The organism is Clostridium sp. MCC344 (genome assembly GCF_018785365.1).
Classification (GTDB): Bacteria; Bacillota; Clostridia; order Lachnospirales; family Lachnospiraceae; genus Pilosibacter.
On the sequence record NZ_WQPQ01000058.1, the window covers coordinates 378 to 42,595 of the forward strand.

30 protein-coding genes and 1 pseudogene are annotated in these 42,218 nt (G+C 46.7%); 19 read left to right on the plus strand and 12 right to left on the minus strand.

The features are described 5' to 3' along the window. Nucleotides 1-122: 122 nt before the first annotated feature. The 4 genes from GPK90_RS13470 to GPK90_RS13485 all read right to left on the minus strand — a co-directional run bounded on the left by GPK90_RS13470 (nt 123) and on the right by GPK90_RS13485 (nt 5,765). Complete coding sequence (locus GPK90_RS13470) at nt 123-749, minus strand: hypothetical protein (protein WP_215703208.1); 627 nt, start codon at nt 747-749, stop codon at nt 123-125. 331 nt (nt 750-1,080) lie between these two features. After that, entirely contained in the window at nt 1,081-2,466 is a 1,386-nt protein-coding gene (locus GPK90_RS13475; RefSeq protein WP_215703209.1) for a PspC-like choline-binding domain-containing protein, read from the minus strand. 237 nt (nt 2,467-2,703) lie between these two features. Beyond that, on the minus strand, nt 2,704-4,230 hold the full coding sequence (locus GPK90_RS13480) for a BCCT family transporter (protein ID WP_215703210.1): 1,527 nt from the start codon (nt 4,228-4,230) through the stop codon (nt 2,704-2,706). 179 nt (nt 4,231-4,409) lie between these two features. Further along, entirely contained in the window at nt 4,410-5,765 is a 1,356-nt protein-coding gene (locus GPK90_RS13485) for an MATE family efflux transporter (protein WP_215703211.1), read from the minus strand. Nucleotides 5,766-6,008: 243 nt separating this feature from the next. Here GPK90_RS13485 and GPK90_RS13490 point away from each other — a divergent pair, with 243 nt between their 5' ends. Next, a complete protein-coding gene (locus GPK90_RS13490) occupies nt 6,009-6,899 on the plus strand; it encodes a LysR family transcriptional regulator (RefSeq protein ID WP_215703212.1) in 891 nt (296 codons plus the stop codon). A gap of 136 nt (nt 6,900-7,035) precedes the next feature. On the opposite strand, the gene gltS is transcribed toward GPK90_RS13490, so the two are convergent. From gltS to GPK90_RS13505, 3 genes are all read right to left on the minus strand, one after another. Continuing rightward, a complete protein-coding gene (gene gltS, locus GPK90_RS13495; protein WP_215703213.1) occupies nt 7,036-8,226 on the minus strand; it encodes a sodium/glutamate symporter in 1,191 nt (396 codons plus the stop codon). A gap of 289 nt (nt 8,227-8,515) precedes the next feature. Next, nucleotides 8,516-9,358: a response regulator gene (locus tag GPK90_RS13500; RefSeq protein ID WP_142412291.1), complete on the minus strand. Its 843-nt coding sequence runs from the start codon at nt 9,356-9,358 to the stop codon at nt 8,516-8,518. Beyond that, a complete protein-coding gene (locus GPK90_RS13505) occupies nt 9,355-10,650 on the minus strand; it encodes an ATP-binding protein (RefSeq protein WP_215703214.1) in 1,296 nt (431 codons plus the stop codon). Before GPK90_RS13505 ends, GPK90_RS13500 begins: the two co-directional genes overlap by 4 nt. A gap of 331 nt (nt 10,651-10,981) precedes the next feature. Between GPK90_RS13505 and GPK90_RS13510 the strand changes: the two genes are divergently transcribed. The 4 genes from GPK90_RS13510 to argH all read left to right on the plus strand — a co-directional run bounded on the left by GPK90_RS13510 (nt 10,982) and on the right by argH (nt 17,284). Then, the gene (locus GPK90_RS13510; RefSeq protein ID WP_118650879.1) at nt 10,982-12,262 is read left to right on the plus strand and encodes an aspartate aminotransferase type Ic; all 1,281 of its coding nucleotides are present in this window, start codon (nt 10,982-10,984) and stop codon (nt 12,260-12,262) included. Between the two features lie 411 nt (nt 12,263-12,673). Then, nucleotides 12,674-13,129: a GtrA family protein gene (locus GPK90_RS13515; RefSeq protein ID WP_215703215.1), complete on the plus strand. Its 456-nt coding sequence runs from the start codon at nt 12,674-12,676 to the stop codon at nt 13,127-13,129. 85 nt (nt 13,130-13,214) lie between these two features. Beyond that, nucleotides 13,215-15,908, plus strand: coding sequence for a YfhO family protein (locus GPK90_RS13520; protein WP_215703216.1), 2,694 nt, complete (start codon nt 13,215-13,217; stop codon nt 15,906-15,908). Then, nucleotides 15,905-17,284 (plus strand): argininosuccinate lyase, encoded by a 1,380-nt coding sequence (argH, locus tag GPK90_RS13525; protein WP_118298767.1) that lies wholly within the window; start codon nt 15,905-15,907, stop codon nt 17,282-17,284. Before GPK90_RS13520 ends, argH begins: the two co-directional genes overlap by 4 nt. 711 nt (nt 17,285-17,995) lie before the next feature. Here argH and GPK90_RS13530 read toward each other — a convergent pair. Continuing rightward, a complete protein-coding gene (locus GPK90_RS13530) occupies nt 17,996-19,189 on the minus strand; it encodes a pyridoxal phosphate-dependent aminotransferase (RefSeq protein ID WP_215703217.1) in 1,194 nt (397 codons plus the stop codon). Between the two features lie 361 nt (nt 19,190-19,550). On the opposite strand from GPK90_RS13530, the gene GPK90_RS13535 reads away from it, so the two are divergent. Then, the gene (locus tag GPK90_RS13535) at nt 19,551-20,456 is read left to right on the plus strand and encodes a LysR family transcriptional regulator (RefSeq protein WP_118530426.1); all 906 of its coding nucleotides are present in this window, start codon (nt 19,551-19,553) and stop codon (nt 20,454-20,456) included. A gap of 318 nt (nt 20,457-20,774) precedes the next feature. Next, on the plus strand, nt 20,775-20,918 hold the full coding sequence (locus tag GPK90_RS19150) for a sodium/glutamate symporter (protein WP_346011267.1): 144 nt from the start codon (nt 20,775-20,777) through the stop codon (nt 20,916-20,918). A 32-nt stretch (nt 20,919-20,950) separates the two neighbouring features. On the opposite strand, the gene GPK90_RS13545 is transcribed toward GPK90_RS19150, so the two are convergent. After that, nucleotides 20,951-22,294 (minus strand): butyryl-CoA:acetate CoA-transferase, encoded by a 1,344-nt coding sequence (locus GPK90_RS13545; RefSeq protein ID WP_118530428.1) that lies wholly within the window; start codon nt 22,292-22,294, stop codon nt 20,951-20,953. 382 nt (nt 22,295-22,676) lie between these two features. Here GPK90_RS13545 and GPK90_RS13550 point away from each other — a divergent pair, with 382 nt between their 5' ends. The 11 genes and pseudogenes from GPK90_RS13550 (at nt 22,677) to GPK90_RS13600 (ending at nt 37,168) form a co-directional block, all read left to right on the plus strand. Further along, nucleotides 22,677-23,861, plus strand: a complete 1,185-nt coding sequence (locus GPK90_RS13550; protein WP_118298763.1) for an acetyl-CoA C-acetyltransferase — start codon at nt 22,677-22,679, stop codon at nt 23,859-23,861. Nucleotides 23,862-23,896: 35 nt separating this feature from the next. Beyond that, complete coding sequence (locus GPK90_RS13555) at nt 23,897-24,673, plus strand: enoyl-CoA hydratase-related protein (RefSeq protein ID WP_118530430.1); 777 nt, start codon at nt 23,897-23,899, stop codon at nt 24,671-24,673. Between the two features lie 69 nt (nt 24,674-24,742). After that, nucleotides 24,743-25,582 carry a 3-hydroxyacyl-CoA dehydrogenase NAD-binding domain-containing protein gene (locus GPK90_RS13560; protein WP_215703218.1) on the plus strand — a complete coding sequence of 280 codons (840 nt, stop codon included), beginning with the start codon at nt 24,743-24,745 and terminating at the stop codon, nt 25,580-25,582. 218 nt (nt 25,583-25,800) lie between these two features. After that, complete coding sequence (locus GPK90_RS13565) at nt 25,801-26,952, plus strand: acyl-CoA dehydrogenase (RefSeq protein ID WP_117470188.1); 1,152 nt, start codon at nt 25,801-25,803, stop codon at nt 26,950-26,952. A gap of 54 nt (nt 26,953-27,006) precedes the next feature. Next, nucleotides 27,007-27,792, plus strand: a complete 786-nt coding sequence (locus tag GPK90_RS13570; protein ID WP_117470189.1) for an electron transfer flavoprotein subunit beta/FixA family protein — start codon at nt 27,007-27,009, stop codon at nt 27,790-27,792. 30 nt (nt 27,793-27,822) lie between these two features. Beyond that, nucleotides 27,823-28,872 (plus strand): electron transfer flavoprotein subunit alpha/FixB family protein, encoded by a 1,050-nt coding sequence (locus GPK90_RS13575; protein WP_118530434.1) that lies wholly within the window; start codon nt 27,823-27,825, stop codon nt 28,870-28,872. A 175-nt stretch (nt 28,873-29,047) separates the two neighbouring features. Then, on the plus strand, nt 29,048-29,908 hold the full coding sequence (locus GPK90_RS13580) for a tyrosine-type recombinase/integrase (protein WP_215703219.1): 861 nt from the start codon (nt 29,048-29,050) through the stop codon (nt 29,906-29,908). A 317-nt stretch (nt 29,909-30,225) separates the two neighbouring features. Next, nucleotides 30,226-31,020, plus strand: a complete 795-nt coding sequence (locus tag GPK90_RS13585) for an AP2/ERF family transcription factor (protein WP_118530438.1) — start codon at nt 30,226-30,228, stop codon at nt 31,018-31,020. Continuing rightward, nucleotides 31,017-34,496 carry a leucine-rich repeat protein gene (locus GPK90_RS13590; protein ID WP_215703220.1) on the plus strand — a complete coding sequence of 1,160 codons (3,480 nt, stop codon included), beginning with the start codon at nt 31,017-31,019 and terminating at the stop codon, nt 34,494-34,496. The genes GPK90_RS13585 and GPK90_RS13590 overlap by 4 nt, the downstream gene beginning before the upstream one ends. A 330-nt stretch (nt 34,497-34,826) precedes the next feature. Then, nucleotides 34,827-35,945 (plus strand): annotated as a pseudogene (locus GPK90_RS13595) (AAA family ATPase). Between the two features lie 305 nt (nt 35,946-36,250). After that, on the plus strand, nt 36,251-37,168 hold the full coding sequence (locus GPK90_RS13600; protein WP_215703221.1) for an AEC family transporter: 918 nt from the start codon (nt 36,251-36,253) through the stop codon (nt 37,166-37,168). Between the two features lie 98 nt (nt 37,169-37,266). Here the strand turns inward: GPK90_RS13600 and GPK90_RS13605 are convergent, their stop codons facing one another. Then, nucleotides 37,267-38,331: a LysR family transcriptional regulator gene (locus tag GPK90_RS13605; RefSeq protein ID WP_215703222.1), complete on the minus strand. Its 1,065-nt coding sequence runs from the start codon at nt 38,329-38,331 to the stop codon at nt 37,267-37,269. A 441-nt stretch (nt 38,332-38,772) separates the two neighbouring features. Between GPK90_RS13605 and GPK90_RS13610 the strand changes: the two genes are divergently transcribed. Then, nucleotides 38,773-40,080 (plus strand): Na+/H+ antiporter NhaC family protein, encoded by a 1,308-nt coding sequence (locus GPK90_RS13610; RefSeq protein ID WP_215703223.1) that lies wholly within the window; start codon nt 38,773-38,775, stop codon nt 40,078-40,080. 142 nt (nt 40,081-40,222) lie between these two features. Here GPK90_RS13610 and GPK90_RS13615 read toward each other — a convergent pair whose 3' ends face one another. Both GPK90_RS13615 and GPK90_RS13620 read right to left on the minus strand, forming a co-directional pair. Then, nucleotides 40,223-40,699 (minus strand): hypothetical protein, encoded by a 477-nt coding sequence (locus tag GPK90_RS13615; RefSeq protein WP_215703224.1) that lies wholly within the window; start codon nt 40,697-40,699, stop codon nt 40,223-40,225. A gap of 500 nt (nt 40,700-41,199) precedes the next feature. Then, complete coding sequence (locus GPK90_RS13620; protein WP_118530450.1) at nt 41,200-41,898, minus strand: GntR family transcriptional regulator; 699 nt, start codon at nt 41,896-41,898, stop codon at nt 41,200-41,202. Between the last annotated feature and the right edge of the window lie 320 nt (nt 41,899-42,218).

Below are 42,218 nucleotides of genomic sequence, written 5' to 3' on the forward strand. Positions count from 1 at the left end.
TTGATTATTGTTAAAAAAGGCACTTATAGGAGAAACATAAAACGTAAAAATCCGGCTCAGGATCTGAACCGGATTTTTGGGAGTATGAAATTTTTATGAAGGTATCACAAATAGTGGTAGGATTATTCTCTGATGTAGGTCTTATCGTTTACAATAATAGTATCGTAGTCCACAATCGTCATATTGCGGGAATTGGAGGAGTCACGATATTTTGTATCACTGGATTTCGCAAAATTGTAGATATGGGTGTCACCGTCGTTGTCATAGTAGAAAGCTGCGATGGAATCTCCTGCACCGACCATGAGCTCGAAGTAATCTTCTCTGTTCTCGTCATTTGTCATGAAGGTTCCGACCATATCCTCGTTTGTGTAGACGGTGGAATCGTCGGAGGAAGTGCTCTGGTTGTTATCAGAAGCGTTGCCGGAGTTATTCTGGCTGTCCATATCTTTCTGGTACTTTAACTGTACAGAGTTGCCGATCATCCAGGCACCGTCCGCATTGACGGTGTAGCCATCCGGAGTTGTTGTATTTGTATAGATATATCCGTTGGAATCGAAGGCATAGCACTCGTAGATCCCGTCCTTATTTCCGTCAAGCCATTTCCACTGGGATACCGGGTAGGAACCATTGTCTTCCTGCCACCACCAGCCGGTCGTGTTCTGAACCCACTGTCCTGCAAAAGCGGTCATTCCCATGGAAGCAGCCATAGCTGCGGTAAGTGCGAGAGTCATAAATTTCTTTTTCATCATGAAACCTCCTGTATTTGATGATTTTGATCCGGTAGAACTGCGGTACCCGTGAATATTACGGACAGTTACAAAATGTGAATGTGAGTATTTTAAAGAGTGCCGGTCAGTTTTCCGTTGGTTTTTATTTCCTTTTGACATATTAAGTATATCAGGGAAATGTGATTAACATGTGAAGACTTTGCGGTGAAACGTGAGGAAAGTGTGGCAGAGGTGAGTCAAAAGAATGGTTTATTTTATGAAAATATAATCAAAAACAGGTGATGCAATTACCGGATCGTAATCGCATCACCTGTGCTTTTTTTGTTATGAAGGACTAGGAAAAATCAGAAGATCATGATTTCTTATCTGCTTCCGGTCCGTAGGTTACGATACCGGATTTATCGGTGCAGTAGTAGTTGTCATCTGCGTCTTTGATGTTTTTCTTGTTCTTCTGGATCGTACCTTTTTCATTGACGAGGTACTGGGCATCTTTGTAAGTTACAACTCCATATTTAGAATCTTCATCAGCAGTCAGACGGAGACCATTTACATAAATGTATCCATCGGAAATACCTGTTTCGCCGACGCCTCTCGGAGAACCGTTGGATCTGAAGCTGAAGGTGTAGGAAGTACCATCAAGGGAGATCGTGGTTGTTCCTGTCTTTGCAGCACCACTGGATTCGAAGTAAACAAGCTTCTGAGTGTTGGAATTCATATTCTTAATAGTATCAACAGAATCTACTTCACCGGAGTAGGAAGTATATTTACCATCTTCATAGTATAAGATCCTGAGACCGGTTACCATCTCACCTTCATTATTGAAGAGGTAGGATTTTCCGTCGATCGTCTTGCACTCTTTTCTTGTAATCTCGCCTTTGGAGTTTGCATAGTACCAATGTGTGGTGTCGCTTTCATGATCACTACTGTTTAAATCCTTCGGCGGAACTGCTTCGAACCAACCAGTATGAAGCTTCGGTTCGTCTTCGTTGCCGTAGTATTTCCAGGTGTCTTTATTGCTGTCATGTACCCAGGAATCCTGTGCAACGCCTCTGTCGTCAAAGGTGTACTTCACGTTGCCGATCGTTTTCTCTGTGCTTACCGTCTTTTTACCGTTGGAAGCAAAGTAGAAGTGGTAAGTCGGCTCTTCATCGTCTTCATTGTCGTCATCTTTTACGCTGATGTATACCCATGCGTTTGTAACGAGGCTTCCGTCGCCTTCTGCGTCACCGTAGTATGTAGCCGTTGCCCAGTCGGAATCATCGGAAATATTCTCACCTGCAGCTGTGATCCAGCCTGTGAGCATTCTTCCATACATATCAAACGCATACTTCTTTCCGCCGATATCAGCGATCTTTACGCTGTCACCGGTCGTGCGGAGCGCACGTCCATTGTTATCGAAGTAGTACCAGCTTGCGTCGCCGACTTTATCGTCGCCCTGCCAGCTCGGGTTCTCAAGGAAGCGCCAGCCGTTCTTTAACATCTGGCCGCCGTTTCTTAAGTAGTAGTAGTTTCCGTTGTCCTCAAGAAGAGTGTTGCGGATCATATAGCCGTCCTCACCGAGGTAATAGGATTCGCCGTTGTCGGTTCTCCATGCGCTTGTCACGTTGTTGCCGTTATTGTCAGTATAGACCCATTCACTGTTTATGGACTTCCAGGCAGCAAAAGAACTGAATGAAGCACCCAGAGCGAGAATTGCGGATGCGGAAAGTACTGCCAGGCAGAAATTTTTCTTTCTCATTTAATTTTCCTCCTCATAGAAATTGTAACAGCAGCCAGATCGTTGTTTTCACGGCTGCTGAAAATTCTCAAATTGTTTACATATTCTATTATACCAGAATTCCGATTTATGACAATGGTATTTTCCCTTCAACTTGTGGTAAATGTGTGGCAGGGGAATTACAAATTGTTTAAGAAAAAAGTACGGATCAAACTTTATGATGAAAGTGATCGATCCGTACGTTTCGTAGTTCCTATTTTATGATTTCAGGTAATCCGACGCGTCCTTTAAGAAGCTTGCGATGATCAGCAGGATCACAAACGCTACCGGAAACGCTGCAATGATGGAGACACTCTGCAGGTTTGCCATGGAGCTGTCGGAAAATACAAGTGCCATGGGCAGCAGGATCAACAGGATCGCCCAGAAGGCTTTTACTGCATTGTGCGGCTCCTCGTCACCGGTGATCTGGCGGTATGTGTAGGAGGAGGCTACAAGGGCGATGGAGTCAAAGCTGGTAGCATAGAAGGCCACCATGGCAACGATTAAAAGCACAAGGACAAACGGTGCAAGCGGCAGTGTCTGGATGATGGCGATGATCGTTGTGTAGAGATCGCTGCCGGCGGCATAGATCGCCATAACGTCTAACTTTCCGCTTACCTGAAGTCCGAGACTGTAGTTTCCTAAAATGATAAAGCTTAAGAATGTAGCGCTGACGCTGCAGGCATATCCGCCGAGGATCGTCTGCCGCACCGTTCTTCCGCGGGAGATGGATCCGATAAAGAACGGAGATGCCACGCACCACACCATCCAGTAGGCCCAGTAGAAGATCGTCCATGTCTGCGGAAAGGAAGTGGTCCGCTGCGGGTCTGTGAAGGTTGCGAGGCCGAGGAAATTCTGAGCAAGATTTCCGACAGCCGCAAAGCCTGTCTCCAGAATATACCGTGTCTCTCCGCCGAGGAACAGCACATATGCGAGCAGGGCAAAGAACAGATACATGCAGGACTTTGCAAGCAGGGAGATCCCCTTCATGCCGTGCAGCAGGGCGTATGTATAAAAGACGCAGGTGACGGCCAGGATCGCGATCGTGATCCATTTCGAGGACGGAAGATGGAACAGGGTCGTGAGGACCTGGGACATTAACGGAGTTGCCAGTGCGAAGGTCGTCGTTGTCCCCGCGAGCAGGGCGAAGAGGGCGAGGAGATCGATCAGTTTTCCCGGGAGTCCATCGACTTTGTTTCCGAGAAGTGCGCGGCATGCCTCAGAGTATTTCTGCTTATGGCATCCGCGGACATGAAGCATGAAGCCGAAGCACACGGCGAGCACCAGGTAGAACGCCCACGGGATCGGACCCCAGTGGAAGAGCGGGTAGGTGCTGGACCAGGTCTGCATAGAGCCCATCTCGGAGATATGCGGGTCGTTGGCGTAGAGGATCCACTCACAGAAGGAGTAGAACAGGATGTCAGCGGCGAGGCCGGAGGTGAACATCATGCTGGCCCACACGAAGAGCGGGTATTTCGGCTTCTCATCCGGCTTTCCGAGGCGGATATTTCCAAACCTGGAGAAAGCCAGAAACAGGGAGAGCAGGAAGACGAAGAGGCCGACTGCCAGGTAGAACAGGCCGAAGGTGTCGCCTAGGATAAAGCGGATCGTGTCGAGAACGCTCTTTGACGCGTCCGGCATCATGATAAAGCAGACGCAGAGCGCCAGGATCGCAAGAAACGGTACGATCACAGTGATCCAGTCGATCCGATCTTTTAATGGTGTTTCGGAATTTTTGGAACTCATAATTTGAAACCTCCTATGATGTTCAAAAATTAAATATTTATCAAGATATTGAACATTATAGCACTGCAGGAGAGAGAATGCAAGGGGGAAATGATATGATTCTGCCACGGCCACTGTATTATACAACATTTTCAGTTCAGAACTTGCCTGCCTCCCTGCACGGGAACAAGGACTCAGCGTCAGTTCGGATCATGGGAGGATGGAATGTTTGAGTTTTGCCCTGCGATCCGGATAAAATTGACCGTCAGGAATGTCACACAGAGTATCCAGCCGAGACCGGAAAAGAGAGCAACCGCGGTGAGCCCCATCTTTCCGATCATGATGGCGGAACAGATCGCACGGAAAATAATGTGTAGGGTTGTTCCGCAGAAGGCGATGACCATGTAACCCTGTCCTTTAAAGTATCCCATGTAAGCACTTCCTGTAAAGCAGAATATATAGAAAACAGAGATCAGCCTTATATAACTATTTCCGTAATAGAGAGCCAGTTTGTCTGAAGAACTCAAAAACAGCCGGAGTGCAGGATCGGAACCAAAGAACATGAAAAGGGAGATCACCACGCAGACCGCCCAGTTTAACATCAGCCCCCAGAATAGACTTTTTTTCACCCGGTCATGATTTCCGGCCCCAAGATTCTGGGAGACCATGACGGAGACCGCATTTCCTCCGCTGTCACCGAAGGAATTCGCGAATCCCTCAATGCGGGTCGCTGCCGTATAGGCGGCGATTCCCGGTGTTCCGAGTGTATTGACACTGCCCTGAACGAGAATCTTTCCGATATACAGGCTGGAGGCCTGAAGCGCCGAGATGAGACCGTAGCGCAGAGTGTGGATCATAAGATCCTTATGAGCTCCAATATCTTCTCTGCGGCAGAGCAGTCCCGGATAAGTATCCCGCAGATACAGAAAACAGCAGATTGCGGAGAAAAACTGTGACAGGATCGTGGCCGCGGCAGCACCGCCGGTTCCAAGTCTCAGAATGCCGATAAGGAGAAAGTCCAGAGCAATGTTCATTGTGATGGCGGCAGCGAGAAAAGACAGGGCAACTCTGGTGTTGCCGATAGACCGCAGGATTCCGGATAAAAGGTTATAAAGACAGGTAAAAGGAAGCCCTGCGAGGATAATGAAAAGGTAGGATTCAGCGTAAGGAATGAGTTCGTCCGGGGTGTGGATCAGGTTTAAGATCGGATTCAGAAAGACGGTACACACACCGCTGATGATAAGGGCGATGATCATGCCGAGAAGAAGGGCGGTGAAGACTTCCTCGCGGTATTTTTTTCTGTCACCGCTTCCGTAGAACTGACCGAGGATTACCGTGATCCCGGCGCAGAAGCCGTCGAGAATGAAGATAAAAAGGTTCATAAGACTGCCGGATATTCCCACAGAGGCAAAGGCGTTGGTGCCGAGAAATCTGCCCACGATCAGTGAGTCGGCAGTGTTGTAAAGCTGTTGTAAAATGTTTCCAAGCAGCAGTGGAACGGCGAGGGTTAAGATCTGCTGTCGGATATTGCCGGAAAGTAAAGAGGTCTGGTTCATGGTTATGTACTCCTGAAATATAATCTTCTGATACCGGATATTCCGCACTGCGTACTCCAAATTCTATGCGCTGCTCCGGCTGGTGCCAAATCTGATGGTTCAGTACCTTCACAGAAATCAGTGTATCACAGAAAATATTAATTGAAAAATGAATAATTAAAAAGTAAAATATAATCAAAATGATATATTTTGAACAGGATAAAATATTTGCAGTAAAGAAAATCGGAGAAAACGGAGATCATTATGACAAAAACGGAGTTGGAGGCATTCCTGGCAGTTCTCCAGTATGGCAGTATCTCAGCAGCGGCAGAACGGCTTTTTATCACACAGCCGGCTATGAGCCGCAGAATGAAATCGATGGAAGAGGAACTGGGATACAGCCTTTTTGAGCGTGGACGCGGTCAGAGAAGCGTGGAACTTACAGAGAATGGAAAAGAATTCGTTCCGGTCGCGGAACGCCTGTTGACACTTTACAGGGAGGCGGAGGAGATACCGAGAAGAAAGAAAAGTCCGCTTCTGCGGGTCAGCACAGTGAACAGCATTGCTTTTTATCTGATGCCGGCTGTATTAAAAAAAATGATGTCCGATCGGGACACCTGCAGCATTGAATTTAAGACGGGGCGTTCTTCTGACATTTATGGGTATGTGGAAAATGGAAGTGTTGATGTGGCTCTGGTCTCGGATTTTTTAAATTCCAGAAGAACAGTTCCGTTCCCTGTGTTCAGGGAGCCGTTTGTGTTTGCCGGTGGTGAGAGCTGGAGAGAAACGGGGCGAGTGACTCCGGATATGCTGGATCCGGAAGAACAGATCCGGCTGCCGTGGAATCCGGAATATGATATCTGGCACAGCCGATGGTTTCCGCCGGATGCAAATCCGAGTCTCACAGCGGATAAGATGGAATTTCTGGAATATTTTCTGAATGGAAAAAAATGGGCGGTGATCCCGCTTCTTGTTGCAAGGCGATTCAAGAGACAAGACGTGTGGATCTGTCCGATGGAAGGCGGACCGGAGGACATGACGATCTATGGACTCACAAAAGAGAACCGGATGGATGATCAGATTCGAAGATTTTTTCAGTGTGTGAGAGAAGAACTGCAGATGATCGATGGGATAGAGTTGTTTTCAGGAAGATAAGAAGAGATCCTGGTCTCTCAGAAAAATTTATAATTAAATTTCAGACAGGAAAAAGGGCCCAGCCATCGGAACATACCCCAGGATTCCGGTGCGGGCCCTTTTTCAAGAGTTACAATTTATAATCCAAAATTGGATCTTACAGGAAGTTCATAAATGTCGTAATAATAAGTGCATTGAAGAAATCGATGAACAGACTTCCTACTAACGGCACTACGAAGTATGCGGTCGGAGCCGGACCATACTTTGCGGTGATCGCCTGCATGTTTGCCATAGCGTTCGGTGTAGCACCCATACCAAATCCACAGAAGCCGGATGTCATAACGGCTGCGTCGTAGCTCTTTCCGAGAAGGTTGAATACTACGAAGTAAGCGAAGAATGCCATGAGAACTGTCTGTGCCGCAAGCATTACGATCATCGGAAGTGCAAGCTCTGCAAGCTGCCATAACTTTAATCCCATCATTGCGAGACCAAGGAATAAGGAAAGAGAGAAGCTTCCGATCGTGCTGATCTCTTCCATCGGCATATCTTTGTGGGTTGCGTCAACAACGTTACGGATGATAGCAGCAACAACCATTGCTCCGATGTAGCTCGGGAATGTCATTAACTTGTTAAGGAATAAAGAAACGATCGTGCCGGCACCGATTGCGATTGCAAGGTATAATGCGCCGTCCAGGAATCTTCTGGAATCGATCGCGCCGGTAACTTCGTTCTTATCAACTTTAACCTCATCACTGCCGGTAGCAGTCTCTGTGGACTTTAAGTTCAGGGAATGGATACGACGGTAAGCGAGCGGTCCGCCGATCACACAGCCGGCAACAAGACCGAAGGTTGCGGATGCGATCGCAACCGCGTTAGCGCCTACGACACCGGCTTCCTCAAGAACCGGTCCGAATGCGCCTGCGGTACCATGTCCGCCGACCATCGGGATGGAACCAACCGCAAGACCAAGTCTCGGGTCGAGATGGAAAGCACCGGCAAGTACAGCGCCAAGACCATTCTGAAGAGCAACCATGATAATGGAAACTAACAGGAATAAGAGTACCTGAACGCCGCCCTTCTTTAAGAGACGGAAACATGCGGTGTAACCAACGCTACAGAAGAATACAGTCATGAAGAAGGACTGTAATGTGTTGTCGAAAGAGATTTCGAGGATCCCTGCGGATCTTAAAATCAGGTGAACAACAGCGTAAACAACGCCGCCGACAACCGGTTCAGGAATACAGTATTTTGTTAAGAATGGGATCTTGCTTACAAGGAAACGTCCAAGAAGCAGAACCAGTGCAGCAACTGCAACTGCTTGATACATGTTGAGCTCGATTTGTAACATAGTTTTTATACCTCCATACCTTTTATGTACAGAGTATAAGCATGTCCCTTCAAAAAACTTCACAAAGTTACAAAAAGTTACAAAAATTACTTAACAAAATTTGTAATTCCTTAACAATATTTTTATACACAACAAGGTAAAATATGTGAAAAATTCCAATATAAGGAATGTGAAGATGGAAAGGGAATTGTTCCGGATGTGGATTTCCGAGGAATGAAGAGACGCATCAGAAATAGAAAAAACCAGGTACGATCCGTTTTTGCGGAAGATGTACCTGGATCATGAAAAACTATCGTTCGGCTTCCAGCATCAGCCCGTCGATGAACTTTTTGATGCTGACCTTGCCGCCGGATGTGCGTTTTCCCCGGAGATAGTCCATCTCCGCTTTTACGTCCTCGAAGGAGAATAAAGTTCCGGAGTAGAGAGTGTAGGTCTCGTTCATGAAATCCTCGATCCCCATGTGGGCAATGTTGGACATTCCGGCCGCGATCGTCCTGCGGACGCGCTGCTCCATGTTTTTCGGCGAGTCGCTGACAGCCTCACACATCTGGGCAACGCTCAGGTTGGAGACTGGAATGTGGTTGTCGTGGAGATATTCGCAGATCTTTATGATATCCGGGCATCCTTTTTCGCCGGACATGCCGATGCGGTTTAAGATGTACTTTAATTTCCGGCCGTAGTTGTCGGCTTTCGGCTTGTCATCTTTGGCAGGATGTTCGATCTCGTTCATGAACATGCGGCGGATGTTTGCGAGTGTACGTTCGTTGGTGATCTGCTGTTCTACATTTTTTAAGACGGAACGGACTTCAATGAGATTGATCGGTTTGCTGATAAAGAAGTCGACTCCCGCGCTGTAGGCTTTGCTGATCAGCTCTTTGGCAGATACCTGGGAGATCATGATGCACTTGATCGAGGTGTTGACGGCGCGCAGTTCCTTTACGAATTCTACACCGTCCTTAACGGGCATGAAAAAGTCAACGAGGATGACATCCGGCTTGGCGCGCAGCACGTCTGCGAGATTTGCCGGTTCCCCGCCGCAGTCTCCGCAGATTTCCCCGAGATCCTGTGTCTCGATGATGTCCTCTAAAATATTGATGACGGACAGATCATCCTCTACAATATAGATTCTCATAATGTTTCCTCCACAAGGGAAGTGGCCGGAATCGTGATGGTGAAGGTGGTTCCGATCCCCTGCTCCGATTCAACGTCGATGCTTCCTTTAAATTGTTCTTCCACAGTCATTTTTACGCCATAGAGGCCGACACCGCGGAAAATGTTTCCTGTTTTCTGGTCAAATTTTGTCGAGTAGCCCATCTTGAAGATGTTCGGAAGATGACGGGGGGAGATTCCCGGACCATCATCGGTGACGCGGAAAACATAATTTCCGTCGGTCAGATGTTCCTCAATGTAGATCATTCCGAATTTCCGGTCAGATTCGATCGCCTCGATGGCGTTATTCACGAGATTTTTGAGAACGGCCATCAGCTCATAGTGTTCTTCGGTCATAAAATTATCGGAACACTGGAATTCCAGCTGAATATGGACATTCTTATTTTCCAGAATATGGTAAGTTGTGTCTTCCAGGATCTTTAAGATATCCTGAAAGCTCATCTGCTTTTCGTCATATTCTTCGGAAATTTCTTCCTCGATGCCCTGGATGATGCGGATATAATCCTTTTTGATCTCGTGGACATCGCGGGCGATAGCAAGAGACATATGTTTCATGTCTTCTGGCACATCCATTTCATTTAATTTCTCATACAATTTATATGCGTTTGCCATAACGGATTCGATCTCTTCAGAATTTTTCCGCATGAAGTAGATCTCATTTTTCAGTCCTGTTGTCATAAGGAAAAGACGGCGGTAACGGTTCTCGTGCTCTTCGTTTTTTAAGAGTGTCCGGTAGTGACCTTCCGCCATCAGGATCAGACCGGCAAGAAAGGTACGGAACAGTGCGATCAGGAAGAGATATCCTGCCTTGTCCGGAGTCATGGAGTGTGACATACTCTCGGAAATGCACAGTTCTACCAGGTTGGAACCGAAATCAGCAAAAAAAACGGCCGGAAACAGGCGGCTGTAGGAGACGGTATGTTTTCCCGGGACCATGGCTACGAAAATAATACCGTAGCAGAAATAGAAGATCGCATTCGGAAAAACACTTTTCGCTGAGACGAGGAGACTGGTCCCGCTGTGGAGCGCCGGAAACAGGCGGAAGAAGAACACGATGACTGCGGTCACAGCGCAGGTGAGCGGTGTGGAAAGACTTTTTCCAAGTGTCATCAGGAGAACGGGCAGTATGATCACGGAAGAAGAGATCCGGAAATTATTTATAAAGATATTCCAGTAAAGCTGGGACACGAGAGCAACGATCAGTCCGATCAGGATCATTCGCCGGATATCGCGCGTCCGCATATTATTTGTCATAAAGCCATTCTCCTTTTCAGAATTCGAAGCAGATGGAATCATCATCCTATATCTTATTATAATACGTTATTGTTAAAGAAAAGTCAATGAGACGGTCAGGAGTTGCTTCGCGGAGCGCGGACCGAAGCACGGAAAGAGCTGAAAACGGGGGACAGGGAGCTGCTGCAGGCGGCAATGACTAAGATTTTTATGGGGTCAGGTTCAAAAAAATAAAAAAACAGAAGCAAAACTTTATTTTATAAGTTGAAATATTGGTTTTAATGAATTATAATAAGTGCTCAGGGAAAAGATAATCTGAAATATATCGTTGAATCATGAGGAGGAAACTGACATGAAACCATATCGCGAAATGTCAAAACAGGAACTTGCGTCTTTAAAGGAGCAGCTGGAAGCGCTGTATAAGGAGTATCAGGGAAAAAATCTCAGCCTGAATATGGCGCGGGGAAAGCCATGCAAAGAGCAGCTGGACCTTTCTCTTCCTATGATGGACGTTTTAAACAGCAGCAGTGATTATATGACATCGGACGGTGATGTGAGAAACTACGGAGTCCTGACCGGGATCCAGGAGGCGAAAGAGCTCATGGGTGCGATGATGGACTCGCCGGCCGAGAATATCGTGATGTACGGAAACGCGAGTCTGACACTGATGTTCGATACCGTGAGCCGTTCCTGGACGCACGGGGTATGCGGAAGTACGCCGTGGTGCAGACTTGACAAGGTGAAATTCCTCTGCCCGGTCCCGGGATATGACAGACATTTCGCGATCACGGAATACTTCGGGATCGAGATGATCAACATTCCGATGACAGGTGAAGGTCCGGATATGGATCTTGTTGAAAAATATGTAAATAATGACGAGAGTGTGAAGGGAATCTGGTGCGTTCCGCTTTATGCGAACCCGAGCGGTGAGTCTTACTCAGATGAGACTGTGAGAAGATTTGCAAACCTGAAACCGGCTGCGAAAGATTTCCGTATCTACTGGGACAACGCATACTGTGTTCATCATCTGCACCCGGATCACCCGGATCATGTCCTCGACATTCTTTCTGAGTGTGAAAAAGCAGGAAATCCGGACATGGTATATAAATTCGGTTCGACTTCAAAGATCAGCTTCCCAGGCTCCGGAATCTCCGCGATCGCTACTTCAAAGGCAAATATCGATGCGCTGAAGAAGCAGATGAATGTCCAGATGATCAGCCATGACAAGATCAACCAGCTCCGTCATGTCCGCTTCTTTAAAAATATCGATGGTTTAAAAGCGCAGATGGCTAAGCACGCTGAGATCCTCAGACCAAAATTTGAGGCAGTCGATGAGATCTTAAATAAGGAACTTGGCGGTCTGGAGATCGGGAAGTGGACAAAACCGAACGGCGGATATTTTGTCTCCTTCGACTCTCTTGACGGATGCGCGAAAGCGATCGTTGCGAAGTGCAAAGAGGCCGGTGTTGTGATGACCGGTGCCGGAGCGACTTACCCATACGGAAAAGATCCGCACGACTCCAATATCAGGATCGCGCCGTCCTTCCCATCCCTGGATGACCTCAGACAGGCGGCAGAGATCTTCTGCGTGTGCGTAAAACTTGTGAGTGTTGAGAAGCTGCTCGCAGAATAAAACGTCGTAACTGTTCAGCAGCCGGATACCTACAGGAACCTCCCACGGAGCTTCCATTCGGATGCATGGCAAGTTACGAGCAAAATCCATTCCAAATCGCTTTAAAAGAAGGTTACAGTACACGGGCACTCCATGCCCGCGCCCTGTAACAGGATTTTGCCGATGCTTCGCATTCCGAATCGGCAAAATCCGCAACCATAACGGTATCATACGGAATTTTCAGTTCAGAAAATTCCTACCCGTGAAAAGTAACAAAAGAAGGACTGACAGCTAGAAATTCGGCTGTCAGTCCTTTACTTTTTTGCGTTGGTATACTAAAATGAAAAAGACTATCGAATATGATAGGGAAATCCTGAAAAAATCGGAGGAACGTTTTGAAAACGATGATTCCGGAAAAGGACGGAAATATTTATGAATGAAAAAAATGAGAAGCCGGAGAGCGGACAGAAAACGGGGACAAAAAAGTCCGGTCTCGCCAGGGAAGGGATCGCTTATCTGATCTTCGGAGTCCTGACGACGGTGATCGACTACGCGATCTCGAATCTTCTATATTATATGTGGAAGATGGATCCGGTCCCGGCCCAGACGATCGCCTGGGTGGCAGCCGTATTGTTCGCATTTGTGACGAACAAATGGTGGGTGTTTGAAAGCCACACCTTAAACCCGGCGAAGGTATGGAAGGAATTTGTCTCGTTCATTTTATGCCGGATCGCGACATTTTTATTTAACCTGGCAGCGCTGTTTATCATGGTGGATCTCATGAAGATGGAGTTTTTCATCTGCAAGCTGCTGATCTCCGTGGTGGTCGTTGTTCTGAATTATGTGTTCAGCAAGATCCTGATCTTTACAGGAGATAAAAAGAAATGATCTACGATGTCTGCCCGGCGGATGTTGGGAGTATGAAAAAGCAAAAATGATTACAGGCTGATGAAGCCGGAGGAGTTTTTACTTTATGACAGAAATAAAAGAAATCGATACGATCCCGGATGAGCCAACTGCGGATCGTCCGGAAAATCGAAGGAAAAAGCGGCAGACAACGCCGTTTTTAAAGCCGAGGGATGGTCTTCTGATCGCCTTCTTTGTCCCGGTGCTCGTCATGATCTGCATTTTCGTTCAGAGGGGGATCTTTCCATTCGGGGAGAGGTGCTTTCTGAGAACAGATATGTATCACCAGTACGCTCCGTTCTTTTCGGAGTTCCAGTATAAGCTGCGGACCGGCGGAAGTCTCCTTTACAGCTGGGATGTGGGAATGGGCGTCAATTTCGCGGCGCTGTATGCCTACTACCTGGCCAGCCCGTTAAACTGGCTGATCCTGCTCTGCCCGAAGAAGTTTATCATCGAATTTATGACGATCATGATTGTTCTGAAGATCGGACTTTCGGGGCTGAGCTTTGCCTGGTATTTAAAGAAACACAGCCAGAACTGTATCCTGGGGGTTGGGTTCTTCGGGATCTTTTATGCCCTGTCCGGATACATGGCGGCGTACAGCTGGAACATCATGTGGCTGGACTGCATTCTTCTGTTCCCACTGATCGTATACGGCCTTGAGAGACTCGTGAAAGAGCAGAAAGGCATGCTTTACTGTGTGACGCTCGGACTTTCGATCCTCTCAAACTATTATATCTCGATCATGACCTGCCTGTTCCTGGTACTTTATTTTATCGCACTGCTGATCATGGAAAAGCCGGGGCCGGTGAGAAAATACGTGGACAGCTGCGTCCGGTTTGGAATTTACTCGCTGCTCTCAGGCGGACTGGCAGCAGGAATCCTGCTTCCGGAGATCTATGCGCTGCAGAGCACGGCGTCCGGTGATTTTGACTTCCCGAAGGCGTGGAGCTCGTATTTCCCGATCTTTGACATGATCGCCCGTCACATCGGAAATGTGGAGACGGAGATCGGTCTTGACCACTGGCCGAATATCTACTGCGGTGTCGCGGTATTCCTCTTCTTTTTGATGTATCTCGCATGTAAGAAGATCGCAGTGAAGGAGAAAACCGTCTACTGCGGACTGCTCCTGATCTTTTTTGCGAGCTTTTCCATCAATGCGCTGAACTTTATCTGGCATGGATTCCACTATCCGAACAGCCTTCCATGCAGACAGTCCTTCATCTACATCTTCCTGATGCTGTTCATCTGCTTCCGGGCGTATATGTATCTGGATGAGACGCCGAAAAAGCATATCGCGATCGCCTTCTGGGGGAGTGCGTGCTTTGTCCTGCTGGCGGAAAAGCTGGTGACACAGGAACATTTCCACTTTATCGTCTACTATGTGGCGATCATCTTCCTGGCGGCTTATGCCGGACTGATGTATCTCTATAAGGATGGAAAGCGGACGGTGTGCGGATTCCTGGCATTGACGCTGGTCGCAGTTGAGGCTTCGATCAACATGTCGGTGACGAGTGTGACGACAACGAGCCGTGAGTCCTACACCAGCGACAATGAGGAGGTACGGATCTTAAAGGATTCCCTGCAGCCGGCATCGGATTTCTACCGGGTGGAGAAAAAGACGAGAAAGACGAAGAATGACGGGGCATGGATGAACTTTCCGTCAGTATCCCTGTTTTCCTCAACGGCGAACGCGGATCTCTCGAAGTTCTTTAAGAAGCTTGGATGTGAATCGTCCACAAATGCTTACAGCATCACTGGAAGCACGCCGCTTGTCGACAGCATTTTTTCTGTGAAATATGCACTCTGTTCCGAGGCAGTCTCCAACACGGAGCTCATGATGTATCTGAGGGAGAGCGGCGGAACATATCTCTATGAAAATCTCTACACACTGCCGCTCGGCTTTGTCCTTCCTTCAGATATCGAGGAAAACTGGCAGTATGAGATGGATAATCCTGCGGAGGTCCAGAATGATCTCTGCCTGGTTTCCGGGGCGGATGAAGTTCTGGTGGATGCCGGCGGAACGGTGAATAAAAACACCTTCACATTCACACCGGATGAGACGGGCGAATATTATGTGTTCGTCATGAACAAGAAGGTAAAGACTGTGAAGGCGGAACTGCCGACCGGACAGAAATCCTTCAGCAACGTGGACCGCGGATATCTTCTGGAGCTTGGAACTCTGGCTCCGGGCGCAGAAGTGAAGCTCACGGCGGATGAGGCCGGCGAACAGTTAAATGCGATCGCCTACCGGTTCTCAGAGGACGCGATGATCCAGGTCTATGACCGGCTGAACCAGTCCCCGATGCATCTGACGAGCTGGAAAGATACGAAACTTTCCGGAACCGTGAGTGCGGCGAAAGCGGGAATGCTTTTCACCTCGATCCCGTTTGATAAGGGATGGACCGTAAAAGTGGATGGTGAGAAGGTGGAGACGAGAAAGGCGTTCGGTGCATTCCTGGCTATCGATGTGAGCGCCGGCGATCATGTGATCGACTTCTCCTATTTCCCGGAGGGCTTAAAGACCGGCGGTCTGATCTCAGGCGGATCCATCGTGATCCTGATCCTTCTGTGGTTTTTGCGCAGGGAGATGGATCGCCGGGAAGCGAGAAAGAGAATGAAACAGATCCGGAACATGCAGCAGGAAGAGGAAGAAGATCCTGATGAAGAACCGGAATTTGAAGAGATTCCGGATCTCGATGATGAAGATCTGACAGACACTATAAATAATAGAAAAGAGACAACGGAGGAACAGCTATGAAACTTTGGGGCGGAAGATTTACGAAGGAAGAAAACCAGTTAGTACATAACTTTAATGAGTCCATCTCCTTCGATCAGAAATTTTACAGACAGGATATCGCGGGCAGCATCGCGCATGTGACGATGCTCGCAAAACAGGGGATCCTCACAGAAGAGGACCGTGACGCGATCATCGCAGGCTTAAAGAGTATCCGCGAGGACATCGACAACGGAACCTTAAAGATCACAACGGAGTCCGAGGATATCCACTCTTTCGTTGAGGCGAACCTGATCGAGCGGATCGGGGATGCAGGAAAGAGACTCCACACCGGCCGCAGCAGAAACGACCAGGTTGCTCTCGATATGAAGCTCTACACGCGAGACGAGATCGACGAGATGGACGGACTTTTAAAGGGACTTCTTGAGGTCCTCTTAAAGCTCATGGAGGACAATCTTCATACTTACATGCCGGGCTTTACCCACCTTCAGAAGGCACAGCCGGTAACACTGGCGCACCATGTCGGCGCATATTATGAGATGTTCCGCCGTGACAGAGGACGCCTCGCTGATATCAGAAAGCGCATGAATTACTGCCCGCTGGGATCCGGCGCTCTTGCAGGGACAACTTATCCGCTGGACCGTGAGTACACTGCAGAGCTTCTCGGCTTTGACGGACCGACCTTAAACAGCATGGATTCCGTATCCGACCGTGATTACCTGATCGAGCTCCTGGCTGCGCTCTCCACGATCGCAATGCATCTGAGCCGTTTCTCCGAGGAGATCATCATCTGGAACAGCAATGAGTACCGCTTCGTGGAGATGGATGATTCCTACAGCACCGGAAGCAGCATCATGCCGCAGAAGAAGAATCCGGATATCGCTGAGCTGATCCGCGGAAAGGCCGGGCGTGTCTACGGCGCTCTGATGTCCATGCTGACGGTCATGAAGGGAATCCCGCTGGCTTACGATAAAGACCTCCAGGAGGACAAGGAGCTGACCTTCGACGCGATCGATACCGTAAAGGGTTGCCTCTTACTCTTCACAGGAATGGTATCCACGATGACCTTCCGCAAGGATGTGATGGAGGCGAGCGCAAAGAACGGCTTCACAAACGCGACAGACGCTGCGGACTACCTTGTAAACCACGGTGTTCCGTTCCGCGATGCACATGGAATTATCGGACAGCTGGTCCTTCTCTGCATCGATGAGAACAAGGCGCTTGACGATCTGACTTTAGAGCAGTTCAAGTCGATCAGCCCGGTATTTGAGGAAGATATCTACGATGCGATCTCCATGAAGACCTGCGTGGAGAAACGTGTGACAATCGGAGCTCCGGGTGCGGATGCGATGAAGAAAGTCATTGAGGTCTATAAGAAAGAACTGAACGGAGAGAAATAAAAAAAGAAAGGCCCTGGCTGTTCCTGCAAAATGGGATCATTCAGGGTCTTTGTATACATAGAAAATGTCGGCTATATCTTTATACGAACACAGCCGCCACGGACGATACCCCAATTATCGTTCCGGGCGGCTGTGTTTCTTTTATATCGCGTTGTAAAATATAATGAGAAGAAAGTTTTTGGGAGAAGTTGGTGCGGCTTCTCCGTTCATTTGATTATTATAGCATGAATCATGCGGAATGTAAAATGATTGTTGTCGAATGAAAAATAACAAATTTTACCATTAAATGTTAATAATACATTATATTTATTCTGTTACAGCGCATGGGCGAGGCTCATATACTGTCGTGAAAAATGTGAAAATTTGTATAGCGGCAGGGAGACCGGCGCTCATAGACAAGTGAAAACATGCTTCGTGAGTGTCCTCTTGTTATCGCGGCAGTCGCCAAGGTCTCGCGTAAGCGCAGACTTTGGCCTGTTGTTCGCGTAAATGAAAAAAGCCTGCATTCACAGGCTTTTTTCAGGGATTTTTCATCACATATATTGTTTCAATCCACAGTCGGTAATTTCACGGAGACTGACTGTGCTTTGCTTCGTGTCAGTAGGAGAATCCTTGCTGTTGTTCGTTGAATATATGGGAAGAAAGCTAAGTTTGATCTGTCCTTATCACCGCCGGAGCGGGAGAGTTTTACGAATATGGAAGGTTGTCAGATCAGCCAAGTTTCTTTAAAGCTGCTTCCATACGGTTCATACCTTCGATCAGGCTTTCCATGGAGTTGGAGTAAGCGATACGGATGTTGTCCGGAGACTCGAATGCACCGCCCGGAACAACCGCGATCTTTGCCTCGGCAAGGAGGTAATCTGCCATTCCGAAGGAATCAGCGATCTTCTTTCCGTTCCACTCTTTATCATAGAAAGCAGTCATATTCGGCATTAAGTAGAAAGCGCCGTCTGCGTTGTTGCAGGTGATGCCATCCATGGAATTTAAGCGCTCTACCAGGAATTTACGGCGTTTGTCGAATTCAACTCTCATGGATTCCACGCTGTCCTGCGGTCCGCTGATCGCTTCGAGAGCTGCGTACTGGGCGATCGAGCAGGTGTTGGATGTTGTATGACCCTGAAGAGAAGTCATTCCTTTGATGAGAGCTGCATTTCCGGCTGCGTAACCAACTCTCCATCCGGTCATGGAGTAAGCTTTGGAAACACCATTGATGACAACGGTACGATCCTTTACTTCCTCGGAGATCGAAGCAACGCAGAAGTGTTTCTTTCCTTCATAGATCAGCTTCTCGTAAACTTCATCGGAAATAATATAGAAGTCATGTTTGCAGGCAAGTTCTGCGAGCTCTGTGAGCTGTTCTTTTGTATATACAGCACCGGTCGGGTTGTTCGGTGTGTTGATCATGATCGCTTTTGTTTTCGGTGTGATGGCTTTCTTGATACCTTCCACGTTGAGGGCGAAACCGTCTTCCTCACGGTTCTGTACGAGGACCGGAGTAGCACCGGAAAGTTTTACCATCTCGATGTAGCTGACCCAGCACGGAGTCGGGATGATAACCTCGTCACCTTCTTCACAGAGGGCAAGAACTGCATTGACGAGCGGCTGTTTTGCGCCGGTTCCGATACAGATCTCGTTCGGTTTGTAAACGACATTGTTGTCTTTTAAGAATTTTGCACAGATCGCTTCTTTTAAGTCCATGATACCGGAGACAACCGTGTATTTTGTTTTCTGGGCATCGATCGCTGCCTTTGCCGCATCACAGATATTCTGCGGAGTACCGAAATCCGGTTCGCCGAGGTTGAAGGCGATCACATCGATTCCCTGTTTCCTTAATTCAGCGACCTTTCCGGTCAGTGCAAGTGTAGCGGCCGGTTTAATGTTCTGGATCCTCTTTGTAAGCATCATAATGATTTCCTCCCTGTATGTTTTGATATTCCCCTGAGATTCGAACAATTCGTTCTTGTTTATGCTTAAATGATACCATAAGTGAATATAATTGTAAAATGTTTCTTTTTTTGATATAATATTCATAAATATTAACATTTAAATGAAAAGAATGTTACTATAAATATAGAAGAAACAGAAATGGAAAATGGTAGCTGTCAAACTTTTAGTTTTCAGAATTGAACTATTTTCAAATAATATTTCTGGACAAAAATGAAATCCTGTGGTAAAAAAGCAGAAGAGAGATGAGCGTTATAAAAAAACATGTGTGAAAGCAGGAGCGAAATAGAAAACTGCCGGTCCCGGCAGAAAGGAGAACGTGATGACATTTCTGGAAATTGAAGCATTTTTAAAGATCGCTCAGTGCGGAAGTTTTTCCGCGGCGGCAGAAAAATTATATATCACACAGCCGGCTCTTGGACGAAGGATCCGGGCGCTGGAGGAAGAACTTGGATATTCCCTGTTTATCCGGAATAAAGGAGTCCGCCATGTGGAACTCACGAGACAGGGACGTGCCTTTGTCGGGATCGCTCATCGCTGGCAGGCTCTCTGGAACGAGACACAGGAAGAATCGCTCCTCGGAAATGAGAAGAGTTTCTATGTTGCGAGTGTAGGAAGTCTCCTGGCATTCATGCTTCCGACCGTGTTTCAGGAGTTCATGAAAGATACGCCGGAGTGCAGCCTGCATGTGACGACACTCCATTCCAGTGATGCCTATGGGTATGTGAACAATAAGACGGTGGATATCGCATTTATCACGGATCCGATGTACTCTTCCCAGGTAAAGACGGAGATCCTGTTTAAAGAAAAGCTCTGCCTGGTCGTCGGGACGGAGCTGAAACTTCCGAAGCGGATCAGCATTTCGGACCTCGATCCTCGCAAGGAGATCCGGACGCAGTGGGATCAGAATTTTGACAGCTGGCACAACTACTATTTCAGTAGTGCGGCCGTCCCGAGTGTCTATCTCGATGAAATGGGCTTTTTACAGTACTTTACGCAGAATGGTGACAACTGGGCGTTTCTACCTGTGTCGGTTGCAAAGAGCATCTTAAAAAGCACCCCGGTTTCCATCCATGAACTGGATGTGGAGCTCCCGAACCGGACCCTGTACTATCTGTACCGGGCAGGGGATGAATCTCCATATCAGGAACATCTTCTCGAGATCTGCAGGCAGAAATTAGCCGGGGAGAGCGGGATCACGCTGATGGAGCCGATCCTGAATCTGTGAGTGGAGAAAAAATTCAGATTTAGCGGATCGTTTAGAGAAAGAGATCATTTGCAGAAATAAAAAGCAGCAGCATTTTCTGGAGAGAATGTCAGAAAATGCTGCTGCTTTTTTGCGGACAACGAGCCAAAGTCCGCGCTTGCGCGAGACCTTGGCGACTGTCGCGATAACAAGGGGAAACTCGCGAAGCGTGTTTTCACTTTTTTACAGGAAATTCCGATGGAACTTTCTGTAAAAAAATGGACACAAGTGATACGCAAAATACATATCTGAAAATAGTGTAGCAGGAGATTGGCTTATGATACAAAAATGTGAAGCTTTGTGATCGCATCTGCAACCTTCGGACTTGTTGCCGGATGTGCGATCGGCGGTCCGATCGCGACACGCCGGATCAAACAGTTTAATCTTCATTCAACGGAAAAAGCAGAGGGCGAGACAAAGAAAGAAGAAGGAGAGCCTTCCTAAAATGAAAGCTCTCCTGAAAAAACGGGAAAATACTATCTCTTGTTGCTTGCTCTCCAGATATGCATCTTCTCAGCCTCTGCGATCAGCTGGTCGCGGAACTGCGGATGTGCTACGGAGATGATAGCCTCAGTCTTCTGCCATGTGGAGAGACCTTTTAAGTTTACTTTACCGTACTCAGTAACGAGATAGTGGATATTCGCACGGGTATCGGTAACGATGGAGCCAGGAGCCAGAGTCGGAACGATCCTGGACTCTAAGGTGCCGTCTTTCTTCTTGAAGGTAGAAGAGCAGCAGATGAAGCTCTTTCCGCCCTTGGAAAGATAAGCGCCCAGAACGAAGTCGAGCTGTCCGCCGGCTCCGCTGATGTGCTTGATTCCTGCGGACTCAGCATTTACCTGGCCAAAGAGGTCAAGGTCAACTGCGTTGTTGATGGACATGAAGTTGTCGAGAGACGCAATCGTGCGGACATCGTTTGTGTAGTCGACCGGTGCGGACATGCACTCCGGATTCTTATTTAAGTAGTCGTATAATTTCTTTGTACCTGCGCCGAATGCATAAACCTGACGGCCTTTGTCGATATTCTTTCTCGCGCCGGTGATCTTTCCTGCGTTTGCGATATCAACGAAAGCGTCAACGTACATCTCTGTGTGCACACCGAGATCCTTTAAGTCGGATTTTGCGATCAGAGCACCGACTGCGTTCGGCATTCCGCCGATACCGAGCTGTAAGCATGCTCCGTCCGGGATCTCCTCAAGGATCAGCTTTGCAACTGCTTCATCGACATCGCTTGCAGCTGCAGCGCCGCCCATCTCAGCGATCGCCGGGTTGTCACCTTCTACGATCATGTCAACGTGGGAGATATGAACACCTTCCTCAGTACCGCCGAAGCATACCGGCATATTTTCATTTACTTCCACGATAACGACCTTGGAGGTCTCGCAGACAGCAGCCATATGGGATGCGTTCGGTCCGAAGTTGAAGAAACCGTGCTCGTCCATCGGGGAAACCTGGAAGACAGCGACATCCGGCTTGTTCTGGGATTCTCTGTAATATCTCGGAAGCTCGGAGTAACGGAGCGGAGCGTAGTAGCAGAAGCCCTGTGCGATCGCTTTTCTCTCGATCCCGCTCATATGCCAGGAGTTCCATGTCATATGTTCAGCCGGGTTCTCGATCTTGAAGATCTCCGGTACCCACATTAAGATACCGCCGCGGAAGTTTACGTCAGTTAATTCCGGAAGTCTTTTTGCGATTTCCTTATCGACTGCGATCGGAGTTGCTGTTGTCCAGCCGTAATCGACCCAGTCACCGGATTTGATAACGGAAGCTGCTTTCTCAGCGGAAACCAGCTTTTCCTGATACATCTGTTTGAAATCCATTTTAATACCCTCTCTTTGTAACCATAAAAATATTACTGCATCTCAGAACTTTGCCGGGATCATAGGATCCGGGGCTAAACTCTGACATTATTTTATCATTATCTGCCGGCAAGGTCAAGAAATCCGGTGAAAAAGGAATAGAAAGAAATGGTAAAACATGACAAAAACAGAAAGTGACGCGTCAGAGCATAAAAGTAACTTTTGTACGAAATGAAGAGTAAAGTTCCTAATTTGTTTAGAAAAAATATATAAAAAGCTTTTGATAATGATTTGACAGCAAAACGGTTTGGTGATATGATTAGTTATACATAATATACTGCCTTGCTTATGGAAAAATATATGGTGTAGAGCTTGGCAGCGGTATGATGAGGAGGAAAAGAAAATGGCAAAGAAAGTTGTACTTGCAGGTGCATGCCGTACGGCAATCGGAACAATGGGTGGCGAATTAAGCACAGTACCGGCTCCGGAACTTGGCGCAATCGTAATCAAAGAGGCTTTAAAGAGAGCAGGAGTTGCTCCGGAAGCTGTTGACCAGGTTTACATGGGCTGCGTAATCCAGGCTGGTCAGGGACAGAACGTAGCACGTCAGGCTACATTAAAAGCTGGTCTCCCGATCGAGGTTCCGGCTGTTACGATCAATGTTGTATGCGGTTCCGGTCTTGAGGCTGTCAACATGGCTGCTGAGATGATCCTTTCCGGTGACGCTGATATCGTTGTTGCAGGTGGTATGGAGAACATGTCCATGGCTCCGTATGCAATGATGAAAGGCCGTTACGGATACCGTATGGGCAATGCTACTTTAGTTGATACAATGGTAAATGATGCTCTCTGGGATGCATTCAACAACTACCACATGGGTATCACAGCTGAGAACATCTGCGATCAGTGGGGCCTTACAAGAGAACAGCTTGATGTATTCGCTGAGGCAAGCCAGAAGAAGGCTGAGGCTGCTCAGAAGGCAGGCGCATTCAAAGATGAGATCGTTCCGGTAGAAGTTAAGAAGAAAAAAGAGACAGTTATCGTAGATACAGACGAAGGTCCGCGTCACGGAACAACTGTTGAGACTCTTGCTAAATTAAAACCGGCATTCAAGAAAGACGGCGGAAAAGTTACAGCTGGTAACTCTTCAGGAATCAACGACGGTGCAGCAGCAGTTGTTGTTATGAGCGAAGAGAAAGCAAAAGAGCTCGGTGTTAAGCCGATGGCTACATGGGTTGCTGGTGCTCTTGGCGGCGTAGATCCGAAGATCATGGGTATCGGACCGGTTGCAGCTACAAAGAAAGTTCTTAAGAGAACTGGCTTAGAGATCAAAGACTTCGACATCATCGAGGCTAACGAGGCATTCGCTGCACAGTCTGTTGCAGTTGGACAGGAACTCGGCTTTGACCTTTCCAAGTTAAACCCGAACGGCGGCGCTATTGCTCTTGGTCACCCGGTTGGAGCTTCCGGATGCCGTATCCTTGTTACACTTCTTCATGAGATGGAGAAAGCAGATGCTAAGAAGGGTCTTGCAACTCTTTGCATCGGCGGCGGAATGGGCTGCGCTACAATCGTAGAGAGAGACTAATCTGGGACTTTGGCAAAATCTAAGGAGAACTACATATGGGTTTTGTAAAATATGAGCAGGACGGTTTTGTTGGTGTTATCACCATCAACCGTCCGGAGGCATTAAACGCTTTAAATACAGAGGTTATTCAGGATTTAGACGCTGTTCTTGACAGCATCGATCTTGGTACAACAAGAGTGCTGGTTGTGACCGGCGCGGGTGAGAAATCCTTTGTTGCCGGCGCAGATATCGCTGCAATGAGCACAATGACTGTACAGGAGGCACGTGAGTTCAGTAAAGCTGGAAACGATGTTTTCCGTAAGCTGGAGACACTTCCGATCCCGTCGATCGCAGCTGTCAACGGTTTCGCGCTTGGCGGTGGAAATGAACTTGCAATGAGCTGTGATATCCGTTACTGCTCCGAAAACGCTATGTTCGGACAGCCGGAGGTTGGTCTTGGCATCACTCCGGGATTCGGTGGAACGCAGCGTCTCGCAAGACTGATTGGAACCGGAAAAGCAAAGGAAATGGTATATGCTGCTGTCAATATCAAAGCAGACGAAGCATACCGGATCGGTCTTGTAAACGGTGTGTGCACGAAGGAAGAACTTATGCCGACAGTTATGAAACTGGCAAAGAAGATCGCCTCCAACGCACCGATCGCTGTCAGAAATTCCAAGGAGTCCCTGACAGATGGTTATCTTTCCGACCTTGACCACGCAATCTCCATCGAAGAGAAATATTTCTCCGAGTGCTTCGAGACCGAGGACCAGAAGGAAGGAATGAAGGCGTTCCTCGAAAAGAGAAAAGTGGACGGCTTCAAAAACAAATAAATGGAACTGTTTAGTCTGAACAGCGATCAGTAAGTCTACATCATATGTTTGCATAAAGGAGATAAAATCATGAAAGTTGGTATTATCGGCGCTGGAACCATGGGTTCCGGTATTGCACAGGCATTCGCACAGACAGAGGGCTATGAGGTAATGCTCTGCGACATCAATGAGACATTTGCAGCGAACGGAAAGAAGAAAATTGCCGCTGGATTCGAGAAGAGAATCGCAAAAGGCAAAATGACTCAGGAAGAGGCTGACAAGATCCTTAACAAGATCACAACTGGTGTGAAAGATATCTGCGGTGACTGCGACCTCGTTGTAGAGGCTGCAATCGAGAACATGGAGATCAAAAAGCAGACATTTAAAGAGCTCGACGCGATCTGCAAACCGAGCTGTATCTTTGCAACAAACACTTCCTCTCTTTCCATTACAGAGATCGGCAGCGCTGTTGAGAGACATGTAATCGGTATGCATTTCTTCAACCCGGCTCCGGTTATGAAGCTGGTTGAGGTTATTGCTGGTTTAAACACAAAACCGGAAGATGTTGAAGCTGTTAAGAAGATCTCTGAAGAGATCGGCAAGACTCCGGTACAGGTAGAAGAGGCTGCTGGTTTCGTTGTAAACAGAATTCTTATTCCGATGGTCAACGAAGCAGTCGGCATTTACGCTGATGGCGTTGCTTCCGTAGAGGGTATCGATACTGCCATGAAGCTTGGCGCTAACCATCCGATGGGACCGTTAGCTCTCGGTGATCTGATCGGTCTTGATGTTGTTCTTGCAATCATGAACGTTCTTGAGACAGAGACAGGCGATCCGAAGTATCGTCCGCATCCGCTTCTTAAGAAGATGGTTCGCGGCGGCCTTCTTGGAAGAAAGACCGGCAAGGGCTTCTACGATTACAGCAAATAATAATGTAAGGGTTGCCTGACGGTGATCTTATCCCGTCAGGCAATATGCCTTTTATAACAGAAGAGTAAATTTCGAATTATTTTTTTATTACGATTGTTTATTTTTTCACAATATGTTATAATGAAAAGGCATGTACTAAATTAGGTACATCGGGGGAGTGAAGCATCCACATTCCCCCATGTTATACATGATACAATTCACAAGGAGGAACTAAAAACATGGATTTTACATTAGGTAAAGAGCATGAGATGGCGAGAACACTGTTCCATGATTTCGCCGAGAAGGAAGTCAAACCCCTTGCTCAGGAGGTTGATGAGGAAGAGAGATTCCCGGTTGAAACCGTAGAGAAGATGGCTAAAAACGGTTTCCTCGGTATTCCGGTACCGAAGGAGTATGGTGGACAGGGCTGTGATCCGCTTACATACGCTATGTGCGTTGAGGAGCTTTCCAAAGTTTGCGGTACTACAGGCGTTATCGTTTCCGCACATACATCCCTTTGCATGGATCCGATCATGACATTCGGAACAGAAGAGCAGAAGCAGAAATTCCTCGTTCCGCTTGCAAAAGGCGAGAAGTTAGGCGCATTCGGTTTAACTGAGCCGGGCGCTGGTACAGACGCTCAGGGTCAGCAGACAAAAGCTGTTTTAGACGGCGACGAGTGGGTATTAAACGGTTCCAAGTGCTTCATCACTAACGGTAAGTATGCTGATACATACATCGTTATCGCTGTAACAGGCACTGTTGAGAAACGTGGCAAAATGCAGAAAGAGATTTCCGCATTTATCGTAGAGAAAGGTACACCGGGCTTCACTTTTGGTACAAAAGAGAAGAAGATGGGTATCCGCGGATCTGCAACATATGAACTTATTTTCACAGACTGCCGCATCCCGAAGGACAACCTCTTAGGTAAGAAGGGTGAGGGCTTCAAGATCGCTATGCATACTCTTGACGGCGGACGTATCGGTATCGCTGCTCAGGCTCTTGGTCTTGCAGAGGGCGCTCTTGACAGAACAGTTGCTTACGTAAAAGAGAGAAAGCAGTTCGGCCGCACAATCGGTCAGTTCCAGAACACACAGTTCCAGCTTGCTGATATGGCAACAAAGGTAAAAGCTGCTCAGATGATGGTTTACCGTGCAGCAATGGCTAAGGCTACTCAGAAGTCCTACGGCGTAGAGGCAGCAATGGCTAAACTGTATGCAGCAGAGGTTGCTATGGAAGTAACAACAAAGGCTGTACAGCTCCATGGTGGTTATGGTTACATCAGAGAGTACGACGTAGAGCGTATGATGCGTGATGCTAAGATCACCGAGATCTACGAAGGAACAAGTGAAGTTCAGAGAATGGTTATCTCCGGCGCACTGTTAAAATAATAATTTAACAGCTGGAAGATCATAACTATAAATGAAAATAAGGAGTGAAATACAGTGAAAATCGTTGTTTGTGTAAAACAGGTGCCGGATACTAAGGGCGGCGTAAAGTTCAAACCGGATGGAACACTTGACAGAGCAGCTATGCTCACAATCATGAACCCGGATGATAAAGCTGGTCTGGAGGCAGCTCTTCGCTTAAAAGATCAGTATGGTGCAGAAGTTACAGTAGTTACAATGGGTCTTCCGAAGGCTGAGGAAGTTCTTCGTGAGGCTATGGCTATGGGCGCTGATAACGGTATCCTTGTTACAGACCGTGTTCTCGGCGGTGCTGATACATGGGCTACATCCCAGACAATCGCTGGTGCTTTAAGAAACCTTGACTATGACCTCATCATCACAGGCCGTCAGGCTATCGATGGTGATACAGCTCAGGTAGGTCCGCAGATCTCTGAGCATCTTGGTCTTCCGGTAATCAGCTATGCTGAGGGCATCGAGATCGATGGCGATTCCGTAATCGTTAAGCGTCAGTTCGATGATAGATACATGATGTTAAAGGCTAAAATGCCGTGCTTAATTACAGCACTTTCTGAATTAAATGAGCCGCGTTACATGACTCCGGGCGGAATCTTCGATGCATACAAGAAAGAGATCACCGTTTGGGGCAGAAAAGATCTGAAAGATGTCCTTGATTCCAACCTTGGTCTTAAGGGATCCCCGACTCAGATCGCTAAGGCTTCCGACAAAGTAAGAAAGGGTGCAGGCGTTAAGGAGACAAACCTTGATCCGTCCGCAGCTGCAAATTACATTGTTGAGAAACTTACTGAGAAACATGTACTTTAATTCAAAAAAAGAAAAGTGTGGTGAAAAGTGATGAATTTAGCAGAATATAAGGGTGTATATGTCTTTGCACAGCAGGTAGACAATCAGATCAGCAGCATCGCTCTGGAGCTGATCGGTAAAGGTAAAGACCTGGCAAAAGATTTAGGAACAACTGTAACAGCAGTTTTAGTTGGTTCCAACGTAAAAGGTCTTGCAGACGAACTCGGTGAGTACGGTGCAGACAAAGTTATCGTTGTTGACGATCCAGAATTAAAAGATTACAGAACTGAGCCGTATACTCATGCGATCACATCTGTTATCAACGAGTTCAAGCCGGACATCTTCTTAATCGGTGCTACAGCAATCGGTCGTGACCTTGGCCCGCGTGTTTGCGCACGTATCCATACAGGTCTTACAGCAGACTGCACACAGCTCGATATCGGAGATTTCCCGCTCGTAGCTATGCCGGGTAAAGAGCAGAAACATGGTCAGCTCCTTATGACCCGTCCGGCATTCGGCGGCAACACGATCGCTACAATCGCTTGCCCGGAATTCCGTCCGCAGATGGCTACAGTACGTCCAGGCGTTATGCAGAAGCTTGACCGTGAGGCTGGCAGAAAAGCTGAAATTGTCGAATTCAACCCGGGCTTCACTCCGGACAACAAGTACGTTGAGATTCTCGAGATCGTTAAGGCAGTATCCGACGTAGCTGATATCATGGATGCAAAGATCCTTGTTTCCGGTGGCCGTGGAGTTGGCAGCGCAGAGAACTTCAAACTGCTTGATGACCTCGCTGAGGCTATTGGCGGTACAGTAAGCTGCTCTCGTGCAGTTGTAGATTCCGGCTGGAAGCCGAAAGATCTTCAGGTAGGACAGACTGGTAAGACTGTTCGTCCGCACGTATACTTCGCAATCGGTATTTCCGGTGCTATCCAGCACGTAGCTGGTATGGAAGAGTCTGACATCATCATTGCGATCAACAAAGATGAGTCCGCTCCGATCTTCGATGTAGCTGACTACGGTATCGTAGGCGACTTAAACAAGATCGTTCCGATGCTGACAGAGAAGATCAAAGAAGCAAAGGCTGCAGCAGCTAAATAATTTACGTGAATTGTAAATGTATATAAAGTAGGCAGAGTGATTCTGCCGGTAGTGTCACAACAGGTGATGATCCCCGTCCGGGTTTCCGGGCGGGGATTTTTGCATTATGGTGTCCTTGGTTTATCCTTCGTTTGTTGATTATAATGATAGAAGACTGATAAATGGAGGATTTTTTATGTTGTATATGAGTGAACTTAGAGAGTACGGGGAATATCTGAGGGACAGGGAGATGAGTGAGAATACGGTAGGAAAATATCTGCGGGATGCGGAGAATTTTCTACAGTTTTCGAACGGAAGAGAGATCAGCAGGGAGCTGATGATGGAGTATAAATCATATATTTTGAATGCATGGAAGATATCGAGTGTAAATTCCATGATCACGGCAGTGAATTCATATCTGAAATGGGCAGGACAGGCGGAATTCTCTATCCACACCTGCCGGGTACAGAAGCAGATCTTTCGGGAGAAGAGCAGGGAGCTTGGAAAGGAAGAATATTACAGGCTGTTAAATGCAGCAGTTTCGGAAAAGAGAGAGCGGCTTTCCGGAATTCTGAGGACAATCGCGGCGACAGGAATGCGGATCGGTGAACTTCGGTATCTGACGGTGGAGACACTATCGAGACAGAAAATAGAGATCTATTTTAAAGGAAAACAGAGAGTGATTCTTATGGCGAGGTCTCTTGTGATATTTCTGCGGGATTATTGCCGGAGAAACAGGATCACAAGCGGGATAATATTTGCCACAAAGAATGGAAATCCGGTAGACCGGAGAAATATCTGGGTGGAGATGAAGGAATTATGCGAACCGGCGAGAGTACTGCCGTCAAAGGTGTTTCCACACAATCTGAGACACCTGTTTGCGAGATGCTTTTATGAGAGAGAACGGGATCTCGTGAGACTGGCAGATTATCTGGGACACAGCAGTATCGAGACGACGAGACGGTATACGATGATCACAAGTGAGGAGGCGTGTGCGCGAGAGCTGGAACTGGGACTCGCAGGGAACGAATCATGGGGCGGGGCAGAAAAAAAATAAGACGGAAGAGATTAAAAAAGGAGAACAGCCGTTATGACATAATGGGTATTATGTCGTATTGGAAGTTCTACTTTTTTTAATCATCCAGTATCTGAGGTGTAATCAGAATACCAAATGATTAAAAATTCATATGTGTACATAAGTTATCATATCACGAACGGTCTCGAAATACAATAAATTTCAGTGAATCCGAGCTCTTTTTGGCATATTTAGTTAATGCGTCATTACGGCAACGAAGAAATGGAGATAAAAATTCCGAAGATCTCAGCGCCACCGCATGACATAATACCCATTATGTCATGAATAGAGGCGAACGGATGATGCAGGATACCATGGTCGGGAAAAAGTTTGGGAATCTGGTGGTTCAGAAGCTGGCTTACCGGGGAAAAGATTCAAAGAAATACTGGGAATGCCAGTGTGGCTGTGGCAGAGTCTGTCTTGTCCAGGAATCCCATCTGAAAAACGGTCATACGAAGAGTTGTGGCTGTCTGCGAAAAAAAAGGATGACGAACCGCTGGCTGGATCTTACCGGGCAGAGGTACGGGAGACTTGTGGTCCTGCGGCTGGCGAATCAAGATGAGATTTCAGTCTATGGTACTGGCAAGGAAGGAGAACCTGGAAAAATAGCAGAAGAAAATGCTGGGGTTTTGGGCAGACTGCAGGATCTGTGGCTTTGCAGGTGTGATTGCGGAAATGTATGCGTCTGTCAGAAGGAAAATCTCAGGGACGGAAAGACAAAGAGCTGCGGCTGTTTCCGCAATGAAACCCGACAGAAAAATATGCGCAAGGCAATTCACTTTGTGGACGGAACCTGCGTGGAGCGCATCGCGTGCCGAAAGACCTGCGTCAACAACACCAGCGGTCACCGCGGTGTATATCGGAGATCCAACGGAACCTGGCGGGCCAGCATCGGATTTCAGGGAAAAGTCTACAATCTTGGGACCTTCACTGCGTTTAATGAGGCGGTGCAGGCGAGGGTGAAGGCGGAGAAAGAGTTGTATGATCCGTTTATCAGAAGCTTTCAGGCACAGAAAAAGAAGACTTCAGGCAATGAAATTCCTTCATGTGCCGTAGGAGCAGAAAAGCAGATGGAAGAAGTTCTTGCAGAATGATTCACCCAAAGGTATGTGTACAAGTAATTGATCAATGTGTGGATAGGATACAAAGGTATCAATCAGAAAGAAGGGACAGTATGAAGAAGATGAAGTTGATCAAATCAAAGAAAATGCTGACAGTGCTGCTTACCGCAACGGCGGCGATGGCAGTGACTCCGATGGCGGGGTATGCGGAGACAGTACAGACAAAGCAGATCGTAAATCAATCTTCAGAGGCAACGGTTGAAGTTTTAAGTGGAAACTGCGGACCTGTTGATGAGGAGGGTAATTTTACGGAGTCAACCAAATGGAGTCTGGAAAAGAATTCAGAAGCGGAGGAATTCTATACTCTAAGAATTAGTGGAAATGGCCGTATGGCTGATTTTACAATAAATAACACAGAAGATAACAGACCGTGGAAGGACTATTTGGACTCCATCAAAAAAGTAGAAATGGAATCTGGCATAACTTCGATTGGATCATGGGCATTCAGCAATATGATAAATTTAGAGGAAGCAAATATTCCTCTTAGTGTAGAGAGTTTGGGAGATTGTATTTTCCGTAATGACACAGCGCTTACAACAGTTACATGGCCGGAAAATTTCGAAGCCCCTGAGTTGGTTGATTCAGATTCAAATACAAACATATATAAGGGAAGATATGTGCCGACGAGCATGTTTGATGGATGTACAAGTCTTGGAGAAGGTATAGATCTGGAGAAATGGCTTCCGTCCAGCTTTGAAGGTGTTGGCTGTGCTGCATTTCGCAAAACTATGTTTTCAGTAAATTTTGATGAGTGGTCGAATCTTAAATATATTGGCGCATATGGATTTGCAGAGATACCGAATCTTGACAGTGTCACAATTAAGGACAGCTGGGAGTTTGGAATGCGTGGTGCAAACTCTAATGCATTTAATGGATCTGGTTTAAGAGAAGTAGTAGTAGAAGACAAACGAACAGAAATTCCGAATGCAATGTTTTGTAGATGTAACGCACTGGAATCTATAACATTGGGTAAATCGATTGAAAAGATCGGTACGAATGCATTTTCGGGCACATCAAGTTTGAAAAACATTGATTTAAAGAATGTAACACAGATTTCTGGGTATGCATTCTATGATTCAGGATTAAGGGAGTTAATACTGCCGAAGAAAGTGAGATTAGTGGATGGAAGAGCGTTTGGACGCTGCGCCGAGTTGGAAAAAATATATATAGATTCCGATAATGTGGCATTAAATGGTAATTCATTTACTGGGTGCAGCAGTCTTTCTTATATTGAAACGGCAGAAAACACAAGTGTTGCAATGAATAATTCGTTTAAAGAGACTGGGCAGCCAGGGGAAACAGCAGCAGTAAATCTTGAGGAGATCAACGCAAAGGGCACTATAAGCGGAAGGATTAATGAGCTGACCGGGTTAAAAAAACTGTCCATGGATGGGGATAGCGAGATCGCTAAAAATATTAATCGAATTGCAACAAACTCACTGCAGACATTGACCATCAGTGGAAATAGCTATGAATTTGATGGGTATTGCTTCGCTAAGAACAATGTGCCGGAAAATTTGATTGTAACGGCAAAAAATACAAAGGCTTCTGACAAAAAAGAGGCAGCATTCCGTTCCAATCATGGTATTAAGAATGCCAAATTTACTGGAAAAAATGTTGAGCTTCAGAGCAAGATGTTCGCAGGTTGCGCAAACCTTGATAGACTTGATTTGTCAAAAGCTGAGAATGTTACATTTGGATCCCAGTGTTTTGGAGATGATACTAATACAGGTTATACTGGTGGATCTGTAAATAAATTTAATAAAAATTGTGTAATTTACGTTGCCAATAACAGGGATGCCCAAAAAGCAAGATCTGATTCGGGAATAAGCAATGACGCAGGAATTATTCTTGTTGCAAACGGCGGAATCGTTTTGGATCAGGCAAATGGCATAGACGCTGTTGTAAAAGATGGATATTGTGCAGAGTGGTATGATAATGCTGAATTTAATGGGCATGCAGTAACAACAACGGAGTCAGGGCATACATATTATGCAAAGTGGATCAAGAGCAGTTATAAAGTAACACCGGATTCCGTTGCGTTTGGCAGTGTTGAATATAAAGAAGATGCAGAGCCTAAGACTGTGATCGCGACCAGCAGCAACGCGGAAGAGTTCTCTATCACGGCATTTTGTTCAGATGATACGATTTTTGATATTGGTGTGACAGGTAGGGAAGTTACGATTACACCTAAAACAGATAATGCAGTTGGAAAATATAGTGAAAAGGTGTACATTACCTTAAATAATGGAACGGCCTTTATCGTTCCGGTGACAATGATGATCAAGCAGGCAGAGCCGGCCTATGAAGAGATGCTTCCTACGGGACTGATTGCTGACCAGTGGCAGAAACTTTCTGAGGTAAAAGGCTTACCAAAGGAGTTTAAGTGGAAGAATCCTAAAACCATTTTAAAGGAATATGGGCTCCAGAAGTTTGAGGCAGTATACACACCGGATGATAAAAATTACCATTCTGTAGATTGCATGGTTGAAGTAGATGTCATGCCGGAAGCGCTGGTAATGAATTCCGTACCGGTAATTACTGCAGAGGACATAACCTTAACGGTAGAGGATAAGTTCGACCCGAAGGATGGAGTCACTGCCTGGGATGAGGAAGATGAGGATCTTACAGACAAAATCGAGATCACCTATAATGATGTGGATACCAAGAAAGCGGGACTTTATAAAGTAATCTATAAAGTAACGGACAGTGATGGAGCGACTGTGACGAAGACCATCACGGTTACAGTCAACCCGAAGATGGAGACATTAAATGCCATTCCGACAATCAGCGCAAAGGACGTAACCCTGACCGCAGGCGACAGCTTTGATGCAAAGAAGAATGTGGCAGCTGCGGATGCGGAAGATGGAGATCTGACAGCAAAGATCGAGGTGATTGCAAACGATGTCGACACCACAAAGGCTGGCACTTACCATGTAATGTATAAGATAACCGACAGCAAGGGAGCTTCCGCAACGAAGACGATCACTGTAACGGTAAAAGCAAAAGCTAACACTAACAGTTCCGACAGCGATGATAGTGACGAACCGGCATCCAGTACGACGAGGAAGACAAGCCTGGTATCAGCCTCCACATTGGAAGGATTCTGGAAGCGGAATGAAAAAGGCTGGTGGTTTGAGGCGAAGGACGGAAGCTATCCGAAGTCTTCCTGGAAACTGATCGGCTGGAATGGAAAACAGCAGTGGTATCACTTCGATGAGAACGGCTACATGCAGACCGGTTGGATCAAAGACAATGGAATCTGGTATTACCTGCATAATCAGGCTGACGGAAGTCAGGGACATATGTACACTGGCTGGCATCTGATCGACGGAAAGTGGTACTACTTCAGTGAAGGTATGAAGCAGCCGCAGGGCGCAATGCTTGCAAACACGACTACACCGGATGGATATGAAGTTGGTCCGGACGGGGCATGGACTGGTAAATAAAAATGCAGAATTCATTGAATGGTTTTGCTGAGATGAATTCATAAAAAGCAGATGTAGAGGACAGAACCTGGTATTCTCTGAAAAGGGGATATCTGGTTCTGTTTCTCTATATGGAGAACGCGTAGGAAAAGCTGAACGTGGTCCGGCAGCAGGTGCTGTGTTTGAAGTTAATTCATGTTATCATAACACTATAAGCTCTCGAAAAGCAAAGAGAATGTTTATGAAAGCCAATAAAAAATAGCAGAATGCAAACAGAAAGTTGATATAGGAAAATGCTAAAATTTAAGCGAAAGGCAGTATAGAAATCACGTTTAAATGTGAGGAGCGAAAATGAAGAGACTAAACATCCCGGTAGGAGTATCCAATTTTGAAGAGATTAGAAAAACTGGATCGTACTATGTCGATAAAACTGGATTAATCGAAGAACTTCTAAAGACATTTTCGACACAGGTGACTCTTGTTACCCGGCCGCGCTGATTTGGAAAAACACTTGGGATGAGTATGCTGGCGAGTTTTTTTGATGTTCGGAAGGACAGCAGTGAGCTGTTTGAGGGATTGAAGATCGCAGAAAATAATAAAATCTGCAGAGAGTGGATGAACCAGTACCCTGTGATTTTTCTGAGCTTAAAAGACGTGGATGGTCTAAGTTTTGAGTCGGCAAAAGATATGCTCAGAATGCAGATCGCGGCGCTTTACAATGAGCATTTCTATTTGAAACAGAGTGAGCGGGTAAATGAAAATGAACGGGAAATATTCGGTCAGCTTGCGAATGTAGTGTAGGGCAGACCGACGGATGCCATGCTGAAGATGAGCCTGTCCGTGTTGATGCGGATGATGGAGATGCATTATGGAAAGAAGGTCATCCTGCTGTTAGACGAGTATGATGTGTCGCTAGCGAAGGCGAGTAGTCACAAATACTATGACGAGATGCTGGAGATCATCCGGGCAATGATGAGTACGGCGCTGAAGGACAACACATCCCTGCAGTTTGCGGTGATAACCGGATGCCTTCGTGTATCGAAAGAGAGTATTTTTACCGGGACCAATAATTTTGTTTCTGATACGATCTCTGATACCCGTCTGAATGAATACTTTGGATTTACACAGAAAGAAGTGGACCAGATCCTGACAGATGCAAAGAGGGAAGATCAGCTTGCAACGGTAAAAGCCTGGTATGATGGTTACCATTTCGGTGAATTTGATATCTATTGTCCGTGGGACGTTATGAACTATGTGTCAAGGCTGCAGACGGATCCAAGCGCAAGACCGGCGGGTTACTGGAAAAATACCAGCGATAATGCGATCATCCGCTCTTTTATCGATATGAAGAGCGATACGATTACCAGGAAGATTTTTATCATGCTTTTCTGGCGGGAATCTTTACCGGAGCCGGATATATGGTGGAGTCAAATAGGGAACATGGTGAAGAGCGGAGTGATGTGGTGGTAAAAGATCTCCGGCATGGGGCGGTGTTTTGGAATCGCTTTTTATAAGAGGCGCTGTATGGTAAAAAAAAATAGAGTCCTGGAAGTTCCCCGGTTGTTGGCTGTAATAGAGACTGACGATTGGGGGACTTTTTTGAAATTCGAATGAAAAACAGATAAATAGCTGTGTACTTTACCGAATAAAACAGTTATACAAAGAAACATGACCGTGCTATGATAGATTTAAGAAACATGCAGGGGCAATGAGAAGGTTTCTATAAAGTTGCTGCAGAAATTTATTTACATCAGGAAGAGACGGGAGGCAGATACATGAATTTACTCGATCTATTCAGTCTTCAGGGAACCTTGTTTGCACTGATGATTGTCGGAGCAATCTTAAAGAAAAAGGAGATCATCGATGCCAATGGAAAGAAATGTCTGACAGATTTATGCATCAACGTGGTGATCCCATGTAATATCTTTAAGTCGTGCCTGATTGAATTCAACATGGAAATATTCCGGTCATGCGCACTGCTTTTACTGGCGGCGGTGATCATGCAGGCGGTCTGCCTGATTTTAAATAAGTTCATTTTTAACAGGTATGTGCCGCAGAGAAGGAAAGTCCTCCAGTACTGCACGATCGTTCCGATGAGTGGATTCCTCGGAAATCCGATCGCAGAGGCGATCTATAATGAGATCGGAGTTTTGTATACTTCAATTTTCCTGATCCCTATGCGGATCATCATGTGGTCTGTGGGGACAACTTATTTTGTGGCGGATGAGAAGGTGGATAAGAAGAAAGTCGCGAAGAACGTGCTGACACATCCATGTCTGGTCGCAATTTATCTGGGCTTGATCTGCATGGTGACTCAGGTGAAGCTTCCAGCTGTCATCACGGCGACAGTGAAGTATCTTGGGAATTGTAACAGCGCCCTCACGATGCTGATCGTGGGAACGATTTTGGCGGATGTAAAGATTACAACGATCTTTAATAAAGATACAGCCATGTTTTCTGTATTCCGTCTGATCATTCTCCCGGCAGCAGCACTGGTCGTTGGACTTGGACTTGGACTTGATGCCACATCACTGGGAATCAGCGTTCTGATGACCGGCATGCCTGCCGGAGCTACGGCGGCGATTTTTGCGGCAAGATATGACAGCGACGCCTTGTTTGCAACGAGATGCGTGGTTATGACGACGCTAATGTCCATGCTGACCCTGCCAGTCTGGTGTTATCTGGCAGGGTGAGAGGGCCCGGGCAGGTCGATCGTTTTCAGTTGGGAGAAGAGATAGAAATTTTTGTTCATTTGAAAAACGGCACACCGCATGCGATAGAGAACGGAAAGCTAGGTGGTTGTGCCGGTTCTGGTGAGTGCAGCGTTTGCGGCATCCATAAAGTTCCGGATCGCCTTCCACTGGTAAGGCTGTTCCAGAGAACCGAAGCGGATCTTATATTTGGCGGATCGTCCGAGATGGATGATCCGCATTTTTTTGCGCTGCTCAGGGGAGAGGGAGCTCATGGCAAGGTTCAGTGGGGAGATGCAGGCGCCTTTTCCGGCGGCGCAGAGCTCCAGAAGCATTCCCATATTGTCGGACTGGGTCTTTACGATTGGTTTGAAATTGCCCATGGTGATGAAGTGTCTTCCGAGCTGACCGGCGATGTCTGTGGCGTAGTTTAGAAGGAATGGGCAGTGTTCGAAGATCGAGAAGTCTTCCGGGCTTCTTAACATTAACGGTTCCGGCTGTGAATCTGTCAGTGCAGGGAGATCCTGGACAGAAAAGGAGACAGTGCCAGCGGTGCCATGAGTGAAATCAGAGCCGGAGCAGCAGATAGTCTTTGGAAGATGTAAAAATAGGGAATCTGCTGGGGCGGCATCGGAAATGACCTCATGAAACAGAGAATCAGCAAGCAGAAGGACGACCTCCTCCTCATAGAAATCGCTCAGAGTGATCCCTGGCAGAAAATCCGGGAACTTCGCGATGGCGAGATCGATCTTATGTTCCATCAGGTCTTTTTGTAGTCCAGTGTTCGCATTTTCGATGACCTGGATCTCCATATGCGGGTAGCGGCGCTGGTATTCCGTGATGATCGCAGGCATGATGGCGTGGCAGCGGGTAAAGGAGATGCCGATCCGCAGGATGCCCTGCTCATTTTTAGTCAGGTCGGCAAATTCGTGCTGCATTGCCCGGTATTTTTTCTGGAAGTCTGCGGCGTACTGCCAAAAGATCTCTCCGGCATAGGTGAGCTCCAGGGGAACATGGCGGACGAAGAGCTTGCAGTCCAGCTCCTGTTCCAGATTGGCGATGTGGGTGCTCAGGGTCTGCTGGGTGATGTGGAGAGCATCGGCGGCTTTTGTGAAGCTGCGCTTCTCGGCGGTCATGAGAAAGTAGTCCATGGAAAGAAAGTTCATATAAAACCTCCGGAATATAAAAAAGAAAGGTAACTGTTCAGTAGGTCTGCGCACTTGCTGCGCTGACCGTAAGAAAACCTAGGCTAAAAGGCAAAAATCCATCGGCGTAGCCGATTTGGAATGGATTTTTGCATGTAACTGTGAAGGTACTGAACAGTTACAAAGAAAGTTTAATTGTAAGTGTCGTGCAGAGTCTCGGATCAGCTGTGCTGATCATAAAGGATACGGGACAGCCAGAATGAACTGGGAAAATCGTGGAAAAGAATAAAATCTGTAACTTATATACAGCTTTTTAGCTGTATTATATATCGGAAAATACAGTTAGACAAGTGGAAAATCCAGGCGTATACTATAATCATAAAGGTGGATCAGGATATCTGAACAGGGAACAGCTGGTTGAGGGAATGGTTCACGAAAGAAAATAGGGAAGAGGTAAACATTATGAAGGTACACACCAGTGAGACGGCCGTTCTGGTTGTGTTCGCGGTGACGCTGATCGGGTGCATCCTTGCGGGAATCCCGATTCTGGCAGCGTTGGCACTTGGATATCTGATCTTTTTCGCGTACACTTTGAGCCGCGGTTATACGGTCAGAGATATTCTCGGGATGTCCTGGAAGGGAATCAAGACGGCGAAAAATATTTTAATTACGTTTTTACTCATCGGGATGCTGACGGCGCTCTGGCGGGCGGCAGGAACGATCCCGGCGATCGTCTCCTACTGCGCAGGGCTTATGAATCCGTCGGTAATGATTTTGATGGCATTCCTTTTAAACTGTCTGGTGTCCGTCCTTACAGGAACAGCATTCGGAACGGCGGCGACCATGGGCGTGATCTGCATGACCATGGCGAAGGCGATGGGGTGCAATGAGATCCTGACGGGAGGCGCGATCCTCTCCGGCGTGTTCTTCGGGGACCGGTGTTCGCCGGTATCCACCAGCGCGCTGCTGGTCTCGGAGCTGACCCACACAAATATTTTTGACAATATCCGTCTGATGGTGAGGACGGCCATCGTGCCGCTAATTTTAACCTGTGCCTTTTACGGTGTCTGCGGAATCGCATTTCCGGCGGCGGAAGCCGGAAATTTGTCGCTGACGGAGAGCTTTTCGGGCGTATTCCATCTGGGACTGATTCCAATTCTTCCGGCGGTGGTGATCATGGTATTATCACTTTTCCGGGTACAGGTGCGGATAGCGATGCTGGCAAGTATCATGACGGCACTCGGCGTGTGCCTTTTCTGGCAGCACACGGACCTGTTCCTGATCGTTGGAATTCTGGTCAACGGTTATAAATCTCCGGATCCATCAATCTCGTCCATGATCGACGGCGGCGGAATCATGTCCATGGTGCGGGTGGCACTGATCATCACGATTTCGTCCTCCTATTCGGGTATCTTTGAGGGAACCGGACTTTTAAATGGTTTAAAATCGAAGATGGGCTCGGTGAGCAGAAAAATCACCGTTTTTGGTACGATCCTTATGACGTCCATGGTGGCGGGGATGGTGGCCTGCAATCAGACACTGGCGACGATGCTGGTAGATCAGATCTGCAAGGAACTGGAGCCGGACGCTCAGAAATTTGCGATCGATATGGAAAATTCTGTGATCGTAGTCGCACCGTTAGTTCCATGGTCGATTGCCGGTGCAGTTCCTCTGGCATCCGTGTCAGCACCGCTTACATCGATTGTGGCAGCAGTCTTTTTGTATCTGCTTCCGCTATGGTATTTTGGCGTGAGACTTAGGAAGAAATGAACGAAATGAAAGAAATGAAAGAAATACCCCTCACCTTGAAGATGCACTGCATTTTCGGGGTGAGGGGATTTGATTAGCGGAAGATTCCGATGGAACCTTCTCGCTTCGTGAAAAGGCATATTTTTCTGTTGATCAGGAGCGATTATTTTGCAGCCTTCACAGATACAACAGTACCGGAGAATGCGTCAACGGCGCTGACAGTACCTGTGTAGGTTACAGTAACCTTATCGCCATCTTTGACTTCTGCGAGTCCTTCCGGCTTTTTGTCATTATCGAATGTAAATGCGTAGTCCTTTCCGTCAGAGGTGATCGTGAACATAAAGTCCTTGATGTCGCTGATCGTTCCGGTCATCGTGGATTCTTTTTCTTCATCGGCTTTTTCAGTTGTTTCTTTTGCGTCAGCTGTTTCTTTTGCGTCAGCCGTTTCTTTTACTTCAGCCGTTTCCTTTGTGCCAGCCGTTTCCTTTGCAACGGTCGTTTCTTTTACTTCAGCTGTCTCCTTTGCAGCGGCAGTTGTCTGTGCAGCTGTGGTTGCGGTGGTTGTGCTCTGGGAAGAGCATGCGGTTGCTAATGCGAGAACGCCTGCTAAAGCAGCAGTCAATAATAAGTTCTTTTTCATAATCAAAGCTTCCTTCCTGTACTTGAAATTGTAGTTGCAAGGAAAGAGAATTTGGAAACAGATGTTTCAGATCTCTTTCTTACGTCTACTATTGAACCATAAAGTTGTGTCTAAAGTGTCAATAAAACATGAAATTTAAAGGACAAATCTGAAAGATTTTCTTCAAGCAAGAAAGAAAAACGTAAGAGGTTTAAGAAAAATGTTTCGTCAAAGATACTTTGAGTAAGATGAATGTTGGATATGAAAAATTAGAGAGGTTTGTGTGAGCCGATAGAGCTTTATTCGAAGAAAACACATTCGAAACAGAGGCACCGCAAGGAAAATTTACATAACCATGGCAAAGATATCAGATAGAAAGATTTGAAAGGATTTGTATTTGGATTTTGAAAATTGCAGTCGTTAGGGAGATTGTGTAATGGTCACGGTATCTGCACTCCACCAAGGGGAGCGGAAATACCGTGACTTTTTGAAATTCGCATAATATGGTCGGTGAATAACAGTTACCGCTCCGGCGTGGTTTTCCAGATTCTACCCAGTGTGCGAGTATAGGAATTGGAGAGATGGTGCTGCATTGCCAGAGCTGCTTTTTCAGGCTGATTTTTGAAGATTGCTTCACCGATAGCCAAATGTTCTTTATATACGAGCTTTCCATCAATGGAATTGTTGTAGACAGATTTGACTTCAAAACGCAGATAATGATCCAGGATCAGACTGGTCTGTCGGGAAAACCATCCATTATGGGAAGCATCCGCAACAAGACGATGAAACTGATGATCAATCCGGTAAAGAAGACGACTGTCAAGCGAGGAGAGATTCTGCTTTAATTCGGACAGGCAATCCATGATTGCCAGCTTTTCCTTGTCGGTACCTCGCTCGGCAGCAAGTTTTGCGTTGTGAGATTCCAGAAAAATTCGTGCCTCCAGAATATCTCCGGCATCCTGTTCTGTTACGGGGACAACTTTTACTCCCTTTCCGCGTGCGAAACTGACATAACCTTCCTTTTGAAGCTCAAGAAGAGCCTCACGGACAGGTGTTCTGCTGATACCGAGTTCGGTGCAGATCGCCTCCTGAGAATAGATCGCATCAACGCGGAAACGGTTGTAGAGAATTGCATTTTTGATCAGATCATATGCCTGATTTTTATATGTCTCAGTATGTATTTTTCGAGTCCCAAGAAGACTCTGCTGATTGTCATCCATAAAAACCTCCATTTGAATTTGGTATAGGAACGAAAATGTAATATAAATCAGTTCATTGTCGATGGTGATGTTAGTCGAAACAGGAAACCATGAAATGAAACAAAATGTTTTGGAAAAGCATTACAAAAAGTTCTGTATTTTAATCGAGACAGTAATTTTTTTCAAAAATATCGTATATTTCTTTTAGTATATAAGGAATTTGGCTGAAAATCAACCGCTTTGCCGTGAACTCTTGACAATCCTAAAATGAAAATTTAAATTCCACTTCTCCAAAGGGCGGTGGAGTTTACTCTTGCACAGTTGATATTTACTCATGCATA

Coding starts and splice junctions, on each gene's coding strand:
- GPK90_RS13470 (WP_215703208.1), bottom strand. CDS start 749: ATGATGAAAAAGAAATTTATGACTCTCGCACTTACCGCAGCTATGGCT.
- GPK90_RS13475 (WP_215703209.1), bottom strand. CDS start 2,466: ATGAGAAAGAAAAATTTCTGCCTGGCAGTACTTTCCGCATCCGCAATT.
- GPK90_RS13480 (WP_215703210.1), bottom strand. CDS start 4,230: ATGAGTTCCAAAAATTCCGAAACACCATTAAAAGATCGGATCGACTGG.
- GPK90_RS13485 (WP_215703211.1), bottom strand. CDS start 5,765: ATGAACCAGACCTCTTTACTTTCCGGCAATATCCGACAGCAGATCTTA.
- GPK90_RS13490 (WP_215703212.1), top strand. CDS start 6,009: ATGACAAAAACGGAGTTGGAGGCATTCCTGGCAGTTCTCCAGTATGGC.
- gltS (WP_215703213.1), bottom strand. CDS start 8,226: ATGTTACAAATCGAGCTCAACATGTATCAAGCAGTTGCAGTTGCTGCA.
- GPK90_RS13500 (WP_142412291.1), bottom strand. CDS start 9,358: ATGAGAATCTATATTGTAGAGGATGATCTGTCCGTCATCAATATTTTA.
- GPK90_RS13505 (WP_215703214.1), bottom strand. CDS start 10,650: ATGACAAATAATATGCGGACGCGCGATATCCGGCGAATGATCCTGATC.
- GPK90_RS13510 (WP_118650879.1), top strand. CDS start 10,982: ATGAAACCATATCGCGAAATGTCAAAACAGGAACTTGCGTCTTTAAAG.
- GPK90_RS13515 (WP_215703215.1), top strand. CDS start 12,674: ATGAATGAAAAAAATGAGAAGCCGGAGAGCGGACAGAAAACGGGGACA.
- GPK90_RS13520 (WP_215703216.1), top strand. CDS start 13,215: ATGACAGAAATAAAAGAAATCGATACGATCCCGGATGAGCCAACTGCG.
- argH (WP_118298767.1), top strand. CDS start 15,905: ATGAAACTTTGGGGCGGAAGATTTACGAAGGAAGAAAACCAGTTAGTA.
- GPK90_RS13530 (WP_215703217.1), bottom strand. CDS start 19,189: ATGATGCTTACAAAGAGGATCCAGAACATTAAACCGGCCGCTACACTT.
- GPK90_RS13535 (WP_118530426.1), top strand. CDS start 19,551: ATGACATTTCTGGAAATTGAAGCATTTTTAAAGATCGCTCAGTGCGGA.
- GPK90_RS13545 (WP_118530428.1), bottom strand. CDS start 22,294: ATGGATTTCAAACAGATGTATCAGGAAAAGCTGGTTTCCGCTGAGAAA.
- GPK90_RS13550 (WP_118298763.1), top strand. CDS start 22,677: ATGGCAAAGAAAGTTGTACTTGCAGGTGCATGCCGTACGGCAATCGGA.
- GPK90_RS13555 (WP_118530430.1), top strand. CDS start 23,897: ATGGGTTTTGTAAAATATGAGCAGGACGGTTTTGTTGGTGTTATCACC.
- GPK90_RS13560 (WP_215703218.1), top strand. CDS start 24,743: ATGAAAGTTGGTATTATCGGCGCTGGAACCATGGGTTCCGGTATTGCA.
- GPK90_RS13565 (WP_117470188.1), top strand. CDS start 25,801: ATGGATTTTACATTAGGTAAAGAGCATGAGATGGCGAGAACACTGTTC.
- GPK90_RS13575 (WP_118530434.1), top strand. CDS start 27,823: ATGAATTTAGCAGAATATAAGGGTGTATATGTCTTTGCACAGCAGGTA.
- GPK90_RS13580 (WP_215703219.1), top strand. CDS start 29,048: ATGTTGTATATGAGTGAACTTAGAGAGTACGGGGAATATCTGAGGGAC.
- GPK90_RS13585 (WP_118530438.1), top strand. CDS start 30,226: ATGATGCAGGATACCATGGTCGGGAAAAAGTTTGGGAATCTGGTGGTT.
- GPK90_RS13590 (WP_215703220.1), top strand. CDS start 31,017: ATGATTCACCCAAAGGTATGTGTACAAGTAATTGATCAATGTGTGGAT.
- GPK90_RS13600 (WP_215703221.1), top strand. CDS start 36,251: ATGAATTTACTCGATCTATTCAGTCTTCAGGGAACCTTGTTTGCACTG.
- GPK90_RS13605 (WP_215703222.1), bottom strand. CDS start 38,331: ATGAACTTTCTTTCCATGGACTACTTTCTCATGACCGCCGAGAAGCGC.
- GPK90_RS13610 (WP_215703223.1), top strand. CDS start 38,773: ATGAAGGTACACACCAGTGAGACGGCCGTTCTGGTTGTGTTCGCGGTG.
- GPK90_RS13615 (WP_215703224.1), bottom strand. CDS start 40,699: ATGAAAAAGAACTTATTATTGACTGCTGCTTTAGCAGGCGTTCTCGCA.
- GPK90_RS13620 (WP_118530450.1), bottom strand. CDS start 41,898: ATGGATGACAATCAGCAGAGTCTTCTTGGGACTCGAAAAATACATACT.